Here is a 57,671-nt window from a genome sequence, read left to right on the forward strand (position 1 = left end):
AGGAACGCGCCAGCCCGATGCCGGCGTGACCATGTTCGCCGCGTCGTCAATCCAGCGCGCCGTGCGTGTAGCATTTCCTGAACTCCGGGCTGGGTTCGCGGTCGGAGTAAATGTACAAAACGATGCCGTTCGTGTCTTGAGCGGCCCGAGCTTCGTCTCTATAGAACATCTTACTGCCACAAACAATGCGTTCTCCAAGAGGCGTAGAACCTGACCCGCTCCCGCAAGCGCAAGGAGCGCGGTCTACCTGTCGAACGAAGCGGCCAGGAGAGCGCCGAAGCCGATAAAGATCGAACCACTTGCGCGGTGAACGGTTCGGACTCTGTTCGGGCTGTTCAGCCAGGCTCTGGCGGAGTGGGCCAGGAGTGCGTAGAACATAAGAAAAGCAAAGGACAGCGTCATTAAGGTGCAGATCAGAATCGCGAACTGCGGGATCAAGGCCTGATCCACGTTGATGAACTGCGGAAACAGGGCCGTCAGGAAGATGATCGCCTTTGGATTACTCATGGCCACGCCAAAGGCCTGGATGCAGATCCTCCCCGCCGGAAGCGGCCTTGAGCAGATCAGGTCGCGCCCTGGAACCTGATGGGATTTCCGCAGGATGAGCGTGAGCCCCATGAAGATCAGATACGCGGCGCCCGCATACTTGATCATCTCGAAGACAGGTTCTGATGCCTTGAGAATCGTCCCCAATCCCGCGATCGCCAGAACGCCGAGGCAAAAGAGGCCGAGGATGTTGCCCAGGGCGGCGAACACGGCCTTTTTCCATCCGTGCAGTGCCGAGTTGGTGACGATGAACAGCACGGCCGGCCCCGGCGTGGCTGTCGCCACAAAGACCAGCGTCAAATAGACCAGCCAGGAGTGCATTGTCATCACGCTTCTCCTTTGCCCGGCATCCCGGTTCGGCTAAAAACACTCAGGTAAAGGCGACTACCCCGGCTTGGCGCGGATCGCAATCGCGGGATCTTCGCGGACCGCCGCGCTCTCCGCGAACGGCCTCCGGAGTTGCCCCTCTGCTCAGTTTTCTTGAGGCCATGGAGCGTTTATCCCGGTATCCGGCTCCATGATTCGTCGCAGTTGGGCGAAAACGTCCACGGCGTCAGCCGTTACGCGGACCTCGTGCACGTCCCGCAGCTTGCGCATCTGGCGGATCATTTGCTCCAGGCGGTCATCCTCGAAGATCAGCATCCAGACGCGGCTTTCCTCACCGCCGTTCACCGGCAGACAGAGAATAGCCTCCACGTTGAAGGCCCGGCGAGAGAACAGGCCGCAGACATGAGACATCACGCCGGGATGGTTGTTTACCCGCACGTCGAGCACGGTATGGCGCTTCTCAGACACTGACCACCACCTCGATCGTTGTTCGGTTGAAACAGACGACCCCGGTCCCGCCATTGACAAAGAAACCGTCCGGTCGGTATGTTTTGGTTATTTGTACCGGGTACCGGAACGTTAGGCGGCGAAAATATCCATGAAAAGCAATTTAGATGATAAGCATCTCTTAGAACGAGCCCCTGTCAGCAGGGTCTTTCTGAAGTACTCGCTGCCAAGCGTGGTCACGATGGTGTTTTTTGGCGTGCAGACTCTGGTAGACGGCGTCGTGGTGGGGAACCATCTGGGGCCGGACGCTTTGGGGGGGATCAACATCATGATGCCGCTGTACAGCTTCATCATGGTGTTGGCGCTGATCGTCGGCATCGGAAGCCAGACTCTGGTCAGCATGGAGCTGGGACGCCGGAATCCGGACAAAGCCCAGGACGCGATGTCCACCGGCTTCCGGGCACTGGTGGGGATCAGCTTGATTGTCACGGTGTTGCTGCTGCTGTTTGCTGAGCCCCTGACCAAACTGATAGGTGCTGACGAGCGGCTGCTGCCGTTCTCTCTGGCCTACCTTAAGGGGCTGGTTCCGTTCATCTTGCCACTGACCCTCTGCTTTTATTCCGACGCCATGTTGAAGGCATTAGGGCATCCCAGGTTTTCGATGCTCATCATGTCGCTTAGCGTGGTGGTCAATGTGTTACTTACCTTTTGCTTCGTGATCTGGCTGGGCTGGGGCAATGCCGGGGCGAGCATGGCCACCGGTGTCGCTTTCACCATCGGGTTGCTGATTTCCGGATGTATCACGTTCAATCCCAAACAGCGGCTGTCGATGCTGAAGGGTCGTTTTCAGATGTCGCTCCTGCGACGTGCCGCTTACAACGGTTCATCCGAGGGCGTTTCGGAAATGGCGGCCGCGGTCAGCATCCTGATCATCAACCTCACAGTGGTTCGCCTCTTGGGGGCCGACGGTGTGGCCGCGTTCACAGCCATCAACTACATCAACTTCACGGGGATATTGCTGTTTCTTGGTATTTCGGATGGGCTGATTCCGGTGCTGAGCTACAATTACGGAGCTGGAAACCACCAGCGGGTCAAGCGGATATTTCGCTTTGCCGCGGCGATCAACATGAGCATCGGGATCATGGTGTTCATCGTGCTGCAGGTGTTTGGGGAGCATGCGATCCTGTTGTTCTTCGACGGCAGCGAAAGCCAGGCATTCCAGATCGCGGTTGACGGCTTGCATCTCTTCGCTTTCGTATTTCTGGTCAACGGACTCAACGTGCTGATCATCGCCTACTTTACCGCACTGGGCGAAGCAAAGAGTTCAATCATCGTTTCCGCGGCGCGCGGGTTGGTATTCGTGCTGGTCGGCGTCACCGTTTTGCCGATGTTCATGGGCATTACCGGCGTGTGGACGGCAATTCCGCTGGCGGAATTGCTGACACTGGGAGTTGCGCTCATCCTGATTCAGAGGACACATAAAAAATTGTTTTCACATCTGTAGACGGATGCTTGGCAACATGGTTAACAGTCCGTTGAAAAACTCCCAATTGCTGCGTCGCCGAAAAAAGTTCAAACTCTCACGTATGAATAAATACGCTTCGACCTTGAACTTTTTTTGCTCCTTGCACTTGGGGTTTTTGAACGGACTGTTGGATAAGGACTTTTTCAACACTCAGTTAATCATGGAAAGCAATTTGAGATAGTTTTTCAGTACTCATGGCAAATTACTGCTTTAGATTCCAACTGATTATGCTTAGGGAAAATGCGGGGGTCTCTTATGCCGACAGCTCATAAACGAAAAAAACAACCTGAAATAGTCCGGAGCAAGCTTATTGAGTGTGCCGCGCGCATCATCACCGAGCAAGGTCCTAATGCAGTTACAATCCAGGCCGTCGCTGACGCGGCTGGTGTTACCAAGGGGGGATTCCTCCACCATTTCCAGAACAAGAATCAACTTAGCGCGGCTGTATCAAGGTATTTCATAGACCAACTGGATACGGAACTTGGCAAGTTGATGGCTGAAGATCCAATAGAATATGGGCGATTTACCAGAGCTTATATCAATTCTATCTGGAAAGATGTTGCCTCGGGGCAGAAAGAACAGTGGGTATCTTTTGCCATCTACGCACTATCCGAGCCACAATTAAAGTCCATGTATAACGAATGGATGAAAGAAAAACAAAGACTACACCACGACACGGATTCAGACCAAATGCTGCAAGTTCTGAGATATGCGGCCGATGGGATATGGCTTGAGATTTTAATGGGGGCTGGTTATCAAAAGGAGCACTCTGCTTTGTTATCCAGCCTTATCGAAATGACACACGGGCAAGATGGATAGATTGCCGCGGTCATGCGAGAGTCACGTCTGCTCTTGGCTCGCAACTATGCTTTTTTTCAGCGAATTCAACCTTCTCCGAAGCGCCTTTTCCTCCTTCAGCCTTGACCGCATGGCCGTTGAAAGCAAGCCGGATGTCATCTCCGGGATGCGTCGTGGGCCGCAGGAGGAGAACGCGATAACCGCCTGACAAGAGTATGGAGGATCGGAACATGTCGACGAACACGACTATTCGGGATCGCGCGGCCGGGGCCCTCATGGGAGCCTTCATCGGGGACGCCCTGGGACTCGGGCCGCACTGGTACTATGATCTGGCCGAACTGCGACGCGACTACGGGGAATGGATCAGCGGCTATACCGACCCCAAACCGGGCCGATATCACGAGGGATTCAGGGCGGGCCAGCTTTCCCAGGCGGGCTTTATCCTGAAGCTGACGCTTCGTTCCCTCGTTGAATGCGGGGGGTACGACGAAAAGGATTTTTGCCGCCGCCTGGAAGAAGAGCTGTTCCCGCTTCTGGACGGCACTCCGATCAGCGGCCCGGGGGGATACACCAGTCAGTCCATCCGCGAGGCCTGGCGGCGCCGGGTGAAGCTGGGCCTGTCCTGGGACCGGACCGGGGGCGAGGCCGACACCACGGAGGCCATCGAACGTACCCTGGCCATCGCCGTCCGCTACGCGTTCCAGCCCCGAGAGCTGGCCTCGGCCGTGGCCGACAACACCGTCCTGACCCAGGCCAACGCACTGGTGGCATCCATGACCGTCGCCTTCGGCGCCGTGCTCGGCCTGCTGGTCCGGGGACACGCCCTGGACGCGAACCTGTCATCCAAGCTCATGGACCTGGTCAAGTCCGGAGAGCTGCCCTTTCACGCCGTGACCAGCGACAATCTCCAGCCTCCGGCACCGGGCCAACCCGAACCGCCCCGCGCCGGTCTCTTCGCCTCCCCGGACGCCTTGCTCTCCCCGTCCTACATGGCCGCCGCGGCGGCGGACCCGGAAATCCGCATCGAACCGGCCTGGAAGGTCTCCCTGGTCTACGGCATGCCCTGCGCCATCTACCATATGCTCCCAGCGGCGTACTACCTTGCCGCCAGGTTCCACGACGACTTCGAGTCCGCGGTGCTTCACGCGCTCAACGGCGGCGGCCAGAACCAGGCCCGCTCCATCCTGACCGGCGCGCTCGTCGGCGCCCAGACGGGCCTTTCCGGCATCCCCCGACGCTTCCTGGACGGTCTCGAGGAGGCTGACGAGTTGCGCCGACTGTCGGAGAGCCTCGCTTCCATGGTCGAGCAGCGCTGAGCCGGGCGATCCGCGCCGACTCAGTCGTCGTCAGCGATTTTTTTTGAAGGATTGGAATTGCCTCACCCTGACGGAAAGTGACTTGCGGCGCCGACCGACTCCATTTTATGCTCCGGGATGTTGAATCCGTAATGGTTTACGCCATCCGCTCGAACCTCAAAAGTCAAGAGCAGACCTCAGTTCCTTCAGTACACGTTCGACAGCACTTTTTATGTGTCTTTTGTAAAAAAAAGCCACGATATGACCGACAACCTCAGCAATGATTTTTAAGCACTCCGCAATTAAACCGAGAGTAACCAAATAATCCAATCTTTCCTTAATGCTATCTTGTTTCTATCTACAATGCCGAACGACGCATAGGGGGTCAACTAGCTGCGGCGAACTTGGCTTCGACGACAAATGTTTTTGAAATCACAACCAAAACAACGCCCCTCAATTTGCTCGGACGGTCCATGATCAAATTCCCGATCTCGGATGTTTCTCGCAGTTTCAACTAATTGGGCACGGACGTAACGGAGTTGGTCGTCTGTGAGGTCTACAGTAATTTCCATGCGATCCGGATTAGTTTCACCGATATATCGAACCAATCCTTGCTGAGGTTCATATTCAAGTTCGTGTACAGCAGCTAGACCGTAAACGCCTATCTGCATAGCCATTAAGTCATGCGTGAGGCCGCTACCCGTATCCTCGTCAGCATCTCCCGATTTAAAGTCAACGATAGTTACGCGTGGCGGGTCGTCGAGACGAACAACATCAATCGCTCCACTAATGAGTAGTTGTTCTTCTTGAATGAGTGTTTCGAACTCCTTCTCGGGCTCGAACTCAAGAGTACCTAGTTCTTCGGCAAAACGTACAACGTATTCGGTAACCCCTGCGATTGCCTTTCTTCTTAAATTTTCTAGTGGAACTCCGGTCGTGTACCGAAGATAGAACATGCCCTGATCGACCAAGTGTATGACGGCTTCATTCAGACCCGCGCGATCTCCAGCTAATGCTGCCCAATGGGCAGGGTTTTGATGAATAGCCCGAAGCAGGTTGTGAACGCCGCGACCATAGCCGAATTCTTGCCCGATTGTCGGAGTAAATCCCATAACAACCCTCATGTAGAAATCCTGGGGGCATTCGGTGTAGTACCGCAAGTCCGAAAAGCTGGTGGCAAAGCTAGCTTCTGTATCAACTGAGATTGGCGAGTAGATAAGCGAGGGTGCTATGTCTACGGCACCCTGGTTTACCACCGCTCCATGGTTTCGAAATATCGGTTCCAACTCTGTGATAAATCGTGAACGTCGCCGCCCACTACAGGTAACGAACAAATAGCGTTCAGCCCGGGTCATGGCCACATATAGAAGACGTCGTTCATCGTCGTAGTTGTCGTTGTCAGCCAAACGCGCGGGATCAATATTGGTCACGACGTCTAGATCGAATGGTAGTGAAACTTGCTGCTTAGCGAGCTTGGAGGGAAATCTTTGAGCGTTGACATCAGCCAGGAAAACAGCCGAAAATTCTAGGCCCTTCGCTGAGTGGATTGTTGTGATAGAAACTGCATCCGGGGATACTAGCAATGGCGCAGCTTCTGACCTCGCTCGGGAGGAACCCCATTGCATGAGAGCGATAGTTTGCCACTTGAGACTATTTGGAGGTGTCCATCCGGAAGTCTCGATGCCCTTTATCAACTTGCTGATTTGCCCAATATGGAAGCGCGCAGTTTCCGCATATGCGTTCTGCCCCCAATCCGCAATTCCTGCCTCCTCAAGCAACCAATGAAAGATTTTCTGGGGAAATACTCGTCGTATTGCCCCCCCGCGCGCAAGCCATCGCCGCGCATCAGCGCAAAAAACCTCTTCTTCACGAAGTCGTAATCCTCGGTCAAGGGCGTTACGTCTGCAAATAGCTTCGGAAAGCCGTACAAGCCTTTCGGCAGTATCATCAGAAAACGTTAATCCGCGTTGACGCAACTCTATAACCGCCGCTGGGATCACTTCCGTAGCGCGGGAGTCAACGTTCAGAGTGGTTCGGATGCGATTGGGAAGGGAACCCTGGCGGTCTTCGTTGCCCATGAACGAATCAACGCCTGAAGCTAAAGCAAACGCGGACAAGACGAGCAGGCTTTCAGGCTGTGAAAATAGGTCAGGACCACCTCTTACAACAGCTGGAATCCCACGATCTTGAAGTGCGTTCTGGTACGTGCGAATGTCAGTACCGGATCTAACGAGTATCGCTACATCGCCGAAACTTATACCGCGTTCTTTGTCACGTACGTCGTGTGACGCTCCTTGACCATCCACATAACGAACCAAATGATCAATGCTCTCAGCTATCCAAGACGCCTCATCGTCACGATCGACGAAGCGTATGAGTGCAACATGGTTGTCGTGCTGGTCAATCCTAGATTCACGGCCATGAGCCATATCGGGGTTGGTCATACCACCACGTTCTTGAATTGTTTGTGACCACTCATTCGCTATTTGAATAATGCGCTCTGTGGACCGGTAGTTTGCGGGCAGTTCAACAACTCGGCCATCGGGAGCTGGTTCGATTTCCATGTAGAGCGAACCCATCAAGTCCACACGACCACCGCGAAATGCATAGATCGCTTGTCTGTGGTCGCCGACTGCTGTCATGTGTCCATTGTCTCGGACTATCGAACGGATAATTCGATCCTGAACCGGATTAATGTCTTGGACTTCGTCTACAACGAGATGGGACCAACAATCTTCAAAACGCGTGCGAAACACGCCGTCGGCTTCAAGACGTTTAAGTAATTCAGATTGAACTGTGCCGAAATCGAAAAATCTCCTCGCCCTGAGATAGGAGTAGTATCTTGCGGCAGAATCACCAAATCTCTCAGACAGATCATCAGTGCCTACCGGGGTGAGGAGCTCTGAGTCCATACACCAATCCCGCTCCTCGCGAACATCTGCCGGTATCGGCTCGCTGGACAGTTGAACATCGAGAAGTCCGTGTTCGTTCAATTGATCATATCCGTTTCGAAACAACTCATACGCAGCAAATTTTCCGCTTACCGCACCAGCGCGTTCGGCACTTGATCGAAAAGGCTGTAGACCCAAGACATTCCACCAGCCTTGTTCGATAAAAGAAATTCTTCCCGCATCATCCAACACATCGAACATGTAGTAATCCGCAGGAGCGAAGTCCCGTAACGCTTTAAGGCAGAAACCATGGATTGTGCCGATATACATACCTCCCAGGGTAGGCTCCTCGTCGTCTTTGGTCACTCGTTCGAGCCAGGAGCGAATTCTAAATTTTAGCTCCTCCGCTGCTTCATTCATAAATGTAAAGGCAACGATCTTGTCCTTCGAAACTCCATCCACTGCAACCCACCACGCAACTCGACGAGCCATGACTTCGGTTTTCCCGGAGCCTGCTCCGGCAATAACTAGCAGCTGACGATGGGGTGACGCAACAGCTTCTCTTTGCTCACTATTTAGGTTTTCAAGCAGAATGTCGCGAGCATATTCGGGATTGATTGGCATTGTTCAAGTTCCTGTTTCAGAAGTGATGGCGTTTAGCAAAGCTGTTGCATGCAGCTGGGCAAACCTGGGGGGAAAAGCGTTTCCAATCATTTTGGCCGCAAGGTAACGGCCCCGCGACATATCAAACTTATAATTCTTTGGAAAACCTTGCAAAAGTGCGGCTTCTCTAAGGGTAATTGCGCGATGTTGTTCAGGATGCAGAAAGCGGCCCTTGGATGGATTAATGCAACCACCCGTTATCGTTGGCGAAGGCTTGTCCCAGCTCATCCGGCCATAGATGTCTTTAAAGCCGTCACAATTTTTGTGACATTCTAGCTGGTACTTTTTCGGCAAGTCGGTCCGACTACCTCCATTAAGAGGGATCTTCTCAATTAGTTTTTGCACCTCTTCAGAGCGGCGAATTTCATAGTTATGAAGCACATCGTTACTGTTTTCCGGTCTCTCGAGTCGGCGTAAAGCCCAAGCGACGGTCTTTCTGTATTTTGGAATTTCGCCGAATCGCGGTTGTTGACCAAATGTCGCTATCAGCACCATGCGCCGCCGGCGTTGCGGCGTACCGTAGTCGGCGGCATTAAGGACTTCGACGTTGGATTGATAGCCCAGTTTCCTTATCTCCCTTTTGAACTTCTCAAGCCGCGCATCTACCGCCAGGCCAGGAACGTTCTCCATTAGAATCGACTTAGGCACAAAGGCGCGAACAAATTTGAGAAACTGGAAGAGTAAGTCGTTCATTGGTTCCTCAACATTCACGCTACCGTTCAAGGTACGAAGCGTCGAGAACCCTTGACAAGGCGGGCATCCCGCCAGGAGTGTCAGTTCTCCGGGCTTAAGATTTAACTGCTTGAGAAGGTAGGATGGGCGAATTTTTCGAATATCTTTTCGAAGTAGAACAGTGCCAGGATGGTTTAATTCGTAGGTGTCACAGGCAAGAGTATCGCTTTCGACGGCTGCGACCACCTGGAATCCAGCGTACCGCAGCCCCAGCGACAGCCCACCACAGCCGCTGAAAAGATCTATCGCAGTATGACGTTTGTTTAACAAACGGTTACCTCCCTTGGTAGACTGAAAAAAATGCGGGTGCTGGGCCCAGGTCTTGCTTTTTGATGATCTTATTCCAATTTGGCTTGGGGTCAGGCCGAGCCAATATCCTGAATTGTCTGGCGATATGTTTCAATACAGGCCATTATTTTTCCTTAGAATGCCCATTGTATGATTCTGGTTCCTCACGAAACGCCGACTCGACGTTGGTGACTTTCTCAATGATTCTTCTCCCAACTGCCTTGAATCCCAGCTTCGCTTGAGTGCGAGGACGATTTCCACTCAATCCGATAAGTAGCCATCGCGCTTCAAAACCTCCATGACCTTATCGTGAGAGATTGTCGGTTCTTCTCGACGCTCAGCTATAACGGCCAAATCATCCATAAGCTCCTGATATTCCTCAACAGGCAATATGACTGCCCGTTTATGTCCCGCGGAATCAGTCACATACTCAGGATTGTATTTCTCTGCAGGCAGCATGGTAACCTCCATTATGCAGCATTCAGCTCATCTTCAAGAATATTCGTCCCTACACTGTAAAGACTTCGCAAAGTAACACTTCTTTCCACCTACGCTGGTCAACACCGTTCTAAGAAATTACCGGGAATATTTTAATAAATTGGATTGAAGTCAGCATTATGCGGTAATCATGGGTTCATTCTCAGGGACGGTGCATAAAGCTGACTTCAACGGAAAAAATGAATCCTGCAAAACCCCACGCCCCAAGCAGTGCATCCCGCCTATCACCCCTACGCTAGAAACATCAAGCCCGAGCCTTGGTCGCTCAATGCCCGGACCGGTCGGCGTTTTCATCCATATACCTCCGGCTCATCCTGCTGCCTGGCCCCCTCACCAATCAGCACCTCCATCAGCTCAAACCGTATCCCATGCTGTTCCAACAAAGGATGTTGCGGGGCGGTGCCTGGCGCTGGGCCAAAGCCCAGCTTCATGAAGAAAGGAACCGAGGTGCTCCGGGCAATGGTATGCACCCGGCAACAGCCTTGTTCCCTGGCGCTCTCCAGCAGGGCCGTTGCCAGCCGTGTTCCCACGCCCCGGCCCCGCATGGCCGCGTCCACGGCCAGGTGGCGGAGCTCCACCTCGCCTTGGTCGTCCCAAACGGCAACCAGGCCCCCGATAATCCGGCCATCCATCTCTGCCGCGATCACGGTCTCCCGGCCCAGGGCCTTGAATTTTCCGCGCACGTCCCGGTCCAAACCCAGCGGTTTCCACAGGGCCGTCCACAGCAGCTCGTCCAGTTCCAGCGCCTGGGACGGGGACAATGCGGTCCGGAGAATCACATCCTTATCCATGGCAACATAGCGATTTTCCGAGTTTCTTAAGACAATAATCCGAATTTTCGGATTCCTTGTGCCGAGAATTACAGCATAATTTTCCGGATGGTAACAGGAAGGACCACAGGCGGGACCGCTGGATGGTTATGATTAATGTCTAAAATGCGAACATTCTCTGCAATACCGAAGAAACTTCCAATTGAACCTTTGGATCGATCGCCCCGAGCTTTTTCACTAGGCGTTCCTTGTCTATCGTTCGAATCTGATCCAATACAATGTGACCATGTTTCTTTTTGAACGTGCAGGGAACCCGCGTTGGATAATCCTTGCTGGTCGATGTCATAGGAGCGACGATCACGGTGCGGATATGCCTGTTCATTTCATCCGGCGAGATAATCAGGCAGGGTCTGGTCTTCTGGATTTCGGACCCAACGGTCGGATCAAGCCCTACCAGGTAAACGTCAAAGCGTTTGACTACCATTGCCACTCTTCCTCATCCCACGAATGTGAAAGATCACTCCCCACGAGAAGAGGCGCATCATCCGCATTTTTCCGCATCGTTTCAAAAGCCTTATCCCATCCTTCCCGCGGATTTTGAACCGAACGGATGATGATCTGATTGTTTTTAACCTCCATTTCAACATCGCCGATAATCCCCGTTTGTTCGAGAATAGGCTTTGGGATGCGCAATCCCTGAGAATTACCGATCTTGACGACATGCGCTCTCATGAGCCACCTCCTGATTTATGTTGCCACATTGTAATTACGCCTTTTAAGCGTGTCAATCAGCAACTTAAAACGCCACTCGTCAGTTCAGATACGCGTTCAATCCCGGCTCGCGTAGTTCGACGGCCCGTGAGGCGGCCAGGTAGTTGCCTGTTTCTGTACAGCCTGTGGGTGCGGTTTGGGCGAAAGGCAAAACCATAGCAACCACATTCCGCGATGTCGCAACGTCACATCACCACGCAACAGGCCACGGCCAAGGCGACCACCAGGCTTGGAACCCGGACCACCAGGCTGGAGAAGGTGATCCTGGTGCCGAAGCGTGGGCCGAAGACCGCCGCGTTGGCCGGCAGAAAATAGGAAAAGGCCGAGAAAAAAGCATGCCCGATGGCGGCGATCATCAGCACTTTCGGGATTTGCGAGGGCATCAAAAGGCCGTCGTTCAGACAGGCGATGGCCGTGGCGAACCCGCCCATGACGCTGGGCAGGGCCGTGACGGTCACCAGCGCCCCGGCGGGTGGCAGGCCGAACAGCAAAAGCATGTCCCCGACGCCGTCCATCAGGGCGCGGGCCGACGAGAGAGATAAAAGGATCTGCACCGCGAAGATGCACGGCACGAACACCCCCGCAATACTCCGAAACTGGAGCAGGCCGGTGCGGAGCACGGTCTTCCATCCGGGCCGGAGTGGCTCGCCGGGCAAGCCCGGCGTCGTGGTAGCGGCGGATTCCGGGTATCGCCTAGCGGTCATGCGGGTCAGGACCACGCCGGAGAGAAAAATGAGCACGCTGGCCAACACGTAGAGACTGATCACGATACCGGCGGTCATGACTCCGAAACCCGGAAAGAGCACGGGGGCGGTGTAGAAAATGTAGAAATGCATGCTGGCGGGCAGCCAGCCCACGAGGTAGATGCCCAGAATCATGCGTCTCTGGACAATTCCCCTGTGCAGCAGCGAGGCCAGATAGGCGTTGGCCGAATGAAAACTCAGGAAGCACAGGGCGAGATACAGGGCAATCGGTTCGCGCAGCCGGCCCAGGCTGGCCAGACGGGCCAGGGGCATGAACAGCGCCCCGCACTTGAGCCCGAACCTGGAGTTGGCAAAGGCGCTGCCGGCCAGACACCCCGCCAGCATGGTCGGCAGGACCGCGAGACAAAGGCCAAAGGCCTGCTCGGCTCCAGCCAGGATTTCCCGGGTCACACCAGTCCTGAGCGTTTATCCCACCACATCACGGCCATGACCGAAGGCACTTCATAGAGGCCCTCCCTGGCCCGCTGATGCACGTGGTCCTGGATCACCGCGAGATCTTCCGCGGTGGGAACGCGGTACTTGCCCAGCACCAGCTTCCACATGCTCAGGGCCGAATCCACGGATCGGCGCATGGCATGGGGGATCATCCGTACATTGGGTCGGTATCCCTCAGCGTAGAGGAGGTTGTACAGATAGGGAAAGCGGTCCGTGCAATCCGCCTCAATACCAAAGGCCTTGTACATCCGGCCCTGGACCTGATCGTCGAACCCCGCGGTATCCGCCAGGCAGGCTCCTTTGCGGCTCGATGCGTCCATGAAGCGGACCACTTCCAGCATGTCCGGGAACTGCCAGGAGGCATGGCACATCAACGTGAAGTCGAAAGAGTTCTCGGGAATGTCGCCCATGGCCTCTTCCAGGGTCCGGCGACGGATTTCAATGTTCGTCAAACCGTGGGTCTTGGCATTTTCCGCGAGCCGGTCGGCCATCCGCCGCGCGGGCTCGATGGCCACTACCTCTGCGCAGCGCGAGGCCAGAGGCAGGGTCACGGCGCCCACCCCGGAGGCGATCTCCAGCACTCTGCTCTCAGAACCGAACATGTCGGCCTGGATCAGAACATCCGCCATTATCTTTCCGTAGGCAAACTCGCTGGTACGGATGAAGTCGTCATAGTCGTCCGCGCGCTCGTTCCAGTAGCCGACATGGCTGATGCTGCTCATCCGCGCAACCGCATCCTTCCAGGCGCTTTTCCAGTCGATATTCATGATTGTTTACCTCATTTTGCGTCTCGTAATCATTTTTTATTCAATCCAGCCAAGACGGCCTTGCACAATGGCACGATTGCGAATACTATGCAACACAATTTCGCCTAAATGCAAACAGGAGATTGTAAAATGCAACAGTATTTGTATCGCGTGCTACTACTGATTGCCGTCGTGTTCAGCCTGACCGTCGGATTTGCCTCGGCCGCTGAAAAGACCCTGCGTGTTGGCGCGCAGTGGGCCACGAGAACCATGGATCCGCAAGTCGACGGTTATCTGTTCACCCGCCTGGGCGTGGTTGAAGGGTTGACCGCCGTGGACGACAAGCTCAACGTGCTTCCCAATCTGGCCACGGAATGGAAAGTCAGCGACGACAAACTGACCTGGACCTTCACCCTGCGCGACGGGGTGTCTTTCCATGACGGCACCCTTTTGACGGCCCCGGTTTACCTGAAGGCCCTGCAACGGCTGATGGAGAAAGGAGCACTGCTGAAGAACGTCCCGCTGGAGACGATTGAGGCCCCGGACGACGCGACGCTGATCTTCAGGACCTCCAAGCCCTTTTCGCCGCTGGCGGCCTATCTGGCCAGGGGCGAAGCCGGCGCCTTGGCCCCGGCATCCTTCGACGCCGCCGGCGAAGTCATCAAGCCTTTAGGCACGGGCGTCTTCATGGTCGATTCCTGGGAACTCCGGGAGAACGTGGTCGTCGTTCCCCATCCATCCCATTGGGGGACGGTCAAACCCAAGGTGGACAGGGTTGTGTACAGAGTGGTTCCGGAAGCCCTGACCCGCCTGGCCATGCTCCGGGGCGGCGAACTGGACGTGGCCATGATCATGCCCGCCGATGCCGCGCGCTCCCTGGCCAATTCCAAGGACTTCACCATCCACGCCATGCCCATCGGCCGTTGCCGGATGATGTCCTTCAATCTCACCCGGGAACCATTTTCCGATCCACTGGCGCGCAAGGCGCTCAACCTGGCTCTGAATCGCCAGGAAATCGTTGACGCGATTCTCGACGGCATCGGCGAACCGGCCCGGACCCTTTTCCCTTCACAGATCATGTGGGCCAACGCGGAACTTGACGGTTTTGAGCACGACCCGGCGACCGCCAGGGAACTCCTGGCCCAGGCAGGTTGGAAAGAAGCAAACAAGGACGGAATCCTGGAAAAGGACGGCAAACCCCTGCGCGTCAGGCTCGTGACCTACCCGGAACGCGCGGAGCTGCCGCCCATGGCCGAGGTCATCCAGCAGCAACTGGCCAAAGTCGGCATGGCCGCGGACATCGTCTCCCTGCAGGTCAATGCGGCGGAACAGACCAGAAATGCCGGGGACTTCGATCTGTACTTGATGGGGAGAGGACTGCTTTTTGTGCCTGATCCGGACGACAATCTAATGCTGGATTACTTCTCCGAAAACACGGCCAAGGACGGCTGGGGGGCGTTCCGCTACAACAATCCCCGCATGGACGAGCTGCTCCTGGCGGCCAGGACGACCTTTGATCAAGGTGAGCGAAAAAAGATCTATGACGAAGTGCAAATCATCCTTGAGCAGGACATGCCCATGGCTTACCTGAACTACTATGTGAACATCGACCTGGTCTCCAACAGGGTCTCCGGCTACAGGATGCACACCATTGAGCACACTTTGGGCCTGGAACACGTGGGGTTGCGTTGATGTCGCACCAGGAAGTCAAACAATTCATGCGCTCGGAGCGCTGGAACGCTTCCAACGCCAAGGCCTACGACGCCTACCGGTTTCTTTCCAAGGACCAGGGTTGGCGAAATCTGCTTCGGGGCATGCTCCAGGGCGTGCCTTCCGGCGCGACGGTTTTGGAGATGGGGGCGGGAACGGGCTTCATCACGTCGATCCTGGCCGCGGAAGGATACCAGGTGCTGGGCTTTGACTTGTCCGAGGACATGCTCGACCGGGCCAGGCAGAATCTGGCCGACAGGGGCCTGAGCGACCGGGTCAGCCTCCGGCAGGGCGACGCCGAATCCGTGGACCTGCCCGATTCCACCGTGGACGCCGTGGTCAGCCGCTGGGTGCTCTGGACCCTGCCGCGCCCTCGCCTGGCCATTGCCGAGGCGGCCCGTGTGCTCAAGCCCGGCGGCATCGCCGCGTTCATCGACGGCCGGGTTTTGAGCCAGGGGTGGGCGGCGCGCTGGCGGGGTCAGCTTACGGACTATTTCCTGACCGGAAGAAAGCCGGGCTGGCGGGATGCGTGCTACGCCAACTTCGACGACCAACTGCCGCGCATCAGCGCCGAGGAAGTTGCCGAATGCCTGACGGAACAGGGCCTTGAGGTGCGCGAGGTGAACACCGATGTGGACCGGATCACCGACGGCCCGGTCCGGAGCTGGCTCATGGGCGGCGGCTGGACGTCGCATGCCGTGAGCGCCGTTAAACCGATATGATCACGATATGATCGGATTTCTGGCGCGCAGGCTGCTGGCCATGATCCCGGTGCTCTTCGGGGTCAGCCTGCTGGCCTTTTTCGCCCTGCTCATGAGTCCCGGCGATGTGGCCACCATCACCCTGGCCGCCAAGACGGGCATCGAAACCCCTTCGCAAGAGGCCATCGAGGCGCAGCGACGGGAACTGCGCCTGGACGCTCCGCTGCACGTGCAATACGTGAGTTGGCTGGGGAGAGTGCTTACCGGCGACCTGGGCCATTCCTATCTGACCGGCCGCCCGGTGACCCGTGAGCTGACGCGGGTGTTTCCAGCCACAGCGGCCCTGGCGTGCTTGTCCTTGGCAGTGGTCCTGCTGCTGGCCGTGCCCATTGGAGTGGTTGCCGCCCGCCATCGGGGGCGGCCTTTGGACCGGGCGGCCTTGGCCGGGTCCCTGTTCCTCAGTTGCGTTCCGGATTTTTTTCTGGGCCTGATCCTCATCGTGGTGTTCTCCATATCCCTGGGCCTGACCCCTGTGGCCGGATTCACCGATATGCGGGGCATCATTCTGCCGGCCCTGACCCTGGGACTGGCCAATGCGGCCATTTCCGCGCGTCTGATGCGAGCCGGCATGATTCAGGCTCTGGAAGAAAAACACCTGTTGGCGGCCAAGGCCAGAGGGCTCACTCGGCGCGTGGTCGTCTGGAAACACGCCTTGCGCCAGGCTCTGGTCCCCTTGAGCAGCTACGTTGGAACCCAGTTCGGCTATTTTTTCGGAGGGGCCGTGGTGGTGGAGGTCATTTTCGTTTGGCCGGGGCTGGGGCGCCTGCTGGTGGATTCCGTCAATTCCAGGGACATCTTCGTTGTCCAGGGTTGTGTTTTGGCCATTACCGCGATCTACGTCCTGATCAACCTGGGGGTCGATATCCTGCAATGGATCCTGGACCCGAGAACGCGACATGTCGAAGCCGTCCACTGACGCCCGCTCCGCCGGTTTCCTCGGTTTTGCCATGGGTTGCACGCTTCTGGCTCTCCTGCTGCTGGCCGGTTTTTTCGCCTCCTGGATCGCTCCCCACGCCCCCCAGGAGCAATACCTGTCCAAACGCCTCAGCGGCCCCTCAAAGGAATTCCCCTTGGGTACGGACAGCCTGGGACGGTGCGTGGCCAGCCGACTGCTCTACGGCATCAAGCCGACCATCGGACTGGCCGGCGCCATTACCGTGGGCTGCCTGCTGGTGGGCGTGACCGTCGGACTGGCCGCGGTGCTCGTGCGTGGCATGGATGGGTTCTTGATGCGCACGACGGACTGCTTCTTTTCCTTTCCGACCATGGTCCTGGTTCTGGTGATCGTCGGCATTCTGGGACCGAGCCCGGGCAGCATCGCCCTGGCCCTGATCCTTCCGGGCTGGCCCAAGTACGCCCGGGTGGTTCGCAACTCGGCCCTGAGCATCAGCCAACGCACCTTCGTGGAAGCCACGCGGGCCATCGGCGCCGGCCGCTGGTACCTGATCCGGCGCTGCTACCTGCCCAACCTGCTCGAACCCATCGGAGCCATCGCCACCATCGGCATGGGCCAACGCATCGTGAGCATCGCCGGACTAGGCATGCTGGGCCTCGGCGTCCCCCCGCCCACGCCGGAATGGGGCGGGATGCTCCAGAAAGGACTGACCGTGTTGCCCATCGCCCCGCATATCGCGCTCTCCGCCGGCGGAGCCATTGTCCTGGCCACCCTGGCATTCACCCTTGTCGGCGACGGCCTGCGGGACGTGCTCAGTCCCGGTCGCCCGGCTGGGGAGGAATTGTGGCTGAGGTGATCATGTCCCTGCTGGATGTCCGGGATCTCTTCGTGCATTTCCCCACTCGAGAGGGCGTGGTCCGCGCCGTGGACGGCGTGAGTCTGGATATTGCCCCCGGCGAGACCTGGTGTCTGCTTGGCGAGTCCGGTTGCGGCAAGTCCGTGGTGGCTTTGAGCCTGTTGCGCCTGTTGCCTGGTTCGGCCAGGGTGCGGGGCGCTATTCGATTTGAGAACCACGATGTCCTGAGTATCCGGGAAAAGGAGATGGAGCGGCTGCGCGGCGGGGGCATGGCCATGATTTTCGAACAGCCGGCCGGCTATCTCGCGCCCGCGTTCACGGTGGGCGAACAGATCGTGGAGGCGGCCAGGGCGCATACGAGCATGGCCCATGACCAGGCCTGGGAATGGGCCATGCACCTCCTGGAGGAAGTGCGCATCCCCGAACCCGCCAAACGCGCCCGCCAATATCCTCATGAACTCTCCGGGGGCATGCAGCAGCGGGTGATGATCGCCATTGCTCTGGCCCGAAAACCCAGGCTGCTCATCGCCGACGAGCCCACCACCTCCCTGGACCTGGTCATGCAGGCCCAGATCATCGAACTGCTGCATGAAACCGTCAGTCGCGGCAAATGCGCCCTGCTGCTCATCACCCACGACTGCGACGTGGCCAGAACCCTGTGCGCCAATACGGCCGTGATGTACGCGGGGCAGCTTTTGGAGACGGGAACCACCGACGCTGTCTTCACTTCACCACGCCACCCCTACACCCAGGCCCTGTTCGGCGCCCTTTCGGGCTCGGAACCCCATCCCATCCCCGGCAGCGCTCCGAGCATGATCAATTATCCCCAGGGCTGCCGCTTCCAGCCGCGCTGCTCCAAGTCCCTGGAGCAGTGCCTTCATCAACCGCCGGACATCCGGGAGGGCTGTCGATGCCACCTGGCCTGACCCCCCATGCCGGGACGCTTCTTCAACTGGAAGGCGTGGTCAAGCGCTTCCAGTCCGGGCTGTTCCGCCGTCGGACCACCGTGGCCGTGGACGGCGTAAGCCTCAGCCTGGAGGCCGGCGATTCCCTGGCCATTCTGGGAGAGTCGGGCTCCGGCAAGAGCACCCTGGGGCGGCTCATTGCCCGCCTGATACCGCCAACGCGAGGTCGCATCCTGTTTCAGGGCCAAGACTTGCGCTCCCTGAACGGCGCCGGCCCGACCTTCAGACGCGACGTGCAGATGATCTTCCAGGATGCCGACGGTTCGCTGAATCCACGCCTGACCATCAAAGAGTTGCTGCTTGAACCCTTGCTCGTGCATGGACTCTCATCCAGCGCCATGGCCAATGGGGGGCATGGGGGGAGCAACGGGAACAATGCGGGCAAGGAGATCGGCGAGCCCGAGCGGTTGCTCGATCTCGCCGGACTCTCACCCGAAATCCTCTCCCGTCGGCCCAGCGAGATATCCGGAGGGCAACGCCAACGCATCGGCATCCTTCGAGCCCTGTCCCTGTCCCCGAAGCTCATCGTGGCCGACGAGCCCCTGGCCTCCCTGGACCGTTCGGTTCAGGCGCACATTCTCTGCCTGATGCGCCAGGCCCAGGAACGAAGCAACGTCGCCTACGTCTACATCTCCCACGACATCGCGACCCTGCGCCTCATCGCCAGGCGGGTGGCGGTCATTTACAAGGGTCAAATCATGGAAAGCGGCGACGTCCATGCCGTGCTCGATGCGCCGGTCCATCCGTATACCCGCCGCCTGATCGCCTCGGACCCTTCGCGGCTGGTGTTGAGATCAAAGCGCCCGGCACCGGCCGTTGCCGGGCGGGCCGCGCCCGCCTCGTCCGGCCAAAACCATGGATGCGGTTACGCCCCCTTGTGCCCGGAAGCCTGCTCCGACTGCACCCGCATTCGGCCCGAACTGAAGCCGGTCAAAGGCAGAGAGGTCGCCTGCCTCCTGACATAGCGAAATTGATGGTCCGCATATTGGCGGAGTAACTACTCACCTGCGTTCCGGCTTGTCTTGCCGTGAAAACGTGCTGAGTAGTTACTTGGCGGAAAGAGTATCCTCAAATCCAACATGCCTGGGGACGTCCAGGAAATATTGTACCGGCTGAAGGCCGAAAATGCTTTGTGAGCGTAAAGGATGCTGTTGCCGATCTTATGGAAAATGGGTACCAACCGACGCTTTTAACCATTGACCGTCGTCTTCCCCTGGACCAACCCGAGCAGGAACCCCTCATGAGTCGCCTTGGAAAATTGACCTTTGCCCAGAAAAAATGTCTCGGCCCCGCCGGCCTGTTGATGCAGCGCACGGGCATGATCTGGCCCGGAGCACGGGTAGGGGTGGCCGTGTCCGGGGGGGTGGACAGTTGGGTTTTGCTGCAAGTGCTCTTGTTGCGCCAGCGCATCGTTCCGTTCCCCTTCGAGGTGATGGCCATTCACCTCAACCCCGGGTTCGACGCGACCAGCCATGCTCCGCTCGCGCCGTGGACCGCTGCGCACGGCGTGGCCCTGCATGCCGAGACCACCGACTACGGCCCCATGGCCCACGGCCCTGAAAACCGAAAAAACTCGCCCTGCTTTCTGTGCGCCTGGCACCGTCGCAAGCGCCTCTTCGAGCTGTGCAAGCACTATGGGCTGACCCATCTGGCCCTGGGCCACAATGCCGACGACCTAGTGCAGACCTTTTTCATGAATCTGTTTCGCAACGGACGGGTGGAAGGGCTGTCGCCCAAGGAGGAGTATTTTGGCGGAGAATTGATCCTGATTCGGCCCTTACTGCTGCTGGAAAAGCCCATGATCCGCCGCGCCGCGGCCCAGTGGAAGCTGCACGTGTGGAGCAACTCCTGCCCGTCGGCCACCAATAGCGAGCGGTCCAGGACCGAGGCCTGGCTGCGGACCGTCTTATCCCAGGATTCCGCCATGCACGGCAGCGTCTATGGGGCACTGAAGCGTTGGCAGCTTGACGTGCTGCATCGAAGTCAATTAGGTGAACATTTGCAATGACGACTCGTGAGGCACCAGCGGTCGAATGATTTCCTCTTGCCCGCAACACGAACGAATAACGGACGAACATCCGGGCTTTTTCTTTTCTTCATTGCCCTCCGTTCGGATATCATCCTCAACCGAGTATGAAACTCCAATCTCCAACGCTTTCTCGTCTCAGTGCATGTTCATCAAGCCGCCATTTCTCACCGGATAAAAATGAGTCAAACATGGAATAAGGCGCTTTCGTCGATGTGATACTTCCGAGGATCACCACACATTCAGCATCCAATGCACCCCAAAGCACCCCGAGAGCACAATGATTCGCAAAAAATACCAGATCCTCCTCTTGAAGGATAATGCCGGCACCTGTAAGACCTTCACCCTTCGTATCTGGGTCTGCCTTCTGGTGGCTGGCTTTTTTTTGTCTTCATTGGCCCTGAACGTCTACTTCCACAACTCCTCCCTACATGCCGACACGGCCCAGGCCCGGATGGAACAGGCCCAGTGCGAACTGGAAAACCAGCAACGTCAGTTCATGGCCCTGATGGAAAAGATCAAGGATCTGGAGAGCCAAATTCTTCGCGTGGCGGACTTCAACGCCAAGGTCCGGGTGATGGCCAACCTCGATCCCGGCCATGTCCCGACCACTACCCCCTTGGGCGGGGTCGAACGAATCGACTTTTCGGACCAGTACCTGACGGCGCACCGCCAGGAGCTGTTGGTCAGAAAGATGCACGGTTTCCTGGAGCAGCTTCAGGCCGAGGCCAAGCTTGAAGAAATCCGCCAGGAGGAACTGCTGTCCACGCTACGGGACAACCAAAGCTTTTTCGCGTCCACCCCCTCCATCTGGCCCACCGAGGGCTGGGTCACCTCCGAGTTCGGTTATCGTCGCTCCCCGTTCACGGATCGCCGGGAACTGCATAAAGGGTTGGACATCGCCGGTCCCATCGGAACCCCGATCTACTCCTCGGCCAATGGGCGGGTGCTCACCGCGGAACGCGACGGGGCCTACGGTCTGGCAGTGACCATCGACCACGGCACCGGGATCGTCACCCTGTATGCTCATTTGCAGCAATTCGCGGTAAAGGCCGGCCAGGAAGTCAGCCGAGGCGAACTGATCGGCTACATGGGCAACACCGGTCGTACCACCGGCCCCCACCTGCACTACGAGGTCCGCCTCAACGGCATCCCCGTGGACCCCATGCGCTATATTCTGAACTGACCTTCTCTTCTCTGGACTCGATCAAGTCCAGTCCCGTTCGCCGCATTCTTTCCTGAAGTGTCCAGGTAAGCCAAAATAGCATCCCGCGTGCCCAGCTACTTGCGGCAGTGCTCACAATCGAGGCCTCCTTCTGAAATCCAGTCCTCCTCTCGATTACGATTTTGAGCACTGCTTCGCTGAGTATGAGCTCGAACTCCACCTCAATTTCCTCTTTTTTTCTTCCTTGTTTATTATTTTACGAGATCCGCTGGCTTTCAACCGGACACGAGGATCGTTTACCGGTCGATATCCTCCTCTCATGGGAGAGCCTTAGGGAATGCTCGGTTCTCCATGCAAGAGTCTCCAATGGCAATCCGAGGGGCCCCCCCTCCACGAAACCTTCCAGCCAAGGAGAGCATGATGAAGTCGAAACTGAAGATCGTCCTGACGGGACTGGCGCTGTTGGCCCTGTGTATCGGAACCTCCCCCGCCTCGGCTCAACGCAGCACCTTTCTGGCTTTTGGCGGAGGTCCCACCGGAGGCACGTTCAACTACTTCGCCAACGGCATCGCCATTTATCTCTCCAGAGCCTTGCCCAACGTGGAAATTTCCTCCGAGGGTTCGGGCGGCTCCGGTGAGAACCTGCGCCGCCTGCATGCCGGCCAGGTGGACTTCGGCATCGTCTACTCCGGCGACGCGTATCTCGGCCGGGCCGGACAACTGCCCAATGACGACCGGCAGTACACCAACGTACGAACCATGGGCTACCTGTACGGCGCTCCGGCCCAGTTGGTCGTGCGCGGGGGCGCGGGAATCACCTCGGCCAAGGACCTGGCCGGAAAGCGCGTCGCCGTGGGCAACGCCGGCTCCGGCGCGGCCCTGGCCGCGGAGCGTTTTTTCCGCCACATGGGACTCTGGGACGACATCAACCCGCAGTTCCTGGGCTATTCCCCGGCGGCCTCCGCGTTTCGGGACGGCAAGATCGACGCTTTCTGGGTGCTCGTCGGGTACCCCAACGCCTCCATCATCGAGGCCGCGACTCAGGACAACATCGCCCTCGTAAATCTGCACCACGACGCCGAGGAAAGCGGATTTTACGACGCCTTCCCCTTCTACGCCAGGGTCGAGATTCCAGCGGACACCTACCGCGGCCAAGGCGAGCCCGTGGTGACCTTTCAGGACTCCACCTTCTGGATGACCAACGCCGGCGTCAGCGACGACATCGTCTACGAGTCCCTGAAAATCATTTACTCTCCGGAAGGCTTGCAGCACATGGTCACGGCCCATGCCGCGGCCCGGGAAATGTCCGTCCAGGGCGCCCTGACCGGCGCTTCCGTGGCCTTGCATCCCGGGGCCTACAAGTTCTGGACCGAGCAGGGCCTGACCATCCCCAACGAACTCAAACCCTGACAGCCCGCTGAAAAACTCCCAATCGCCGCGTCACCGCAACCAGTTCAAACTCTCACGTATGAACCAATACGCTTCGACCTTGAACTGTTTTCGCTCCTTGCGCTTGGGGTTTTTGAACGGCCTGTCGGATAAGGTTTTTTCAGCATTCAGCTAGTTCTCGCGTAACCTTACGACGACAATCCCCGGACGCCTTGAGGCGTTCCGGGGATTATTGCGTCCTTTTTGCTCTTCCTCAGTCACCCCAAGCCCGGAGACTCACGAATGACCGACCCTCAGCTCCAGGATATGTCCGCCGCCCGCAAGGAAGAACTGAAACGAATCCAGTCCAAGGACGCCAAGACCGGCCGCAAACTGACCGGTTTCTGGAAATGGCTGGTCTCCATCATGGGGCTGTGCATGGTCGTGTTCTATTTTTACGCCGCCGGGGTACGTCCGGTGGGTGACCAGTATCACCGCGGCGTATATGTTTTTCTGACGTACATCATGATCTTTCTGTCCTTCCCGTTTTGGAGGCGATCCAACCAGACCCGGCCCACGGTGGTGGACATACTGCTGGCTCTGGTCGCCGCCGGGGTGGTGGGCTACTGGATATTTGAGTTCGAAAACCTGAACTATCGCACCGGGATGGAAACCCAGCTGGACATCTGGGTTTTCGTGGTGGGGATCATCATCTCCCTGGAAGTCTGCCGCCGCGTCCTGGGCTGGTCCATCACCATGGGCGGACTGCTGTTCCTGGTTTACGGCTACTTCGGACCGTATTTCCCCTCGGCCATTGCCCACCGGGGCTTCGACATCGACCGTCTGGCCCCCTATATCTATCTGACCCAGGACGGGGTGTTCGGGGTCATGGCCAGCGTCCTGGTGACCTACGTCATCCTGTTCATTTTTTTCGGAGCGTTTCTGCAAAAATCCGGCGTGGGGCGCTTTTTCATCGACTGGCCTTTGGCCCTGGCCGGTCGGGCCGTGGGGGGGCCGGCCAAAGTCTGCGTCATTGCCTCGGCCTTTTTCGGCTCGGTTTCCGGATCGGCCATCGCCAACACCGTGACCACCGGGGCATTTACCATCCCCCTGATGAAACGGGCCGGATTTCGGCCCCATGTGGCCGGGGCCATCGAACCGGCGGCATCCATCGGCGGGATGTTCATGCCGCCGATTATGGGCGCGGGCGGGTTCATCATGGCCGAGCTGACCAACACGCCCTACGTGCAGATCATGCTCATCTCCATCTTTCCGGCCATTCTGTACTTTTTATCCGTGTTCACCATGATCCACTTCGAAGCCAAGAAGCTGAACATCAAGGGGCTGGACCTGGACGACATGCCCTCGGCCTCGGCCATCTTCAAAAAACACTGGTATAAATGCCTGCCCCTGGTGGTCATCGTGGCCATGATGCTGTATGGCTACTCTCCGGGTAACGCCGCGTTCTGGGCCACGCTGTCCTGCATCGTCATCAGCTGGTTCGATCCGGAATTCCGGATGGGGCCGAAACAAATCTGGGAAGCTCTGGTCGCCGGTGCGCAAAGCACCCTGGTCATCGGGGCCACCGTGGGCGTGATCGGAATCATCGTTGGCACCATCGCCCTGAGCGGGATCGGCCTGAAGTTCTCGGACATCATCATCTCCCTGTCCGGTGGCCACCTGTTCCCGGCCCTGGTGCTCATCGCCCTGGCCTCGCTGGTCCTGGGCATGGGCGTTCCGGTCACGGCCTCGTACCTGATCGTCGCCGTGCTGGCCGTGCCCGCTCTGCACGAAATGGGCGTGGGCCTGATCGCCGGGCATATGATCGTCTACTGGTTCAGTCAGAATTCAAACATAACCCCGCCGGTCTGCGTGGCCGCCTACGCCGGGGCGGCCATCGCCGGGTCCGATCCCTGGAAAACGGGTTGGACGGCCTTCAAATTCTCCAAGCTGCTCTACGTCATGCCCTTTCTTTTTGCCTACGAACCGGCCATGACCCTGTTCATCGGCTGGGACGAGGCAGTGGTGGGCGACTCCGGATGGACCGAAATCGCCTCGGTCTATTTCGCCGCGGCCGTGGGCACGGTGGCCTTTTCGGCTTGGTCCATGTTCTACTTGGTCAGACGCACGACCACCCTGGAATGGATTATCTTCGGCGGGGCCACATTCCTCTGCTTCCAGCCCAACCTGCTCAGCGACGCCCTGGGCATCGGCATCGTCGTACTCCTGGGGCTCTGGCAGCACCGCAAGAACAAGCAAGAAGAAGCCCACAAACAAACCATGGGCACGACCTGCCCCTTTCCCACAGCCGGACAGGCCGTGGTCGGCGAAAAGGCCGGAAGCGCCTGACGGCAAACCCCGCCGATCCATGCAACGCCAAACGGCCCCGGCAGCAATTGCTTCCGGGGCCGTTGCGCGTAGAAAACAGGGGATGGTTCAGAATCTGTCGACACTTGAAGAGGTGAACCGCCCGCTTCGCTCAAGGCACGGGGTACGCCAAGAAGTTATTTTTTCCCTTCCGTTGGAAAGATGCGGAAGGCAAAAGACTCGCCGCCTGTCGGCAATGTTTTTGGAAAGCAGCTTTTCCCCTGCTTTCCAAAATCTTTTCCTTGGAGTCCTTCGAGCATTGAGCGACCAGCGGGAGCGGGCGGTTCACTTTTCAAGGTCAGCCGGCAACACCCCGCTCCGGCGCAAAGCCTCGTACAGCACGATGCCGGCGCAAGTGGAGAGGTTCAGGCTACGCACTTGGCCCCAGATAGGCACGCGCACGCAGGGGGCGTCGTCCGACAGCAGTCCCTCGGGCAGGCCTCTGGTTTCCGGACCGAAAACCAGGAAGTCGTCCGGCTGAAACGCGAAAAGATGGTGCGCCGCGCCTTTCCGGGCGCTGGTGAACACCAGTCGCCCCGGCTCCTTTTCCTGGAGGAACGCGGCCCAGTCCGGCCACGTCCGGACCTGAACGTGTTCCCAATAGTCCAGCCCGGCCCGACGCAAATACTTGTCTTCGATGGAAAATCCCAACGGTTCGACGAGATGCAACGGGGTTTGCGTGGCCGCGCAGAGCCGGGCGATGTTGCCGGTGTTCGGCGGGATTTCCGGTTCGTAAAGGACGATGCGCATGGCCGTCTCACTCGGCCCGTTTCTGGAACACCCACTGCTCGGCCTGACGGCGGGCTTCGGCGATCTGGCCGGGGGTCATTTGCAGTTCGGCCAGGTGCATGGCGTCAGCGGCCTGTTCCACGCCCTGGAACAAGGCCAGCAAGAACCATTTGTAGGCCAGGACGTTTTCCTGGGAGACCCCCTGACCGGTGAGATACATCAGTCCCAGATTGAGCTGGGCCAGGGGCGACCCCTGTTCCGCGGCCATCATGTAGAAGGCCGCGGCTCTGCGCGGATTCTGCTCCACGCCGTCGCCCTGTTCCAAGAGATATCCGGCATGGTATTGGGCCGGGACGTAGCCGCTTTCCGCCGCGGCCATGAGCAGGTCCAGGGCTGCCTGAGGGTCACGGTCCACGCCGTCGCCCTCCAGGTACAACTGTGCCAGATTGTACTGGGCTTCCGGATAGCCCTGTTTCGCTGCCCGAACATACCACTGCACGGCTTGGCCCTTGTCCACGGCAAAGCCCAATCCTTCCTCGAAAAGAATGGCCAGATTATTTTGGGCCTCCGGATGGCCGCGCTCCGCGGCGGTCCTGTACCAGTGGGCCGCGTGCATATAGTTGCGCTCCACTCCGGCCCCCATGGCATACATGGCCCCCAGGTTCACCTGGGACTCCAGATGGCCTTGATCCGCGGCCTTGCTGAACCAGTAAAACGCCGATTCCGGATCCCGAGATGCTCCCCGGCCTTCCCCGTAAATCAATCCCAGTCGATGCTGGTACTCCACGTCCCCGGCCAAGGCTCGCTCTTGAATTCGTTCCAGGTCCTGGAACGTGGCGCTTTCGTCCGCGCAAAGAGGGCCAAGGAGGACGTGGAAAAGGCAACACACCAGGGTCAGGCAAGAAATCAAAGTCGTGGACGGGATCGTGCGCGTAAACATGACTCACTCCGTGAAACAGGTTGCTGTCAGTAATGTGAAGCATCTACAAAATCCCGGATAATCCGGCAATCAGGCTTCGCCGTACAGCCCCGTTCACGCCGGTCTTTTTGCCTCGCAAGCCTCTTAATTATCATCCCCTTGCAATGCAAAAATGCCTAGACTAGTTTAAGAAAATCGTTCCCTTCGAAGACAAGAAGACTCTTGACTTCCGGGACGGGACGGCTGTCGTGGCCAAGCGTGGCCAAGCATGATGAACGAAAAGAGGCCGCGAGCGGGACGCCAGCGCCAATGTGGCCCGGTCGCATGCACGTGGACAATTCAGCAAAGGCAGGAACAGCTATGGAACCACAAGCACTTTACAAGACCATTTACAAGATCGCCAAGGTCGTCAACTCGTCGTTGGAACCCAAGGTGGTCCTCGGCCAGATCGTCGAACAGGTCGCCACGACCATGAATGCCAAGGGGTGCTTCATCCGTCTGTTGAACAGGACCGGTGAGATTCTCAAGCCGGACGCCTACTACGGGCTGAGCCAGCGTTACGCCCAAAAAGGCCCCGTGGAAGTGGCCAAGAGCAAGCTGGACCAGGAAGCCCTGGCCGGAAATGCCGTGTACATCGCCGACGTCCGGACCGATCCCCGTTTCCAGTACCCCCAGCAGGCTTCCGAGGAAGGGCTGGTCTCCATCGTGGTGGTGCCGCTCACCGCCCAGGGCAACAAAGTCATCGGCGTCCTCCGCGTCTACGCCGGGGAAACCCGCAGTTTCACCGAGGAAGAACTGGAATTCCTGAGCTGCATCGCCAACCTGTGCGGTATCGCCCTGGAAAACGCCCGGATGTTTCACGCCCTCAAACGGGCCAGCGAACTGGCCAACGACTATATCTACCAGGTCTTCGAGGATTGATTGATAGTCCGTTGAAAAACGCCCACTTGCCCTTCCTCTTTTTTCCCCAACCCAGCAACTCGACATCCGTTCGGAGGAACGCATGAGCAAAATACGTGTCGGCATCAACGGCTTTGGCCGCATCGGACGGCAGGTTCTCAAATCCATGTGGAAGTATCATCGCGACGTCATCGAGGTCGTGGCGGTGAACGACCTGTTCGACATCAAGACCAACGCCCATCTCGTGGCCTACGACACCAGCTACGGACGCTTCGAGCCCGAAGTCCGCGTGGACGGCGACACCATGCTGGTGGGCGACGACTTCCAGGTCACCAACTTCGCCGAACGCGATCCCCGACTGATCCCCTGGGCCTCGCGCAAAGTGGACGTGGTGGTGGAGTGCACGGGCATCTTCCGCACCGGTCCCAAGGCCGCCATGCACATCGAGGCCGGAGCCAAGAAGGTGATCATTTCCGCACCAGCCAAGGAGGAGGACATCACCATCGTCATGGGTGTGAACGAGGCCGCCTACGACCCGGCCAAGCATCATATCATCTCCAACGCCTCCTGCACCACTAACTGCCTGGCCCCCGTGGTCAAGGTCGTGCACGAGAAGTACGGCATCAGCAAGGGCACCATGACCACCATCCACGCCTACACCAACGACCAGCGCATCCTTGACCTGCCACACTCCGACCTGCGCCGGGCCCGGGCCGCTGCCTGCAACATGATCCCCACTTCCACCGGCGCGGCCAAGGCCGTGGCCCTGGTGATTCCGGAAATGGCCGGCAAGTTTTCCGGCTACTCTGTCCGCGTGCCCACCCCCACGGTCTCCCTTGTGGACTTTGTCTGCGAACTGGAAAAGGACACCACCACCGAGGACCTGCTGGCTCTGTTCAAGGCCGCGGCCGAAGGCCCCTTGAAGGGCATCCTCGGCTATTCCGAATCTCCGCTGGTTTCCTCGGACTTCATCGGCGATCCGCGTTCATCCATCGTGGAAGCGGACTTCACCATGGTCCAGTCCGGCAACATGGCCAAGATCTACTCCTGGTACGACAACGAATGGGGCTATTCCTGCCGGGTTGGGGATTTGGTGACGTATATGGCTGAGAAGGGGTTGTGATTTGAACAGCTAAGCCAAGCTTGGAGTCGAAATCGAAATCGAAATCGAAATCGGTATCGAAATCGCTATCGTTGTCATTCTAGCGACTTCCTTTTTTTCTCGATTTCGATTTCGATACCGATTTCGATCATGATTCCAAGGCCACTATTGAAGCAAAGTGGAATAAGATGAAGGCGCGAAGGCAATTTCAAACACCGAGGTTCGCCATGAAAACCCTGATCACCATTTCCCTCTTTTTGTGCTGCATCCTCCTCGGCCGGACGTCCTGGGCCGAGGAGCGCGCGTCCCTGACCGTCACGATCTACAACCACGGTCAGGCCCTGGTCAACGAAGTCCGGGAGGTTGATCTGCCCTCGGGCTCCGGGCTGGTGGAGTTCAGCGGGGTGGCCGAAACCATTGAGGCTCCCACCTTGCAAGTCCGTTCCCTGACCGCGCCCGAAGCCTTCGTCGTCCTGGACATGAACTACGAGTACGACCTGATCAGCGTGAAGAGCCTGCTGGACCGCTACGTGGGCAAAACCCTGAAGGTCGTGCTGCCCGATCCCCATGACCGCAAGTCCACGGTGCTCCGGGAGGCCGTGCTCCTGGCCAACAACGACCGGCCGATCTTCCAGGTGGACGACCAGATTTTCGTGGGCAATCATGACGCCGTGTACCTAGCCGAAATGCCCGCCGGGCTGCGACCCCGGCCGACACTGGTCTGGCTGGTGCGTAACGACGGACCGCCCCGGCAGCGTCTCGACGTCTCCTATTTGGCCGGAGGCATGAACTGGCGGGCCGACTACGTACTCAAGGTGGACCGCGACAACCAACGGGCCGCGCTGTCCGGCTGGGTGACCCTGGACAATCAGTCCGGCATGGCCTTTGACCAGGCCGCCCTGAAGCTGGTGGCCGGAGAGGTGAACGTGGTCCGTCCGGAGCCCGCGCTGATGCGCCGGGACATGGTCATGGCCGCTCCCATGGCCGCGGAACAGATGCAGCAGGAAGAATTCTTCGAGTACCATCTCTACAGCCTGCCCCGTCCGGTGGACATCGCCAACCGCCAGACCAAGCAGGTCAGTCTGCTGCAAGCCCCGGAAATGACCCTGAACAAGAAACTGATCGCCCGGTATGGCGGTTACCCCAATCCGGGCCAGGGGACCATCAAGCAGGGCGTGGACGTGTTCCTGACCTTCAAGAACGCCGAGGCCAATGGGCTGGGCCTGCCCCTGCCCAAGGGGATCGTCCGGGCCTATCAGGAAAGCCGGGATGGCAGCACCCTGTTCATCGGCGAGGATCGCATCGACCACACGCCCCGGGACGCGGACGTGGAACTGCGCATGGGCCAGGCCTTTGACGTGAACGTGGAGCGGACCATGACCGCCCATGAGCAGGTGGGCCGCAACGTGATCCGCTACACCTGGGAGATCCGTGTCCGGAACAGCAAGGACGAGCCGCAACACATCCTGCTGGAGGACACGCTGTTCGGCGACTGGCGGATCACCACTTCCAGTCACGACCACGAACGGCTGGACGCCCGCCGGATCCGCTTCACCCTGGACGTCCCGCCTTCCAGCCAGCAAGACCAGTTGCTGCTGACCTATACCGTGGAAACGCGGTCCTGATCGTCCCGACCAATCAGGATCAATCTCAAAAAACGACCTCACATGCCCGGAAACATAGCCAAAAACATTCCCAGACACTGGCTCCTGAAAAGCGAACCCAACTGCTTTTCCATCGATGACCTGGCCGCGGCCCCGGACCAGACCACCTTCTGGGACGGGGTGCGCAATTATCAGGCCCGGAATCTGATGCGCGAGATGCGCGTCGGAGACCAGGCCCTGTACTACCACAGCCAGACCAACCCCTCGGTGGTCGGCCTGGCCGAGATCGTCCGCGAGGCCTATCCGGACCACACGGCCTGGGACCCGCAAAGCGGCCACTTCGATCCCAGATCCACCCGGGAAAAACCGCTCTGGGACATGGTGGACATTCGACTGGTCCGTAAATTCGCCCACCCCTTGCCCCTACCCATGCTGCGCACGGTGGCCGATCTGGTCGGCATGGAACTGCTGCGCAAGGGCAGTCGGCTTTCGGTCCAACCCGTGACCGAGTCTCAGTTCAAGACCATCCTGCGGTTGGCCGAGGAAGCAACGGAGGCATACTCATGACCCACGAGGAACTGATCGAGAAAGCCTGGCGCATCACGCCCCCTGGCCGGCAAGCGGCCCGGGAGCGTTTCAACTCACGCACTCACGATTTGTCTTGCTTGAAACCATCCCCCATGCTAAAAAAGCAATATTTTGAATGTGCTTTTCTTATAGTCTCAACCAAGAGGCATCGGGCACGGACATCGAACCCTCATCGCAAGGAGGTCTTATGAGCGTGGATTCCAAGGAACTGTTGGCCAAGATTTCAGGTTTTTACCCTGAGCTGGAGAAATACGGCGTGACCATGACCACGACGTTCGACGAGGCCAAAAAGGCCTGGGTGGTCACCCTGACGAAAGATGGCAATGAGCAAAAGACCCACATTGAGCAGGAAGACGCGGAAAAATGTGTCCAGGGTGTCGAGTGCATCCACCTGGGCGTGCATGTCGCGGACTTCATTCGCGTCTACTGCCAGGGCGGAGAAGCCTGCAAGGTCTGATACAAAAATAGCCGTCACCCCCTTGATGAATGACGGCCTTTACGTTTTCACGAAAAGAGGCACGGACGATCCGCGTCCGTGCCTCTTTTCAATTCAACCATCACCGCTTTTTCACCTTCACCACCCATCGAGTCCAACCCATGGCGAACAGCCCTTCTCCCGTCGACCCTTCTTCACGCTCCGCAACTTCCCACCAGGCCCTCGTCGAGACGCCGCTTCCGATTGCAACGGGGACCCAGGTCCACGTCCTGGCCAACGGCCTTACCGTGCTCGTCCACGAGGACGACCGCTTCCCCCTGGTCTCGATCCGGCTGTTCGTTCGGGCCGGCTCGGCCCACGAAGCCCCGGAACAGGCCGGGATCAGCCACCTGCTCGAACATATGGTCTTCAAGGGCACTCCCCGCCGGGCCCAGGGCCAGGCCGCCGTGGATATCGAATCCCTGGGCGGCGAGCTGAACGCGGCCACGGGGTTCGACGCCACCATGTACATCGTGGATCTGCCCGCGGAGCACTGGGCCATGGGCCTGGATGTGATCCAGGACATGATCTTCAACGCCGCCTTCGACCCCGATGAACTGGAGTCGGAGCGCCGGGTCATCCTGGCTGAGATGGACCAGGGCGACGATGACCCGCACCGCCGGATATTCAAATCCGTTCAGGAACGCATCTGGGCGGGAACGCCTTATGCCCGGCCGATCATCGGCGTTCCGGAAACGGTTCGCTCCATCACCCGGGACGACATCGCGGCCTATGTCCGGTCCCGCTACCAGCCGGGGAACATGGTCCTGGTGCTGTGCGGCGACGTACGGTCTGAAGAGGTCCTGGAGCAGTCTCGTGAGCTTTTCGGCCACCTGACCAACCACGGTGAACGTCATTTTGGCCATTGTCCGGCCCCGCTCATGTCCGCCCACAATGGTGCAAAAGATGTTGCCCAAAATGATGCACAAGGCGTTTCGGGCGGCTCGGCCCCACATATCGCCATCCACCAGGGCCCCTGGCAAAAAGCCCATTTTTTCCTGGCCCTGCCCATTCCCGGTCTGCGGGACGTGCACAGCGTGGGCTTGGACGTGCTGGCCCACATGCTGGGCGGAGACCGGACCTCCCTGCTGTACCGCAAATTCAAGTATGAACAAGGGATAGTGGACACCATCTCCGCTTCAGCCACCACCTTGGACGAAGCGGGAATGCTGTCCATCCAGGCCCAATTGGACCCGGCCAACATCGAGGCCCTCTGGGCCGGCTTGACGGATGTGCTGGCCGACCTGGCTCCGGAGAGTTTCAGCCCGGAGGCCCTGAACCGGGCCAAGCTGAACATGGAAGACAGCCTGTTTCAGACCAAGGAAACCCTTTCCGGCATGGCATCCAAACTGGGCTATTTCCAGTTTCATGAGCTGTCCTTTGAGGCCGAGCGGATCTATCTGCACATGATCAAAAACATGGACCCGAAACAATTACGGGATGTGATCCACGCCCATGTCCGGAAGGACGGGCTGGTCTGTTCTATTTTCACGCCGACTCCCGAAGCTCTGGCGGCGGAGAATCTGCGCGACACGCTGACCCTGAAATGGCCCTCCCGGACCATCGAGGTCGCCACCGCGCCCCACGTCGGTCGCCACCAGCCGGAGATCGTCCATCTGGCACCCGGCCGGACCCTGGTCCTGCTGCCTGATGCATCCTTGCCCTACATGGGCCTGACCATGTGCTGGAACGGAGGCGACCTGTTGCTGGCCGATCAAGAGCAAGGCTTGTCCGAGTTGGCCGCCCGGGTCTGGACCAAGGGAACGCGTTCCAAAAACGCCGTGCAGGTTCAAGACTTTCTGGCGGACAGATCGGCCCGGATGGCGGCCGGGGCCGGGCTGGAGCAATGTTATCTGAACGTCCATTTTCCGGCCCGGTTCAGTCCGGAAATGCTGGCTTTCTTCGCGGAGCAGGTCCAGGAACCGGCCTGGCTGACCGAAGAGCTGGCCCGGGCCAAGCAGGAGCAATGCGCGGCCATCGTCAGGACCGAGGACAGCCCGGTGGGCCTGGCCCTGCGCAACACCTTTCCGTTTTTGTTTTCCGGACACCCCTACGGCTACCAGCGCTCCGGCGCACCGGACGCGGTCGCGGCCTTTGCCAGGGAACAGGTCGTATCCTTCTGGGATCGTCAGAAGGACCGGCCCTGGGTTCTGGCAGCCTGCGGGGACCTGGACCGGGACGCACTTCTGACCATGGCCGAAAACCTGGCTCGCCGGGACGTCATGGCCGCTCCCACTCCCCGATCTCCACACTGGGGCGAGGAACAAAAGCTGTCGCTCCAGCTTCAGGATCGCAACCAGACCCACATCCTGGTGGTTTTTCCCCTGCCGGGCCTGGGCAGCGAACATACCCCGGGCTTGAACCTGCTGCGAGAAGTCCTGGCCGGTCAATCCGGGATGCTCTTTCGCGAGCTGCGCGACGTCCGCGGCCTGGCCTATTCCGTGACCGCCCTGCTCTGGCAGGAGACCCTGGCCGGTTTTCTGGCTTTTTACATCGGAACGGCACCGGGCAACGAAGAGGCTGCGACTGAGGGCTTCCAGGACGTGGTCCGCGGCCTCATCGACCATGGGCTCCCGGAGACGGATTTGGATCGGGCCAAAAACCTGCTCTGGGGTGACTATCAACGCGGGCGGCAACGGTTGATCGCCAGGGCCCACGAAGCGGCGGAGAACCTGTCCCGTGGTTTCACCTTGGACCATTCTCTGGGCATGATCGAGCAGGCCAAACAAGCAACCCCTCACGACCTCGCCGCCCTGGTCCGGGAGTATTTACAGTGGGACCGGGCTTACCTGATCAAGGTTCGACCATAAATCAGCTCCTTATCGTGCTTCACGCTCAAAATGACAAAACAACCTGGGCATACTTCAGCTCGAAATCGAGATCGTCGGCACTCCATGAAGTAACCATAAACACCGATTTCGATTCCGATTTCGATCCTGGCTCCAATGCCAGGTTGACCTGATACTGTCATGCCTCACCGCCCGGATACGCCAAATCACTGCCGACGGTGCGGAACCTGCTGCCGCAAGGGCGGCCCGGCTCTGCATCAGGCTGATCTGACCCTGCTGCGCGAAAAGATTATACTTCAGGAGGATCTTTACACGCTGCGCGTAGGCGAACCGGTTCATGACCAAGCTGCGGGCCGGGTCATCCCGCTGAACGCGGAATGCGTTAAGATTCGTTCGTGGAACGCCGCGAAAACGCTCTTGGCACAGAGCGAAGCGGGCTGTCGCTTTTATCAACCCGCTCCCCAAACCATTCCCGCCAAGCCGACCGTCCATCCCAATGGCCGCTGCGCCATTCACGAGACCAAGCCCATCGAATGCGCGGCTCTGAAGTGCTGGGACACCGCCGACCTGGCAGAGGCCGCCGCGACGCCGCGCCTTTCCAGATTGGATATCCTGGGTCCGGACAACGCCCTGGTCGAACTGGTCCACGATCACGAAACCCGCTGCTCCGTTGCCGACCTGGTCCGCCATCTTCAAGCCCCCACCTCGGAATCCGCCGACCTCCTCCGCCAAGCCGCGGCCTACGACGCCGCGCTGCGAGACCTGCTCCAGGAAAAAGCCGGAATCCTTCCGGACCACCTCCCCTTCCTCCTGGGCCGGCCCCTGCCCGAGGTGGTCCATGGGCTGCGGCGATGGCTGGCGCGAGGTTGATTTTGTGGAGTCATCGAGGATACCACCAGATGGGAAACTACGTGTTTGTATCAAACGTCTCCACATCCCCCACCATCAGGAGGTGCTCCATGCCGTCGTTAACCATGTTCAGGTCGACCGTTCTGTTCCTGCTCCTGATGGGCGTCCTTGGTTGCAATGGCGGCGACGCGCACAACGAGGAACTGATCACCCAGATGAAGGAGGCCACTGACCAGATCGTCGAAACCACCCACGTACCAGGCATCATCGCCCTGGTGGCCGATCACGCCAGGAGGATCAACTGGGTGTACGCGGCCGGAGTCAGCGACATCCCGAACAACATCCCGGCCAATCCATCCTATGTGTTCCGAATCGGCAGCAACACCAAAACTTTTGTCGTCACGGTGCTTTTGCAGTTGGTCGCCGAAGGAAAAATCACACTGGACGACAAGCTCTCCAAGTTTTTTCCTGAATTTCCCAATGCCAACAGGATTACCGTGGCGATGCTCTGCAACATGACCTCCGGCATCCCCAACTACTCGGAAGACGACTACTTCGCGGACCGGATGATCAACCAGCCCAAAAAAGTCTGGGCTCCCATCGAACTGGCTCGCATCGGACTGAACAAAAAATTCAGTTTTGAGCCGGGAGCCGACTGGAAATACTCAAACACGAACACGATCCTCTTGGGCATGATCATCGAACAGGTCACGCAGAACTCACTGCGCCAAGAAATCGAGAACCGAATCGTCTCCAAGCTGGGCTTGCGACAGACCGGGTTTCTGACTTCGGGAACGGAACTTCCCGGAATTCATGGCCGGGGATACTATGAAGATGAATACGTCGAAGGCGCGGACATGACGGAACATTACGATATTTCATGGGGATGGGCGGCTGGATCGGCCTATTCGACGCCTCGCGAGTTGCAAAGATACATCGAGGCCATGGTCGGCGGCGGTTTGCTTCCGGACGACATGCAGACACTTCGGTTCAGCGAGCACATCATCCACCTGAGCGAAACAATTTCCTACGGCCTCGGCTTCTTGCGGCGAGGCACGTTCTACGGCCACAATGGATCACTTCCCGGCTTCACGTCGTCCATGTACCACAGCCCTGTAAAAAACTGCACCGTGATCATCTACTTCAACTCCCAACTGGACGAAGCGATCCCGGACCAACTTTTCGCACGGTTCATGGAGATACTGTACGGAGATGATTATTAGCCGATCATCCGCCCTGGATAAACTTTGCCAAGCGTATTGCCAACCGGCCTTTTCGTCTTACTGTAGACTTTACATCTCCGTGCGAACGGGGCATGGTAGCGTCAACCTCATCGAAAAGTCGGGTCGACATTGACGATCCCCGACTCAAGCCATAAGGAGAGGGCATGGAAAAAAACAGATGCAATCGAGACGTAAGCTGTAAGAGCAATCCCCCAGTTGCCGGCTTGAATCGTCAGCATTCCCCGAAAAAAGGCTTTGATCCGGAATTGATGTTCGTGGAATGTCACAGCTGTGGCCGCCCACTGATCTGGAACCAGGGCGAAGCCAGTCAAATTATTGAACAGTCTGGAATCGACACCAAAAAATTGGACGCCCAGTGTCTGATTCTGGCCGAAGGGTGTCCGCAGTGCGCTCCCGGTGAAGGGGGCTACATGGTGCGCGTGGTCCGGCTCAGGGAAGACGGGTATCGCGACGTCAAGGAGCAGGGCCATTAGCGGGCCGGGCACAAGATACTTTTCCGCCAACCCCCTTCCTTTCCTCCCAGCCGCACGGGGCGAACCAACGTTCGTCCCGTGTACTTTTTTCACGCATGAACACCACTCCATTTTCAACCGTCGCAACATCGAGTGCCCACCGAAAACCACCGTGGCTGCGTAAGCCATTGCCACGGGACGGACGCTTTTCCCAATTGAGCGAGGATCTCCGTGGCCTGGGCCTGGCCACGGTCTGCCGGAGCGCCCGGTGTCCGAACATCGGGGAATGCTTTTCCAACGGAACGGCCACGTTTTTGATCCTTGGCGACGTCTGCACCCGGTCCTGCACGTTTTGCAACATCACCTCCGGCCAGCCCGGTCCGGTAGCCGGGGACGAGCCGCTCCGGGTCAGCCGGGCCGTGGCCCGGATGGGTCTGCGCTACGCGGTGATAACTTCCGTGACCCGCGACGACCTGCCCGACGGCGGAGCCGATCACTTCGCGCGAGTGGTCCGGCAACTCAAGGCCGATATTCCCGGACTGGCCGTAGAAGTGCTGATCCCGGATTTTCAGGGCAGCCGGGCCGCGTTGGAAACCGTGCTGGAGTCCGGCGTGGACGTGCTCAACCACAACCTGGAAACCGTGCCGGAGTTGTACGCCCGGGTTCGTCCCCAAGCCGGATACGCCCGCAGCCTGGAACTCTTGGCCCGGGCTCGGGATTGGGCTAAGGAGCGCGAACAGACCGTGCGCACCAAGAGCGGTCTGATGCTCGGGCTGGGCGAGACACGGGAGCAACTGCGCCGGGTTTTCCGCGATCTGGCCGCCTCGGGGTGTGCCATCCTGACCATGGGCCAGTACCTGGCCCCGTCCGCGGACCATCATCCGGTGATCCGCTATCTGCCCCCCGAGGAGTTCGCCGAGTTGGCCGATATGGCCAGGGCCGAGGGCATCACCGCGGTCTTTTCAGCCCCGCTGGTACGCAGCAGCTACCACGCCTCGGAGGTCGCCGAGTCCACCCTCGTTGCGTCGGATTCAACCTCAACCTCGAACACCGCCTCATGAAAACACACGCCGTTTCCCCGTTCCTTGTCGGTCTGCCCCAGATATCCATCCCCTCGGACCCGGCCCAAAGTCTGGCCAAGGCCGAGGAGTTCGTGCATCAGGCCGCCCGCCTGGGCGCACGGGTAGTCTGCCTTCCGGAGTTGTTCCGATCGCCGTATTTTTGCCAGCACGAGGATCCGGAGTTTTTCGCCCTGGCCGAATCCATTCCCGGCCCGTCCACCGAGGCTCTTGGTCGCGTGGCCAGGGAGGAGGGGGTCGTGGTCCTGGCCTCCCTGTTCGAGCGCCGCTGTCCCGGGGTCTACCACAACACCCTGGCGATCATCGACGCGGACGGATCGCTGCTCGGCGTGTACCGCAAAATGCACATCCCGGACGATCCCGGCTATTACGAAAAATATTTCTTCGCTCCCGGCGACACCGGATTCAGAGCCTTTGACACCCGTTTCGGCCGGATCGGCGGTCTGGTCTGCTGGGACCAGTGGTACCCTGAAGCGGCCCGGCTCACTGCCCTGCGCGGGGCTCTGGCCCTGTTCTACCCCACGGCCATCGGCTGGCATCCCGAAGAGAAGGACAGGTTCGGAGAAGAGCAGCAGGACGCCTGGGTCACGGTGCAGCGGGGGCACGCCGTGGCCAACGGCGTTTACGTGGCCGTGGTCAACCGCGTCGGCCACGAAGTCCCGCCCGGCGGCGGACCGGGCATCGAGTTCTGGGGCAACTCCTTTGTCGCCGGTCCCATGGGCGAGCTGCTCTGCCGGGCCTCGGCGGACAAGGAGGAAATCCTGCTGGCCGAAATCGACCCCGCCCGCCTGGAAACCGTCCGCCAACACTGGCCCTTTTTCCGCGACCGCCGCATCGACGCCTACGGCGGGATCACGAGTCGCTATTTGGGGGATGAGGCATGACCGTCCGATATCGTCTGCCCGCCGAGTGGGAGCCCCACGCGGCCACGTGGTTGGCCTGGCCGCACAATGCCCGGGACTGGCCGGGCAAGTTCACACCCATTCGGTGGGTGTACGCGGAAATCGTTCGTCATCTGGCCCTGTCCGAACCGGTGCGGATTCTGGTCCGTTCCCCGGAGCAGGAACGGGAAGTCCGCAATCTCCTGAAGCGCTCCCATGTGGACCTGGGCCAGGTGACGTTTTTCCCCATTCCCACGAACCGCGTCTGGACACGTGACTATTGTCCGGCTTTTGTTCATGTCCACGACGGCCAGAACAAACGGACGCACGCCGTGCGCTTCGGCTTCAACGGCTGGGCCAAGTACCCGGACCATGAGCTGGACGCCGCGGTGCCGGAGCATATCGCCCGGACTTTGGCCATTCCCCTGACTCCGCTGCGTCACGGCGACCGGACGGTGGTTCTGGAGGGCGGGGCCATTGACGGCAACGGACGGGGCTCGCTGCTGACCACCGAGGAATGTCTGCTGGACCAGCAAACCCAGGTCCGCAATCCCGGCCTGAGCCGCGAAGACCTGGAAGCGGCTCTGCTTGAGCATCTGGGCGTGACCAACGTGATCTGGCTGGGGAACGGGATCGCCGGGGACGACACCCACGGCCACGTGGACGACCTGTGCCGGTTCGTGAACCCGACCACCGTGGTCCTGGTCCGGGAAGACGACCCCAAGGACGCCAACTACCGTGCGCTGCGGGATAACCGCGAACGCCTGGAGTCCGCCCGGCTGGAAGACGACTCCCAGCTCGAAGTCGTGGCCCTGCCCATGCCCGCGCCCCTGTACTTCGAGAACATTCGGCTCCCGGCCAGTTACGCCAATTTTTACATCAGCAACGCCACGGTCGTCGTTCCCACGTTCAACGACCCGCAAGATCGGGTTGCCCTGGGCATCCTGGCCGACCTGTTCCCGGACCGGAAGGTGGTGGGCATTCATGCCGTGGATCTGGTCTGGGGCTTTGGAACCCTGCATTGCCTGACCCACGAGCAAGCCGCGGAGTGACCTCCGGGCGGGAGTTTCCCGCCGTGGTCACTGGCAATCTGAAAGGCGCCGTTCCTTCCCCCATCTACCTGGCGGACCGGAGCCTGATCGTCCAGGATTTGGGCCTCATGCCCTATGACCAAGCCCTGGGAATCCAGGCCGAGGCCGTGCGGGATGTGGCGACCGGAGGAGCGGAGCGGCTTCTGGTGCTGGAGCACCCGCTGGTGATTACCCTGGGCCGCAACAGCGGCGCGGAACATCTGCTCGTTTCCCCGGATACCCTGGCCGAGCGCGGTATCCAAATCGTCCACGCCGCCCGCGGAGGCAGCGTGACCTGCCACTACCCCGGCCAACTCGTGATCTACCCCATCCTGCGCCTGAACCAGCGTCCCGGAGGACTGCGCAGACTCATCTTTGAACTGGAAGAAGCCGTGATCCGGACCCTGACGCCCTACGGCCTGCCCGCAGCCCGCAACACTGGCCGCCCCGGGGGCTGGATCCAAGACCGCAAAATCGCCTCCATCGGCCTGGCCCTCAAGCACTGGGTCACGTTTCACGGCCTGGCCTTGAACGTCGGACTGGATACCTCCCTGTTTGATCTGATTACCCCCTGCGGCCTGTCCGGCGTCCGGGTTACCTCGGTCCACGGTGAGTTGGGACGGGAAGAGCCGGGGATGGCCGAGGTCAAGGAAGCCCTGGTCGCCGCTTTGCGGGAAGAGCTTGCATAGATGTGGAGAATGAGGGATGTTTGAGGAAGGTTGTTGAGCAGGAAGGGAAGGGGGCTCGCGGCTCTGATCTGGAAAGGAGGGTATATAGTGGAAATAGTTGTCCAAATACATGATCAGTATAAGGCTTTAAAATTTGTCGAATTCCTGCGTGCATTCGACTTTGTGGAAATTACTCAAATGAAGAATGCCGATGAAAAAAATGTCCGAAATGAAAATATGGAGGACTTTTTTTCGTGTGCTGGTCTGTGGGCAAATCGGGAAGTCACTGCGGACAGCCTGCGTGAACAGGCATGGAGGCGCTATTCCGTATGATTCTCTGCGACACCGATATTCTTATTGAGTTCTATAAAAATAATGCGGATATCCTTCAGGAACTTCAGATTATCGGACAGAAGAACCTTGCCGTAAGTGCGATCACGCAGGCAGAGTTGTTTTTTGGATCGCTGAATAAGGCTGAACTCCAGAGAATACGCATCCATCTTCAAAGTATTTCGTGTTTACCCGTTGATACCATGACTTCGGATAAGTTTTTGAAACTGATGGAGACCTATTCCCTGAGCCACAAGTTAGGCATTCCAGACGCTATTATCGCGGCAACAGCGATTGTCCACCATCTCCCATTGTATACCTTGAATATCAAGCATTTTCAGTTTATTTCGGAAGTTGAACTGTATCAGGTGATTACGTCTGTGTCTTGAACGTATTGATACCACAGAGGTGAACCATGTCGCGAATGATGAGCGTTCAGGTCCAGACCGGGCAGCTCCGGTCTTCCCCGTCTTTTTTGGCCGGGATTGTCGGGGAGGTGGCGTATGCCCGGCAGGTTCAGGTGTTGGAGGAGCGGGCCGGATGGGCGCGGGTGGCTGTTCCCGGTACGTCGTTGGCTGGCTGGATGCACGGCTCTGCCTTGAGCAGCAAGCGGATCGTGCTTCAGGCCGGGGCCGAGGACGTGGAGCGGGCGGCGACCACCGGCGAGATCGCCCTGGCCGGGAAAGGGTTTAATGAGGAAGTGGAGCGGGAGTTTCGCTCCCGGAATCCGAACCTGGACTTTCGCAGGATCGACCAAATGCAGGCTTCAACCCCGACCATGGCCCAGATCCGTCGATTTGCCCAGGAAGGGCAATTGCGCTTGGCTTAAAGGAGATTGCTCATGAATTCCTGGTCCAGACGAGATTTTTTGGCGTGGTCGGGCAAGGCGGGGTTGGCCGGGGCGTGCGCCGGGCCATTGCTGACAGGGGGGCTGGCGGGGTTGCTGTCCGGGTGCAAGACAGCGGAGATCGCCGCGGATCTGGGGCGTGCCGCGGGGGTGTTGGACGAGCAGCAGGCCCAGTCCGTGGCCCGGGTGGGTACGGCCATCGGCCGGAGCTTCGAGGACATCACTCCGGAGCAGGAATACTACATCGGCCGGACCGTAGGGGCCACGATTCTGGGTTCCTACAAGCCCTACGCCGACCAAGGAGCCAATGCCTACGTCAACCTGGTGGGCACCATGGTCAGTTTGTCATCGGACATGCCCGAGACCTTCGGCGGCTACCATTTCCTGATCCTGGACTCCGATGAAATCAACGCCTTTGCCGCGCCGGGAGGACTGATCTTCATCACCCGGGGGATGCTGCGCTGCTGCGCCACCGAGGACGCGGTGGCCGCGGTACTGGCCCACGAGGTCGGCCATATCCAGCATCATCACGGCATTCAGACTATCCAGCGGGCTCGGCTGACGTCGGCCTTCACCATCCTGGCCGCGGAAGGAGCGCGGACCCTGGGCGGCGCGGACCTGGCCCAGCTGACGGATATTTTCGAGGAATCGGTCTCGGACGTGGTGAACACCCTGGCGGTCAACGGCTACTCCCGTACCGCCGAGCGCGAGGCGGACCGGGCCGCGGCCGTGATCTTGGACCGCGCCGGCTACGACAGCGCGGCCCTGGTGAGCATGCTGGAGGTCATGGACACGAAGCTGACCCCGGGCGGGCCGGACTTCGCCCGCACCCATCCCACGCCCGCCAGCCGGATCAGGGACATCCGTCCGGCTCTGCCCGCGGCTCGGGCCTCGGACCCGGCCCTGCGGCAGCAGCGCTTTCTGGCCGCTTTGCATCGGATTTAGCTGTCCCCTCATGGCCTCTCACGCCAAGGTTCTCCGTCAAGCCGCGATCACCGGCCTAGCCGCCGCGTTCCTGGCGCTTCTGCCTTGGAGCCTGGGGCTTTGGGAGCGCTGGGAGGCCAAGACCTGGGACATGCGCGTGGCCTGGCTGGCTGCTCCGGGTCCGGCCACGGAGGACATCGCCCTGATCCTCCTGGATCAGCAAAGCCTGGATTGGGGGCAGGAGCAAGGCGGCTTAAGCTGGCCCTGGCCCCGTGAGGTCTACACTGCGGTGGTGGACTTTTGCCGCCGGGCCCAGGTTGCCTCCCTGACATTTGACGTGCTCTTCCTGGAGCCTTCGGCCTACGGGGTTGAGGACGACGCCGTGCTGGCCGAGTCTCTGGCCTCCTTCGGCCCCACGGCCCTGGCCCTGTTTCTGAGCCGTGCCGCGGCGGGCGGACTGCCCGGCTGGCCTGAAAGCCTTCCCGAACCCGCCTGGAGCGTGGTCGGTTTGGACGAGTGGCCCGGCGCGGCCCCCCATCTCCTGTCCACCCGAATCAGCCCGCCGCGCCCCGAGTTGGCCGCCGCGGCGCGCGTGTTGGGCAACGTCCAGCTTCGGCCGGATCCGGACGGCGTGTTCCGCCGGATGCGACCCCTGGACGTTTTCGACGGCCGTCCCGTTCCCTCCCTGGGTTTGGCCGCTTTCCTCGCGGCCGATAAAGTCTCTTCCGGCGCAAACCACTCCCCGCTCGCCGCCTTGCTGGAGGGTCGCGGTCTGACCCTGTCCGATCGTTTCATTCCCCTGAACGCCGCCGGCGCGGCCATTTTGCGGTTTCGCGGACCCTCGGGCACCCATGCGGCCTACAGCGCGGCGGCGGTGATCCAGTCCGAACTGCGGCTGTTGGAAGACCTGCCCGCGGTGATCGCTCCGGAAGAACTCCGAGGCAAACACGTATTTTTCGGCTATTCCGCTCCCGGACTGTTCGATCTGCGACCCACGCCGGTCAGCGGGGTCTACCCCGGTGTGGAAATCCAGGCCACGTTTTTGGACAACTTCCTGTCCGGGGATTTTCTACGCGAGCTTCCCGGTCCGGTCACGGTGGGGCTGATCCTCGGCCTGTGCCTGCTCACCGGCTTGGCCTTGGCCGTGTGGCGCTCGCCGCTGGCCGGATCACTGTCGCTTTTGGCGCTGCTGGCCGTACCCGCGGCCCTGGCCGTGCTCGCCTATCAAAACGGCTGGTGGGCGCCCCTGGTGGCGGCCGAGGTCGGCGTGGGCATGGCCGGGGTTTTGGGCCTGCTATTTAATTACGCCACCGAAGGTCGGCAGCGGCGGTTCATCAAGAACGCCTTTCAGCAGTATCTCAGCCCCCTGGTCATCGAACAGCTCATCGCCGACCCTGACAAGCTCAAGTTGGGCGGAGAGCGCAAGGAGCTGAGCATCTTTTTTTCCGACCTGCAGGGCTTCACCACCATTTCCGAGAACCTGGACCCCGAGGCCCTGACCGCCTTGCTCAACGACTACCTCACGGCCATGACCGAGATCATCCATGACGAGGGCGGCACGGTGGACAAGTTCGAGGGCGACGCGATCATCGCTTTCTGGAACGCGCCCCTGGACGTGCCGGATCATGCCCGGCGCGCGGTCCGGGCCGCCCTACGCTGTCAGAGCCAGCTGGCCGAACTGCGGCCGGGGTTTCGGGAGCGAACCGGCCATGATCTGTTCATGCGCATCGGCATCAACACCGGCCCGGCCGTGGTGGGCAACATGGGCTCCCATTCCCGCTTCGACTACTCCATGCTCGGCGACGCCGTGAACTTGGCCGCCCGCCTGGAAGGCGTGAACAAGCAGTTCGGCAGCTTCACCCTGATTTCCGAGGCCACAAGAAAAGCGGCCCTGGAACAGTCCGACGACGATATCCCCATGCGTGAACTGGGCCGGGTGGCCGTGGTCGGCCGCGCCGAGCCGGTGACCGTGTACGAGCCCCTGAGCAGGGATCAGGCATCCGCAAGAGCCGCCGACCTGGACCGCTTCGCCCAGGGACTTGATGCCTTTTACAGGGCTGACTTTGACCAGGCCGCGCGGATCCTCGCCTCTTTGGCCGAGGTTGATCCCGCAGCGGACGGATACCTGGAAATCTGCCGCGACCATCCCCCGGTTGCGCCTGAGGATTGGGACGGGGTGCGCCGAATGCGGACGAAGTGATGGGGGGATTCGGAACGCCTTGAGCGACCCACGGGAGCGGGCGGTTCATTCGCGTGGCTATTTGGTCGTCACGGTCACCAGGGAAGGCTCATAACCCTCAGGCGGAACGTGGCCCAGCAGGGTGCAGAGGGTCGCGGCGACGTTGGCCAGGCCTGGTTCCGGAACGTGGGCGAGCTGGATGGCGTTGCGGTCGCAAAAGTCCTTGACGATGAACGGTACCGGGCTCAGAGTGTGGGCGACCATGGGGGAGCGTTTGCCGTTTTTCTCGGTCCACATGCAGTCCGCGTTGCCGTGGTCCGCGGTAACCACGGCGATCCCTCCGGCCTGGGCCACCGCGTCCAGGATCCGTTCCAGGCAGGTATCCACAGTGGCCACGGCGATCCGGATCGCCGGCTCCACTCCGGTGTGGCCGACCATGTCGCCGTTGGCCAGATTCAGTCGAATGAAGCGGCGGCTGCCCTGGGCAATGACCTCCACGACCCGGTCCGTGATCTCGGCGGCCTTCATCCAGGGCCGTAGGTCGAAGGCGATCCTGTCCGAGGGGATTTCCTCGTAGGCTTCGAGATTCTTGTCGATATACCCGGACTTGTTACCGTTCCAGAAGTAGGTCACGTGGCCGAATTTCTGGGTTTCCGAAATGGCGAAGGACGTGATCCCCGTGGCGCAGAGATGCTCGCTGACGGTTCCGGTGATGGTCGGCGGTTCCACGAGGAAGTTCTTGGGGATCAAGGCGTCCCCGTCGTACTGCATCATCCCGGCGTAAAACACGTCCGGACGGCGGACCCGGTCGAACTCGGAGAAGTCCGCCTCTTCGAATGCTCGGGAAATCTCGATGGCCCGGTCTCCGCGGAAGTTGAAGAAGACCACGGCGTCGTCGTCCTCAATGGTCCCCACCGGTCCGTCGGAATCCACGACCACGAAGCTGTCCATGTACTGGTCGGTTATTTTCGGGTTTTCCCGGTAGTAGGTCGAAATCGCCTCGGAAGCTGAAGCAAAGGGTCGCCCTTGACCCAGGACGTGGGCCTGCCAGCCTTTTTCCACCACCTTCCAGTTGGCGTTATAACGGTCCATGGTCGTGACCATCCTGCCCCCGCCCGAGGCGATCCGATAATCCCTTCCATCCGTTGACAGCCCGGCCAGGCGGGATTCCAGCGGTTCAACGTAGCGCAGCGCGCTTCTCTGATCCACGTCCCGGCCGTCTAGCAGGGCATGCACCCGGACCCGGCGCACTCCGGCCCGGACGCAGCCGTCCAGCAGGGCGTGGAGTTGGTTGATATGGCTGTGCACGTTGCCGTCCGAAACCATGCCGATGAAATGCACTGTTCCTCCGTCCAAACCAGCCTGGATCACGCGGCCCCAGGCCTCGCCCACAAAGACCCGGCCCGAGGCGATGGCCTCGTTGACCAGTCGGGCTCCCTGGGAAAAGACCCGCCCCGCGCCCAGAGCATTGTGCCCCACCTCGGAATTGCCCATGTCGTCCTCCGAGGGCAGCCCCACGGCGGTTCCATGGGCCTTGAGCCGGACCATAAGCGGTTCGCCCAGCAAGGCGTCCAAAACCGGGGTGTAGGAAACGAAGACGCCATCGCTGGTGTCTTGCGGGCCAAGGCCAACCCCGTCCATGATGACGAGAACCACGGGGCCGGGACAAGGTTGAACTCCGGGGAGCGGAGCGAGGGGCGTCTTGATCATGGTAATATTCCTTTGCTTGAAGTTTTGTAACTACTCAGCACACCTTGTGTGCTCTTCCCGTGGCCATCGGAGTCGGGGTCGGGATCGGAGTTGGGATCGGAACAGAAAAAAATAGAACGCATCCCAAGTGTTTTCGATCCCGATTCCGATTCCGATTCCGACCCCGGCAAAGGCATTACTCTGTGCTGAGTAGTTGCGAAGCTATTCCCGGGAAGATCGCGTATTGTGGCTTCACGTTTCAGGAAGAGCGTATCAGCGCAGCAGGTCGGATGCAAAACGGGAATGACTGGCCCGTGTGGGTCATCTTCCGCGCAATATATTCCAGTAATACCGAAATCTTGGTTTCCAGATCGTCCGCAGGGGGCCGCGTTTGTCTTGCAGGGCGTCGCCCTGGAGCCGGTAGAGCGGGCCGCCGCCGGGGTTGCGCCAGCCGTGGTTCAGGGCCGCGCCGATGCGCATCCGGTAGGGGTAATGGCGGGTCGCGAGCCTGTCGATCCGGCGGTTCACCAAGCCTGACGGGTAGACATAGGTGTTCGGGAATCGGCCCAGATGGTCGGCGATGGTTTGACCAGCGTGGCGGATTTCCCGGTCCAGGTCCACGCCCGGTCCGGTCAGATCCTGGTGCCCGGCGGAATGGCAGGCTACCTGGACCGTTCCGCTGTCCTGCATTTCCCGCAGCTCTTGCCAGGTGCAAAAGCAGGCCGTGTCCCCCTCGCGTCCGGCTTGGGAACTGACACGCAGACGGTCGTGCATCTGGGCGGTGGTTTCCTCCCGGATCACGTCCGTGGATACGCCGACCACCGCCTTCAGTCCCAGTTCCCGCAGCAGCGGATATGCGAAGTGAAAGAAGCCGACATGGGCGTCGTCAAAGGTCAGGCAGACGCTGAGACTGCCCGGTTGTAGCGGCTCTCCCGGCAGGACTACGGGATGGTTGTCGCGCACGTAGCGGAGATGGGCGTGGAGCAGGCCCGGGTCGTTGGCGTATTTGCCACCGCCGGGAACCACGTCATGGTACATCAGGACGGCGAGCACGCAGGTTGGCCTCGTACAGCTTGAGATACTTGTAGAACGCGGTGTGGCCGTTGTAGGCCGAGATGAGCAGGCCCTCGTAGCCCTGGAGAAATCCGCGCTGGAGCAGGTAGGATTTGAAAAAGGCGAAGCCGCCGTGCAGTGCGGCCTTCAGGGGGCTGGAGGACTTATTTCCGGCGTGCTGGGCCGCGAACTGATCGGTGTAGCGCTGCATCTTGGTCAGGAAGTCGGCGACGCAGGCGTAGGAGTAGTGCCTGACCGGATAATTGAGGCGAACCTCGCGCAAACCCGCGGTGATCACGCCTTCATGCACCGCCGCGTCCGTGAACCGGGTGCGCCCGCGATGAAACAGCCGGACGTGCCGGTCCGGATGCCAGCCGCAGGTGGTGATCCGCTTGCCGTTGAAGTAGTTTTCCATGGGGAAGGAGTAGACGCAGTCCGGGTCCAGGTTTTGGGAGGCGATCTCGGCGAAGAGTTCCGGTGTGACGATCTCGTCGCTGTCGATGGACAGAATCCAGTCGTAGGCGGCCAGTTCCGAGGCCCGGTTGTGCAGGGGGCCGAAGCCCGTGAAGGGCTCCTGGAAAACGCGGACATTGGAGAAGGTCGCGGCGATGTCCAGGGTGGTGTCGGTGGAGCCGTTGTCTAGAACCACCACGTTCGGAAAGCCGGAAACGGCATGCAGGCATTCGGTGAGCAGGCGCTGGGCGTCTTTGGTCAGGATGGTGACGCTGATGGGTGGTGCGTGGGGAGTGGGCATGATGGCTTGGTTGGAAGCGACCGACGAGGACAGCGGCCCGGAAATATCATTTCGAACACTGGACGCGGAGCTTTGCATCCGGCAAAAACTCCCTTGCCCAAGCAAGCCGTGAAGTCAACTCCAACCCGACCACGAACATGCAACATTCCGAATCTCCCTCTTCCTTGCCAGCGCATCTTCGCGACCTGAAGGGCGTTCTTGTGGATCATTCCGTTCTGGATGCGCCCATGACCAAGCGGGTGCTGGGGCGGCTGGCTCATCTGCCCGTGGAGGTTCGCGACCATGATGAAGGGGCGGCGGGTTCGCTTCGGATCGGACGGCACGGGACAAGCGCCGGGCGAGATGCGGGCGAGGCCGAGGCAGGACAGGGCGTGGTGTATCTGAAGCACTACAAAGGCCGGTTTTTGCGTTCCTGCCCGGGGACACGGCACTATCACTGCTGCGCCTACCGGATCGTGCATATCGGCGAGAACTGCCCTTTGTCTTGCTCGTATTGCATCCTCCAGGCCTACTTTCAAGACCGGGTACTCAAGGTCTGGGCCAATCAGGCTGATTTGTTCGCCGAATTGGAGATGGCTTTTGGGGAGCGACCCGACCAGCACTGGCGGCTGGGCACCGGGGAGTTCACCGACTCCCTGACCCTGGAGCCGCTGACCGGCTACAGCCGGGATCTGGTGGAGTTTCTTGGCGCGTATCCGCAAGCCTGCCTGGAACTGAAATCCAAGGTCGTGGATCTGAGCTGGATGGACCGGGTGGTCAGGCCGGACCGGGTTCTGCCGGCCTGGTCCATGAACGCGCCGGAGATCCAGGCCGACCAAGAGGGCGGCAGCGCGTCGCTGGAAGAGCGCCTGCGGGCCGCCCGGACCTGCGCCCAGGCGGGTTTCCGCGTCTGCCTGCACTTCGACCCGGTGATCCCGTTTCCCGGTTGGGAGCGCGGCTACACGCGAACCGTGGAAATGATCGCGGACCATCTCCGCCCCGAGGACGTAGCCTACATCAGCCTGGGATCGCTGCGCTTCATGCCGGAACTCAAGCAGCGCATCGAGGAAAACCACCCCCAGGCCCGCTACATTTACGCCGAATTCATCACCGGTCTGGACGGCAAGCAACGCCTGCTCCGCCCCCTGCGGGTCCGCCAACTGCGCCACGTGGCCGAAGCGCTGCGCCGGGCCGGATTTCAAGGCCTGTACCTGTGCATGGAGTCCGACGAAGTCTGGGACGCGGTGTTCGGATACGCGCCGAAGGACTTGGGCGGGCTGGGTCGGTATTTGATGCGGCGGGCGGTTGGGGAATGAGGGGGCCTTCCTGTTTCAGCGGCTATGATCCCGAAACCACTGTTCCAGTGTGGTGCAGTGGCGGCAGGCGCCGCGTTTTTGGAATATTCGGACCAGGGCCATGCCCATGATGAACCCCCCGATGTGCGCCCACCAGGCGATGCCGCCGCCGATGCCCTGGAAGACCAGGGAGAAGAGGCCGGAGACGATCTGGATCAGGAACCAGATGCCCAGGAAGATCACCGCCGGGATTTCGAAAAAGAAGGGCAGAAAGAGGATGGGCACGAAGGCCACCACCCTGGCGTGGGGGTAGAGCAGGAGGTACGCGCCCATTACACCGGCGATGGCCCCGGAGGCCCCGACAACGGGAACCGTGGAGCCCAGGTTGAAGAGCAGGTGGGCCAGGATCGCTCCCAGTCCGCAGAGCAGGTAGAACAGGACGAATCGCACAGTGCCCATCACGTCTTCCACGTTGTCCCCGAAAATCCAAAGCATCCACATGTTCAGCAGGTAGTGCAGCCATCCGGCGTGCAGGAACATGTGCGTGACCAGGGTCATGGTCCAGTCCGGGGAGTAGCCGACCCACTGGGCCCAGCCCGGGTCCGTGGCTCGGGCCGGAACCATGCCGAAGACGTGGGTGAAGCGGAGCAGCTCCCGTTCCGTCATGGTCAATTGGAGGATGAAGACCAGGGTGTTGGCGATGATGATCAGCCACATGCCGTAGGACGGGCTTCGGCTGGGGATGTTGTCGCGAAGTGGGAACATGCTCTTCCCTTAGACCATTATCTATTCCAAAGCATCTCTTTCGGGGTCGGAATCGGGGTCGAATTAGGGTTACAGGCGATCAAACATTATCGATCCCGATACCGATTCCGACGCCGACACCGATACCTTCATATTTTGGCGAATAATGTGTTGCCGAGAGAGAACCGGTGTTATGCGGGGTTGCTTTCAGAAGCCTATTCCGGGGCCACCAAGGCGGTGATCCGGGCCAGAATGCGGCGAACGCCTTGCTGGCGCAGCCATTGCAAGACATCGACCAGGCTCCGTGCTTTTTGGGCGAGTTCGTCTCGCGTACCCGGGTTGGTCACGACGAGGTGGCAGGCCCGGATTTTTTTTGCTTCGGGCCATTGCCAGGACTCCATGTCCGCCAGCAGGTTTTCGTCCCAGCCCCGATCGGACCGCAGCCAAGCTCGGCGACGGTCCGGGTCGCAGGCCAGGCCGACGATCAGGTCGAAGTCCGAAGGCCACCCGGTTTCCAGCAGCAGAGGTACCTCGGCCGCGGCGACCCGGTGCTTGCGGTGGGCTTGCCAGAAGTCTTCCAGATGGTGCCTGGCCAGGGGGTGGATCAGGGCTTCCAGCTCTCGGCGCAGGTGCGGCGTCTCCCGCAGGGCGTTCAGCAAGGCACGTTTGTCCACCGGGCCCTCGGGGTCCGGAATAAAGCGGTCCCCGAAATTCCTCCGCAGTAACTCCCAACCGTCCCGCCCCGGTAGATACAATTCCGCCACGGCCTTGTCCGCGCTCCAGGCCGGAAGACCCAGGGCCGCCAAGTCGGCCAGGAGCAGGCTTTTACCGCAACCGGGCATGCCGGTCAGGCCGACGCGCTGGGTGGTTCGGGAGCCGACCAGGATCACCCGGAGCATGTCCTTGGGCGGCGGCAGCACGAAGGACAGGGGCTGGTTGGTGCGCGGATGGGGCAGGCCGAGTTTCCAGGCGTGCAGCATGGGACGGCGGAGTAGGGCGTTCAGGCAGGGGATGTCATCCTGCCAGCTCGTGAATGATGCCGGGCAGTAGGTCGGGTCGCCGAGCAGCGGGTGGCCCACGTGGCGCATATGCACCCGGATCTGGTGCGTCCGGCCGCTGGCGATGCGCACCTGGACTAGGCTGAAGCGGTCCTCGGGCGCGGTCCAGAGCAGCGTGTACGCGCTGTGCGCCGGTTTGCCGCCCTTTTCGGTTACGGCCATGCGGGTCTTGAGGGTCGGGTGCCGACCGATGGGGGCGTCCACGATGCCTTCGGCACGGGGGCGGCCGTGGACCAGAGCCAGGTAGACCTTTTCCACCTCCCGCGCGGCAAAGGCCGAGGCCAGACACAGCCGGGTCGGCTCATTCAGGGCCACGGCCAAGAGGCCCGTGGTGTCCTTGTCCAGGCGGTGCACGATGCCGGGCCGGGATGTATCCATTCCACCGGCGCCCTTCCCGGCGAGTTCCGGAAAATGGTGCAGTAACCGGTGGACCAAAGTGCCTTGGTCCAGGCCTGCGGCGGGATGGACCACCAGATCGGCTGGCTTGTTCAGGATCACCAGGTCGTCGTCGTGGTAGAGAACGTGGAGTTCGCGATTTTCAGGCGTCAAGCCGGAATTCGGGACGGCGGCCCGCAACTCCAGCCGGTCCCCGGGAGCAAGGCGGCGGCCGGGACGCAGACAGGGACTACCGTTGATCAGGGCCAGGCCGTTTTTGATCCAGGACTGAATGCGGGAGCGGGCAACGCCCTGGTCTTCGGCATGGCGCATCCAGAACTGATCCAGCCTGACGCCGCCTTGATCCTGAGAGACCACGGAGGTCAGGGTCGAGGCCTGTGAGGCTGAGTCGGGAGGGGGCACGAGAGGGGGGATGGGGTGAGAGTATCCGCGAAAGGAAGGTCCGCTGGACGTCTTGTGTGAGACGTCCAGCGAACCTGGAAATATACCTGTTCGCTACTGGTCCAGGTAGTATTCCACCGTAGTCACCACGCGCAGAGTCTTGTTGATCTGCTTGTGTTCCTGCATGTCCGGGGCATTGTCCCGGGGCAGGATCTGGAACAAGCCCTGATTGGCCCGGCGGATGCCGCCGAGTCGGCTGCCGGAGTCCGCGGCGAACTGCTCAGCGGCCAGACGAGCGTTCACCGTGGCTTCGGCGATCATCTCCGGCTTGACGTCGTTGAGCCCGGTGAACAGGTAGACCGGACCGCCGGCGCTCCATTCCGCGCTGAGCACCACCCCGGCGTCCACTAACTCGCTGACCTTTTGGCTGGCCGAGGCGATGAGGTCCACGTTTTCGGTGCGGGCAACGAGGATTTGGGTTAGTATGAATCTGGAATCCACCGGCCCGGAGCGATAGGTCTGGGCCAGCAGATCGGTGACCTCCAGGGACTGCACTTCGATGGCTTCCCTGGGCAGGCCGTTGCGGACCAGGAATTGGACCACCTTTTCCGCGTCAGCGGCCAGTTGAGCGTGGACCCTGGTCAGGTCGTCTCCCGTGGCCACGAAGCGCATCGGCCAGATGGCCAGATCAGCCTTAACCTCGGTTTCGGCCAAGCCCCGGACCGTCACGAAGCGGTCACCCAGCCGTCCATCCACGAACCCCTTTCCGATGAAGAAGCCTCCCAAGGTCAATCCAACGGCGACAAGCAGCGCGGCGACGAACAACTTGAGCGGGGAATCGGACATGGTCAACCTCCTTGGAGTGACGGGACGAGGGAATTGGTCGCGGCGACGGTGAAAGAGCGTCAGCGCGGCGCGGGACGCAGGACGTCCTGGCGTAGGATCCGAATTTCGGCCTTGCTTTGCAACTCGGCCACGAAAGCCTGCGTGAATTCGCGTTGTCGGGATTGGAGCAGAGATGCGCGCCACTCGTCTTGCTCGGCGAACCACTGCTCTTCCGGTGGGGCGATGCGCTCTTGGACCCGGGCGACGATGAACGAATCTTGCATTTCATAGACTTCTGGAAGCCAGTCGCCCACCGGCGCGCCAAAGGCGTCCGACCCCAGGCTCGGATGAAAGCCCAGGCCGGGAATGAAGCCTTGGCGACCGAAGGGGGCGCTGGTCCGCAGCTCCTCGGGTATTTCCGCGGCTTCGGCGGTAATTGCTCCCAAGGCCTGTTCGGCCTTGGTCCGGGCGGCCTCCTTTGCCTTTTCCAGGCGCAACTGGGCCACGACGCGGTCCCGAACTTCTTCCAGAGGACGAACGCGCTGGGGTTCGAAGTCGATGCGCTGGGCCAGCAGATAGCCGTCGGCCATGAGGATCGGGGTCTGGGTGATGGCCCCGTCCTGGAGTCCGAAGAGCACGGCCACGGCTTCCGGCGACAAGTCTAAACCGGACGGGGATTGGCCCATGGGAAAGAACTCCGAGGTCCGGAGTTCAAGGTTGAGCTTTTCAGCGGCCTTTTCCAGGGATTCCCCGACGATGATCTGTTCCATGGCCAGGTCCAGGGTTTCGGGCAGTCGCTCCAGGGCGTGCTCCTCAGCCAATCTGGCCCGGATGGTCGCGGCCACTTCTTCCAGGGGCACGACGCCGCTTTCTCGGCGATCCTCGACCTGAATCAGATGCCACCCGAACGGGCTGCGCACCGGCTCGCCGACCTGACCGGGTTCAAGGCTAAAGGCCGCGTCCTCGAACTCGGCGACCATCTCCCCGCGTCCGAACCAGCCTAGATCGCCGCCCTGGGCAGCGCTGGTGTCTTGCGAGTACTCCCGTGCCATGTCGGCGAAGGATTCCCCGGCCTGAATCCGGACCAATACCTCCAGCATTGCTTCCCGAGCCCTCTCCTGGGCCTCTTCCGTGTCGTCCTCGGGGGTGATCAAGATATGCCGGGCTTTGACCTGCTCCGGCTGGGCGTATTCATGGGCCATGGCGGTGTAATAGGCCGCGATCTCTTCCTGGGTGACGCGGGTGGGGTCGGCCAGTTCGGCCGGGCTGATGTTCAGGTAGGCGATGCGTATCCGAGCCGGCACCTGAAAGGTGTTCAATTGCGACTGGTAGCGGGCTTCCACGGCTTCCTCGTCGACGTCGAAGCCGTCAAGCTCCGTGGTCCAGGGGAACGAAAGGTATTCCAGCACGGTTTCTTCTTGCGCGAAGATGAAGATGTCCCTGACCTCCTGGTCGGAAACCGCGGCTGGCAGGGCGATAAATTCCTGGAGGCGCTGGATGACCAAGTCCCCGCGGAAGTCGCGCTCGAACTGGGAGGGAGTCAGGTTGTGGGCTCGCAGAACCGCTTGGTATTGGGCCGGGTCGAAGCGGTCCTCCAGATTACGGAAGACTTGCATGCCGGTAATGGCTTGGCGCAGCTCCTGGGCGGAAACGTTCAGGCCCAACCGAGCGGCCTCCTGCTCCATGAGCTTGGTGTTGACCATCTGGCCGAAAATCTGTCCTCGAAAATCCATCCGCTCCAGTTCGTCCACGCTGACGTTGGGGTTCTCCTGGCGCAGGTTGTCCAACGTCTGCCGGTAAACCCGTTGAAAGTCCTCCAGGAACAGAGGGCTCTCGTTGATCTCGGCCAGAACATCGCCCCGCTCGCTGCGAAAGCTGCCGACCCCCCAGAAGACGAACACCAGGATGATGATCCCGAATATGACCTTTACGCCCCAGGACTGGGCGTTGCGACGAATGGCGTCAAGCATTGCTGCTCCTTGCGTGCTGCCCCGCGGTGTGCGCGGGAATAAAGATTGATCCTATTTCTTGAGGGCTTTGATCAGGTTCAGGAGCCCGCCGAATTTGATAATCTCAAGATCTTTGGGGGTCAAATCATGGCGGACCGGGATGCCATTTCCGTCCTGGGCGGTCAGGGTCGTTTCCAACCCCGCGAACAGCGAGGCCCCGGTCAGTTTAACGTCTTGACCCTGGACCATCCGGTCGTGGTCCGTCGGATTCACGAAGACCAGGGGCAGAATGCCGAAGTTGATCAGGTTGGCCTTGTGAATTCGGGCGAAAGACTTAGCCAGGACGATTCGAACCCCCAGATGACGGGGGCCGAGGGCCGCGTGCTCGCGGCTGGAACCCTGCCCGTAGTTTTCCCCGCCGACGATGATTCCGGTCTGGGCCTGCTTTGCCCTGGCCACGAATTCCGGGTCCACGCGGTTGAAGATGTACTCGCTGATGGCCGGGAGGTTGGAGCGCAGCGCCGTGACCGTCGCGCCGCCGGGCAGGATGTGGTCCGTGGTGATGTTGTCCCCAAGAACGATCAGTACCTGAGCCCGGATCGTCTCCGGCAGAGGCGAGAACTCCTCCAGGGGAACGATGTTCGGGCCGCGGAGAATCTCCACCGTCACCGCTTCGTCGGCGGAGTCCGGCGGCATGATGAACTGGTGGCGGATGGAAGGCACGTCCCGAGGCAGAAGCGGCTTGTCCGGGGCCGGACCCCAGGTGGAAGGGGTGGTGATTCGACCGTGAAGGGCGGCCTGGGCCGCGGTGGCCGGACCGACGAGATAGACCTGGCCGTCTTGGGTGCCGCTGCGGCCTTCGAAGTTGCGGTTGAAGGTCCGCAGGCTGACGCCTTTGGAAGTGGGCGAGCCGCCCATGCCGATGCACGGGCCGCAGGCGCACTCCAGGAGGCGGGCCCCGCTGTCCAGCAGGGCGTCCAGGAGACCTTCACGGTTCAACAGCTTGAGAACCTGCTTGGAACCGGGAGCGATGAGCAGGTCCGTGGTCCGTGCGGCATGCTTGTCTTGCAGCACCAGGGCCGCGGTCTTGAGGTCAGTATAGGAGGAGTTGGTGCAGGAGCCGATGGCCACTTGATCCACGGCCAGCCCGTCCAGTTCCCGGACGGGAACGACCAGATCAGGCATGTGCGGCGTGGCGGCCATGGGCTCAATGGCGTCCAGGTCGATCTCGACCACACGATCGTAAGTCGCATCCGCGTCCGCGGCCAGCGGGGCGAAATCTTCGCCCCGTCCCATGCGTTCCAGGAAGTCACGGGTCTGGTCGTCGCTGGGGAAGACCGAGGAGGTCGCGCCGAGTTCCGCGCCCATGTTGGTGATGGTGGCCCGCTCCGGAACGGTCAATCCGACGACGCCCGGCCCGGAGTACTCCAGGACAGCGCCGACGCCGCCCTTGACCGAGAGCAGCTGGAGCACGCGAAGAATGACGTCCTTGGCCCCTGCCCAATCTTGCAGCCGACCGGTCAGGTGGATCTGGAAGACCTTGGGCATGGGAATGACATACGGCTCGCCGGCCATGGCCAGGGCAACGGACAACCCTCCCGCGCCCATGGCCAAGGAGCCGACTCCCCCGGCGGTGGGGGTATGGCTGTCCGAGCCGATCAGCGTCTTGCCGGGTTTGGCGAAGTTTTCCAGATGCAGTTGGTGACAGATTCCGGTGCCGGGAGGGGAGAAGATGATCCCGTAACGGGCGGCCACTGTCCGCAGAAAACGATGGTCATCGGGGTTTTGAAAGCCCATCTGCAGCGTGTTGTGATCCACGTAGCTCACGGAAAGCTCGGTCTGGACCTGATCGAGACCCATGGCCATCCACTGAAGGTAGGCCATTGTTCCGGTGGCGTCCTGGGTTAAGGTCTGGTCGATGCGCAGGGCGATCTCCGCTCCGGGCGTCATTTCACCGGATACAAGATGTTCACTGATGATTTTCTGGGTGAGATTGCGTCCCATGGGGGTCCTCATGTCGGGGTTGAAGAGCGGCGTCAGGACGGATGGCTTTGCCTTTCGGCGTCAAGTCCGAACAGACGTATTCGGTTGATCTTGTTGCGTCGACAGTCGATTTCCACTTGCAGGCGCAGTTTGTCCTGCTGCAACCGGAAAATTTCCTGGGCATGGACGATACCCTCTGAAGTTTTTTCACTGAACAGCAATTCCTTGAACCTGGCGGCGCAGGCGATTTGCTGGGCCTTGTAGTCGTCCATCTCGGCCTCTAGGGCGGCGATGACCTCGGCCTCAGAGCTTGACGCGGCGTTTGGT

54 protein-coding genes (2 of these 54 only partly in view) are annotated in these 57,671 nt (G+C 60.1%); 32 read left to right on the plus strand and 22 right to left on the minus strand.

Annotated elements, in window-relative coordinates; translation table 11 throughout:
* Positions 1-243: 243 nt before the first annotated feature.
* Both C6366_RS00545 and ilvN read right to left on the minus strand, forming a co-directional pair.
* Entirely contained in the window at positions 244-873 is a 630-nt protein-coding gene (locus C6366_RS00545) for a LysE family translocator (RefSeq protein ID WP_107735400.1), read from the minus strand.
* 144 nt (positions 874-1,017) lie between these two features.
* A complete protein-coding gene (gene ilvN / locus C6366_RS00550) occupies positions 1,018-1,341 on the minus strand; it encodes an acetolactate synthase small subunit (protein ID WP_035272369.1) in 324 nt (107 codons plus the stop codon).
* A gap of 130 nt (positions 1,342-1,471) precedes the next feature.
* Here ilvN and C6366_RS00555 point away from each other — a divergent pair, with 130 nt between their 5' ends.
* The 3 genes from C6366_RS00555 (at position 1,472) to C6366_RS00570 (ending at position 4,959) form a co-directional block, all read left to right on the plus strand.
* Positions 1,472-2,824, plus strand: a complete 1,353-nt coding sequence (locus tag C6366_RS00555) for an MATE family efflux transporter (protein WP_107735402.1) — start codon at positions 1,472-1,474, stop codon at positions 2,822-2,824.
* Positions 2,825-3,100: 276 nt separating this feature from the next.
* Entirely contained in the window at positions 3,101-3,664 is a 564-nt protein-coding gene (locus C6366_RS00565; RefSeq protein ID WP_107735404.1) for a TetR/AcrR family transcriptional regulator, read from the plus strand.
* A 209-nt stretch (positions 3,665-3,873) separates the two neighbouring features.
* The gene (locus C6366_RS00570) at positions 3,874-4,959 is read left to right on the plus strand and encodes an ADP-ribosylglycohydrolase family protein (protein WP_107735552.1); all 1,086 of its coding nucleotides are present in this window, start codon (positions 3,874-3,876) and stop codon (positions 4,957-4,959) included.
* A 368-nt stretch (positions 4,960-5,327) separates the two neighbouring features.
* Here the strand turns inward: C6366_RS00570 and C6366_RS00575 are convergent, their stop codons facing one another.
* The 8 genes from C6366_RS00575 to C6366_RS00610 form a co-directional block, all read right to left on the minus strand.
* Positions 5,328-8,453, minus strand: coding sequence for an ATP-dependent DNA helicase (locus tag C6366_RS00575; RefSeq protein WP_107735405.1), 3,126 nt, complete (start codon positions 8,451-8,453; stop codon positions 5,328-5,330).
* 3 nt (positions 8,454-8,456) lie between these two features.
* Positions 8,457-9,494, minus strand: coding sequence for a DNA cytosine methyltransferase (locus C6366_RS00580; protein ID WP_107735406.1), 1,038 nt, complete (start codon positions 9,492-9,494; stop codon positions 8,457-8,459).
* A 279-nt stretch (positions 9,495-9,773) separates the two neighbouring features.
* Positions 9,774-9,971: a hypothetical protein gene (locus tag C6366_RS00585; RefSeq protein ID WP_107735407.1), complete on the minus strand. Its 198-nt coding sequence runs from the start codon at positions 9,969-9,971 to the stop codon at positions 9,774-9,776.
* Positions 9,972-10,300: 329 nt separating this feature from the next.
* Entirely contained in the window at positions 10,301-10,801 is a 501-nt protein-coding gene (locus tag C6366_RS00590) for a GNAT family N-acetyltransferase (RefSeq protein ID WP_107735408.1), read from the minus strand.
* A 139-nt stretch (positions 10,802-10,940) separates the two neighbouring features.
* Positions 10,941-11,264 carry a type II toxin-antitoxin system PemK/MazF family toxin gene (locus tag C6366_RS00595; protein ID WP_199221385.1) on the minus strand — a complete coding sequence of 108 codons (324 nt, stop codon included), beginning with the start codon at positions 11,262-11,264 and terminating at the stop codon, positions 10,941-10,943.
* Positions 11,258-11,512, minus strand: a complete 255-nt coding sequence (locus C6366_RS00600) for an AbrB/MazE/SpoVT family DNA-binding domain-containing protein (protein WP_107735410.1) — start codon at positions 11,510-11,512, stop codon at positions 11,258-11,260. Before C6366_RS00600 ends, C6366_RS00595 begins: the two co-directional genes overlap by 7 nt.
* Before the next feature lie 224 nt (positions 11,513-11,736).
* Positions 11,737-12,705, minus strand: a complete 969-nt coding sequence (locus tag C6366_RS00605; protein WP_107735411.1) for a hypothetical protein — start codon at positions 12,703-12,705, stop codon at positions 11,737-11,739.
* Positions 12,702-13,517 (minus strand): class I SAM-dependent methyltransferase, encoded by an 816-nt coding sequence (locus tag C6366_RS00610; RefSeq protein ID WP_031387178.1) that lies wholly within the window; start codon positions 13,515-13,517, stop codon positions 12,702-12,704. Before C6366_RS00610 ends, C6366_RS00605 begins: the two co-directional genes overlap by 4 nt.
* 129 nt (positions 13,518-13,646) lie before the next feature.
* Between C6366_RS00610 and C6366_RS00615 the strand changes: the two genes are divergently transcribed.
* From C6366_RS00615 to C6366_RS00660, 10 genes are all read left to right on the plus strand, one after another.
* A complete protein-coding gene (locus tag C6366_RS00615) occupies positions 13,647-15,188 on the plus strand; it encodes an ABC transporter substrate-binding protein (RefSeq protein WP_051822488.1) in 1,542 nt (513 codons plus the stop codon).
* Complete coding sequence (locus C6366_RS00620) at positions 15,188-15,928, plus strand: class I SAM-dependent methyltransferase (protein WP_107735412.1); 741 nt, start codon at positions 15,188-15,190, stop codon at positions 15,926-15,928. The genes C6366_RS00615 and C6366_RS00620 overlap by 1 nt, the downstream gene beginning before the upstream one ends.
* Before the next feature lie 7 nt (positions 15,929-15,935).
* The gene (locus tag C6366_RS00625; protein WP_107735413.1) at positions 15,936-16,883 is read left to right on the plus strand and encodes an ABC transporter permease; all 948 of its coding nucleotides are present in this window, start codon (positions 15,936-15,938) and stop codon (positions 16,881-16,883) included.
* The gene (locus C6366_RS00630; RefSeq protein ID WP_051822486.1) at positions 16,864-17,718 is read left to right on the plus strand and encodes an ABC transporter permease; all 855 of its coding nucleotides are present in this window, start codon (positions 16,864-16,866) and stop codon (positions 17,716-17,718) included. Before C6366_RS00625 ends, C6366_RS00630 begins: the two co-directional genes overlap by 20 nt.
* On the plus strand, positions 17,706-18,644 hold the full coding sequence (locus tag C6366_RS00635; protein WP_146164732.1) for an ABC transporter ATP-binding protein: 939 nt from the start codon (positions 17,706-17,708) through the stop codon (positions 18,642-18,644). Before C6366_RS00630 ends, C6366_RS00635 begins: the two co-directional genes overlap by 13 nt.
* Complete coding sequence (locus tag C6366_RS00640) at positions 18,629-19,648, plus strand: oligopeptide/dipeptide ABC transporter ATP-binding protein (RefSeq protein WP_107735415.1); 1,020 nt, start codon at positions 18,629-18,631, stop codon at positions 19,646-19,648. The genes C6366_RS00635 and C6366_RS00640 overlap by 16 nt, the downstream gene beginning before the upstream one ends.
* Before the next feature lie 275 nt (positions 19,649-19,923).
* Positions 19,924-20,691, plus strand: a complete 768-nt coding sequence (locus C6366_RS00645) for an ATP-binding protein (RefSeq protein ID WP_107735553.1) — start codon at positions 19,924-19,926, stop codon at positions 20,689-20,691.
* A 298-nt stretch (positions 20,692-20,989) separates the two neighbouring features.
* The gene (locus C6366_RS00650; RefSeq protein WP_107735416.1) at positions 20,990-21,895 is read left to right on the plus strand and encodes a M23 family metallopeptidase; all 906 of its coding nucleotides are present in this window, start codon (positions 20,990-20,992) and stop codon (positions 21,893-21,895) included.
* Positions 21,896-22,294: 399 nt separating this feature from the next.
* On the plus strand, positions 22,295-23,284 hold the full coding sequence (locus C6366_RS00655) for a TAXI family TRAP transporter solute-binding subunit (protein ID WP_107735417.1): 990 nt from the start codon (positions 22,295-22,297) through the stop codon (positions 23,282-23,284).
* Positions 23,285-23,545: 261 nt separating this feature from the next.
* A complete protein-coding gene (locus C6366_RS00660) occupies positions 23,546-25,591 on the plus strand; it encodes a TRAP transporter permease (RefSeq protein ID WP_107735418.1) in 2,046 nt (681 codons plus the stop codon).
* Between the two features lie 303 nt (positions 25,592-25,894).
* Here C6366_RS00660 and C6366_RS00665 read toward each other — a convergent pair whose 3' ends face one another.
* Together C6366_RS00665 and C6366_RS00670 are read right to left on the minus strand one after the other, a co-directional pair.
* Positions 25,895-26,359 (minus strand): tRNA (cytidine(34)-2'-O)-methyltransferase, encoded by a 465-nt coding sequence (locus C6366_RS00665; RefSeq protein ID WP_107735419.1) that lies wholly within the window; start codon positions 26,357-26,359, stop codon positions 25,895-25,897.
* Between the two features lie 7 nt (positions 26,360-26,366).
* Positions 26,367-27,278: a tetratricopeptide repeat protein gene (locus tag C6366_RS00670; RefSeq protein ID WP_107735420.1), complete on the minus strand. Its 912-nt coding sequence runs from the start codon at positions 27,276-27,278 to the stop codon at positions 26,367-26,369.
* Positions 27,279-27,617: 339 nt separating this feature from the next.
* Between C6366_RS00670 and C6366_RS00675 the strand changes: the two genes are divergently transcribed.
* From C6366_RS00675 to C6366_RS00760, 18 genes are all read left to right on the plus strand, one after another.
* The gene (locus C6366_RS00675; protein ID WP_107735421.1) at positions 27,618-28,178 is read left to right on the plus strand and encodes a GAF domain-containing protein; all 561 of its coding nucleotides are present in this window, start codon (positions 27,618-27,620) and stop codon (positions 28,176-28,178) included.
* An 82-nt stretch (positions 28,179-28,260) separates the two neighbouring features.
* Positions 28,261-29,280, plus strand: coding sequence for a type I glyceraldehyde-3-phosphate dehydrogenase (gap, locus tag C6366_RS00680; RefSeq protein ID WP_107735422.1), 1,020 nt, complete (start codon positions 28,261-28,263; stop codon positions 29,278-29,280).
* A gap of 206 nt (positions 29,281-29,486) precedes the next feature.
* Complete coding sequence (locus tag C6366_RS00685; RefSeq protein ID WP_158269578.1) at positions 29,487-30,884, plus strand: DUF4139 domain-containing protein; 1,398 nt, start codon at positions 29,487-29,489, stop codon at positions 30,882-30,884.
* 42 nt (positions 30,885-30,926) lie between these two features.
* The gene (locus tag C6366_RS00690; RefSeq protein WP_107735424.1) at positions 30,927-31,430 is read left to right on the plus strand and encodes an EVE domain-containing protein; all 504 of its coding nucleotides are present in this window, start codon (positions 30,927-30,929) and stop codon (positions 31,428-31,430) included.
* A gap of 208 nt (positions 31,431-31,638) precedes the next feature.
* Positions 31,639-31,908, plus strand: coding sequence for a hypothetical protein (locus C6366_RS00695; protein ID WP_107735425.1), 270 nt, complete (start codon positions 31,639-31,641; stop codon positions 31,906-31,908).
* Between the two features lie 140 nt (positions 31,909-32,048).
* On the plus strand, positions 32,049-34,736 hold the full coding sequence (locus tag C6366_RS00700; RefSeq protein WP_158269579.1) for a pitrilysin family protein: 2,688 nt from the start codon (positions 32,049-32,051) through the stop codon (positions 34,734-34,736).
* Between the two features lie 159 nt (positions 34,737-34,895).
* Positions 34,896-35,585, plus strand: coding sequence for a YkgJ family cysteine cluster protein (locus tag C6366_RS00705; protein WP_107735427.1), 690 nt, complete (start codon positions 34,896-34,898; stop codon positions 35,583-35,585).
* Between the two features lie 89 nt (positions 35,586-35,674).
* Positions 35,675-36,787: a serine hydrolase gene (locus C6366_RS00710; RefSeq protein ID WP_158269580.1), complete on the plus strand. Its 1,113-nt coding sequence runs from the start codon at positions 35,675-35,677 to the stop codon at positions 36,785-36,787.
* 164 nt (positions 36,788-36,951) lie between these two features.
* Positions 36,952-37,281 (plus strand): hypothetical protein, encoded by a 330-nt coding sequence (locus C6366_RS00715; RefSeq protein ID WP_233248346.1) that lies wholly within the window; start codon positions 36,952-36,954, stop codon positions 37,279-37,281.
* 95 nt (positions 37,282-37,376) lie between these two features.
* The gene (gene lipA / locus C6366_RS00720; RefSeq protein WP_107735429.1) at positions 37,377-38,321 is read left to right on the plus strand and encodes a lipoyl synthase; all 945 of its coding nucleotides are present in this window, start codon (positions 37,377-37,379) and stop codon (positions 38,319-38,321) included.
* The gene (locus tag C6366_RS00725) at positions 38,318-39,223 is read left to right on the plus strand and encodes a carbon-nitrogen hydrolase (protein ID WP_107735430.1); all 906 of its coding nucleotides are present in this window, start codon (positions 38,318-38,320) and stop codon (positions 39,221-39,223) included. Before lipA ends, C6366_RS00725 begins: the two co-directional genes overlap by 4 nt.
* A complete protein-coding gene (locus C6366_RS00730) occupies positions 39,220-40,272 on the plus strand; it encodes an agmatine/peptidylarginine deiminase (protein WP_107735431.1) in 1,053 nt (350 codons plus the stop codon). Before C6366_RS00725 ends, C6366_RS00730 begins: the two co-directional genes overlap by 4 nt.
* Positions 40,242-40,979 carry a lipoyl(octanoyl) transferase LipB gene (gene lipB / locus C6366_RS00735; protein WP_233248347.1) on the plus strand — a complete coding sequence of 246 codons (738 nt, stop codon included), beginning with the start codon at positions 40,242-40,244 and terminating at the stop codon, positions 40,977-40,979. Before C6366_RS00730 ends, lipB begins: the two co-directional genes overlap by 31 nt.
* An 87-nt stretch (positions 40,980-41,066) precedes the next feature.
* On the plus strand, positions 41,067-41,291 hold the full coding sequence (locus C6366_RS00740; protein ID WP_146164733.1) for a hypothetical protein: 225 nt from the start codon (positions 41,067-41,069) through the stop codon (positions 41,289-41,291).
* Positions 41,288-41,677, plus strand: coding sequence for a type II toxin-antitoxin system VapC family toxin (locus tag C6366_RS00745; protein WP_107735433.1), 390 nt, complete (start codon positions 41,288-41,290; stop codon positions 41,675-41,677). Before C6366_RS00740 ends, C6366_RS00745 begins: the two co-directional genes overlap by 4 nt.
* A 26-nt stretch (positions 41,678-41,703) precedes the next feature.
* A complete protein-coding gene (locus C6366_RS00750) occupies positions 41,704-42,117 on the plus strand; it encodes an SH3 domain-containing protein (protein ID WP_107735434.1) in 414 nt (137 codons plus the stop codon).
* A 12-nt stretch (positions 42,118-42,129) separates the two neighbouring features.
* On the plus strand, positions 42,130-43,080 hold the full coding sequence (locus C6366_RS00755) for a M48 family metallopeptidase (RefSeq protein WP_107735435.1): 951 nt from the start codon (positions 42,130-42,132) through the stop codon (positions 43,078-43,080).
* A gap of 10 nt (positions 43,081-43,090) precedes the next feature.
* The gene (locus tag C6366_RS00760) at positions 43,091-45,259 is read left to right on the plus strand and encodes a CHASE2 domain-containing protein (protein ID WP_107735436.1); all 2,169 of its coding nucleotides are present in this window, start codon (positions 43,091-43,093) and stop codon (positions 45,257-45,259) included.
* Positions 45,260-45,316: 57 nt separating this feature from the next.
* Here the strand turns inward: C6366_RS00760 and gpmI are convergent, their stop codons facing one another.
* The 3 genes from gpmI to C6366_RS00775 form a co-directional block, all read right to left on the minus strand.
* The gene (gpmI, locus tag C6366_RS00765; protein WP_107735437.1) at positions 45,317-46,948 is read right to left on the minus strand and encodes a 2,3-bisphosphoglycerate-independent phosphoglycerate mutase; all 1,632 of its coding nucleotides are present in this window, start codon (positions 46,946-46,948) and stop codon (positions 45,317-45,319) included.
* Between the two features lie 300 nt (positions 46,949-47,248).
* On the minus strand, positions 47,249-47,980 hold the full coding sequence (locus C6366_RS00770; protein WP_107735438.1) for a polysaccharide deacetylase family protein: 732 nt from the start codon (positions 47,978-47,980) through the stop codon (positions 47,249-47,251).
* A complete protein-coding gene (locus tag C6366_RS00775) occupies positions 47,955-48,812 on the minus strand; it encodes a glycosyltransferase family 2 protein (RefSeq protein WP_199221386.1) in 858 nt (285 codons plus the stop codon). Before C6366_RS00775 ends, C6366_RS00770 begins: the two co-directional genes overlap by 26 nt.
* Positions 48,813-48,871: 59 nt before the next feature.
* Here C6366_RS00775 and C6366_RS00780 point away from each other — a divergent pair, with 59 nt between their 5' ends.
* A complete protein-coding gene (locus tag C6366_RS00780) occupies positions 48,872-50,029 on the plus strand; it encodes a spore photoproduct lyase family protein (RefSeq protein WP_199221387.1) in 1,158 nt (385 codons plus the stop codon).
* Positions 50,030-50,044: 15 nt separating this feature from the next.
* Here the strand turns inward: C6366_RS00780 and C6366_RS00785 are convergent, their stop codons facing one another.
* Positions 50,045-50,773 carry a rhomboid family intramembrane serine protease gene (locus tag C6366_RS00785; RefSeq protein WP_107735439.1) on the minus strand — a complete coding sequence of 243 codons (729 nt, stop codon included), beginning with the start codon at positions 50,771-50,773 and terminating at the stop codon, positions 50,045-50,047.
* Positions 50,774-50,967: 194 nt separating this feature from the next.
* Complete coding sequence (locus tag C6366_RS00790; protein WP_146164734.1) at positions 50,968-52,608, minus strand: dephospho-CoA kinase; 1,641 nt, start codon at positions 52,606-52,608, stop codon at positions 50,968-50,970.
* Positions 52,609-52,701: 93 nt separating this feature from the next.
* Positions 52,702-53,433, minus strand: a complete 732-nt coding sequence (locus C6366_RS00795; protein WP_107735441.1) for an SIMPL domain-containing protein — start codon at positions 53,431-53,433, stop codon at positions 52,702-52,704.
* Positions 53,434-53,492: 59 nt separating this feature from the next.
* A complete protein-coding gene (locus tag C6366_RS00800) occupies positions 53,493-55,382 on the minus strand; it encodes a SurA N-terminal domain-containing protein (RefSeq protein WP_107735442.1) in 1,890 nt (629 codons plus the stop codon).
* 51 nt (positions 55,383-55,433) lie between these two features.
* Positions 55,434-57,365 (minus strand): aconitate hydratase, encoded by a 1,932-nt coding sequence (locus C6366_RS00805; protein ID WP_107735443.1) that lies wholly within the window; start codon positions 57,363-57,365, stop codon positions 55,434-55,436.
* 32 nt (positions 57,366-57,397) lie between these two features.
* Positions 57,398-57,671 carry the 3' portion of a hypothetical protein gene (locus C6366_RS00810; RefSeq protein ID WP_107735444.1) on the minus strand. 14 nt of this gene lie beyond the right edge of the window, so 274 of the gene's 288 nt are visible here — the last part of the coding sequence; its start codon lies beyond the right edge, outside the window; it ends in the stop codon at positions 57,398-57,400.
* A protein-coding gene (locus tag C6366_RS00815) for a hypothetical protein (protein WP_146164735.1) crosses the window boundary here: on the minus strand, positions 57,648-57,671 show its 3' end. It continues 1,917 nt past the right edge of the window; 24 of the gene's 1,941 nt are visible here — the last part of the coding sequence; its start codon lies beyond the right edge, outside the window; its stop codon occupies positions 57,648-57,650. Before C6366_RS00815 ends, C6366_RS00810 begins: the two co-directional genes overlap by 38 nt.

This window comes from Desulfonatronum sp. SC1, assembly GCF_003046795.1.
Lineage (GTDB): Bacteria > Desulfobacterota > Desulfovibrionia > Desulfovibrionales > Desulfonatronaceae > Desulfonatronum.

Excerpts from the sequence above, each read along its gene's own strand:
- C6366_RS00660 (WP_107735418.1), top strand. The coding sequence starts at position 23,546 with ATGACCGACCCTCAGCTCCAGGATATGTCCGCCGCCCGCAAGGAAGAA.
- C6366_RS00700 (WP_158269579.1), top strand. The coding sequence starts at position 32,049 with ATGGCGAACAGCCCTTCTCCCGTCGACCCTTCTTCACGCTCCGCAACT.
- C6366_RS00685 (WP_158269578.1), top strand. The coding sequence starts at position 29,487 with ATGAAAACCCTGATCACCATTTCCCTCTTTTTGTGCTGCATCCTCCTC.
- C6366_RS00620 (WP_107735412.1), top strand. The coding sequence starts at position 15,188 with ATGTCGCACCAGGAAGTCAAACAATTCATGCGCTCGGAGCGCTGGAAC.
- C6366_RS00595 (WP_199221385.1), bottom strand. The coding sequence starts at position 11,264 with ATGGTAGTCAAACGCTTTGACGTTTACCTGGTAGGGCTTGATCCGACC.
- C6366_RS00785 (WP_107735439.1), bottom strand. The coding sequence starts at position 50,773 with ATGTTCCCACTTCGCGACAACATCCCCAGCCGAAGCCCGTCCTACGGC.
- C6366_RS00750 (WP_107735434.1), top strand. The coding sequence starts at position 41,704 with ATGTCGCGAATGATGAGCGTTCAGGTCCAGACCGGGCAGCTCCGGTCT.
- C6366_RS00775 (WP_199221386.1), bottom strand. The coding sequence starts at position 48,812 with ATGCAAAGCTCCGCGTCCAGTGTTCGAAATGATATTTCCGGGCCGCTG.
- C6366_RS00690 (WP_107735424.1), top strand. The coding sequence starts at position 30,927 with ATGCCCGGAAACATAGCCAAAAACATTCCCAGACACTGGCTCCTGAAA.
- C6366_RS00695 (WP_107735425.1), top strand. The coding sequence starts at position 31,639 with ATGAGCGTGGATTCCAAGGAACTGTTGGCCAAGATTTCAGGTTTTTAC.
- C6366_RS00650 (WP_107735416.1), top strand. The coding sequence starts at position 20,990 with ATGATTCGCAAAAAATACCAGATCCTCCTCTTGAAGGATAATGCCGGC.
- C6366_RS00630 (WP_051822486.1), top strand. The coding sequence starts at position 16,864 with ATGTCGAAGCCGTCCACTGACGCCCGCTCCGCCGGTTTCCTCGGTTTT.
- C6366_RS00600 (WP_107735410.1), bottom strand. The coding sequence starts at position 11,512 with ATGAGAGCGCATGTCGTCAAGATCGGTAATTCTCAGGGATTGCGCATC.
- C6366_RS00730 (WP_107735431.1), top strand. The coding sequence starts at position 39,220 with ATGACCGTCCGATATCGTCTGCCCGCCGAGTGGGAGCCCCACGCGGCC.
- C6366_RS00610 (WP_031387178.1), bottom strand. The coding sequence starts at position 13,517 with ATGAATATCGACTGGAAAAGCGCCTGGAAGGATGCGGTTGCGCGGATG.
- C6366_RS00655 (WP_107735417.1), top strand. The coding sequence starts at position 22,295 with ATGAAGTCGAAACTGAAGATCGTCCTGACGGGACTGGCGCTGTTGGCC.
- C6366_RS00705 (WP_107735427.1), top strand. The coding sequence starts at position 34,896 with ATGCCTCACCGCCCGGATACGCCAAATCACTGCCGACGGTGCGGAACC.
- C6366_RS00755 (WP_107735435.1), top strand. The coding sequence starts at position 42,130 with ATGAATTCCTGGTCCAGACGAGATTTTTTGGCGTGGTCGGGCAAGGCG.
- C6366_RS00645 (WP_107735553.1), top strand. The coding sequence starts at position 19,924 with ATGAGTCGCCTTGGAAAATTGACCTTTGCCCAGAAAAAATGTCTCGGC.
- C6366_RS00570 (WP_107735552.1), top strand. The coding sequence starts at position 3,874 with ATGTCGACGAACACGACTATTCGGGATCGCGCGGCCGGGGCCCTCATG.
- C6366_RS00565 (WP_107735404.1), top strand. The coding sequence starts at position 3,101 with ATGCCGACAGCTCATAAACGAAAAAAACAACCTGAAATAGTCCGGAGC.
- C6366_RS00795 (WP_107735441.1), bottom strand. The coding sequence starts at position 53,433 with ATGTCCGATTCCCCGCTCAAGTTGTTCGTCGCCGCGCTGCTTGTCGCC.
- lipA (WP_107735429.1), top strand. The coding sequence starts at position 37,377 with ATGAACACCACTCCATTTTCAACCGTCGCAACATCGAGTGCCCACCGA.
- C6366_RS00760 (WP_107735436.1), top strand. The coding sequence starts at position 43,091 with ATGGCCTCTCACGCCAAGGTTCTCCGTCAAGCCGCGATCACCGGCCTA.
- C6366_RS00715 (WP_233248346.1), top strand. The coding sequence starts at position 36,952 with ATGGAAAAAAACAGATGCAATCGAGACGTAAGCTGTAAGAGCAATCCC.
- C6366_RS00665 (WP_107735419.1), bottom strand. The coding sequence starts at position 26,359 with ATGCGCATCGTCCTTTACGAACCGGAAATCCCGCCGAACACCGGCAAC.
- gap (WP_107735422.1), top strand. The coding sequence starts at position 28,261 with ATGAGCAAAATACGTGTCGGCATCAACGGCTTTGGCCGCATCGGACGG.
- C6366_RS00675 (WP_107735421.1), top strand. The coding sequence starts at position 27,618 with ATGGAACCACAAGCACTTTACAAGACCATTTACAAGATCGCCAAGGTC.
- C6366_RS00780 (WP_199221387.1), top strand. The coding sequence starts at position 48,872 with ATGCAACATTCCGAATCTCCCTCTTCCTTGCCAGCGCATCTTCGCGAC.
- C6366_RS00555 (WP_107735402.1), top strand. The coding sequence starts at position 1,472 with ATGAAAAGCAATTTAGATGATAAGCATCTCTTAGAACGAGCCCCTGTC.
- C6366_RS00640 (WP_107735415.1), top strand. The coding sequence starts at position 18,629 with ATGCCACCTGGCCTGACCCCCCATGCCGGGACGCTTCTTCAACTGGAA.
- C6366_RS00585 (WP_107735407.1), bottom strand. The coding sequence starts at position 9,971 with ATGCTGCCTGCAGAGAAATACAATCCTGAGTATGTGACTGATTCCGCG.
- C6366_RS00800 (WP_107735442.1), bottom strand. The coding sequence starts at position 55,382 with ATGCTTGACGCCATTCGTCGCAACGCCCAGTCCTGGGGCGTAAAGGTC.
- C6366_RS00590 (WP_107735408.1), bottom strand. The coding sequence starts at position 10,801 with ATGGATAAGGATGTGATTCTCCGGACCGCATTGTCCCCGTCCCAGGCG.
- C6366_RS00615 (WP_051822488.1), top strand. The coding sequence starts at position 13,647 with ATGCAACAGTATTTGTATCGCGTGCTACTACTGATTGCCGTCGTGTTC.
- C6366_RS00625 (WP_107735413.1), top strand. The coding sequence starts at position 15,936 with ATGATCGGATTTCTGGCGCGCAGGCTGCTGGCCATGATCCCGGTGCTC.
- gpmI (WP_107735437.1), bottom strand. The coding sequence starts at position 46,948 with ATGATCAAGACGCCCCTCGCTCCGCTCCCCGGAGTTCAACCTTGTCCC.
- C6366_RS00670 (WP_107735420.1), bottom strand. The coding sequence starts at position 27,278 with ATGTTTACGCGCACGATCCCGTCCACGACTTTGATTTCTTGCCTGACC.
- C6366_RS00710 (WP_158269580.1), top strand. The coding sequence starts at position 35,675 with ATGCCGTCGTTAACCATGTTCAGGTCGACCGTTCTGTTCCTGCTCCTG.
- C6366_RS00805 (WP_107735443.1), bottom strand. The coding sequence starts at position 57,365 with ATGGGACGCAATCTCACCCAGAAAATCATCAGTGAACATCTTGTATCC.
- C6366_RS00545 (WP_107735400.1), bottom strand. The coding sequence starts at position 873 with ATGACAATGCACTCCTGGCTGGTCTATTTGACGCTGGTCTTTGTGGCG.
- C6366_RS00745 (WP_107735433.1), top strand. The coding sequence starts at position 41,288 with ATGATTCTCTGCGACACCGATATTCTTATTGAGTTCTATAAAAATAAT.
- C6366_RS00725 (WP_107735430.1), top strand. The coding sequence starts at position 38,318 with ATGAAAACACACGCCGTTTCCCCGTTCCTTGTCGGTCTGCCCCAGATA.
- C6366_RS00575 (WP_107735405.1), bottom strand. The coding sequence starts at position 8,453 with ATGCCAATCAATCCCGAATATGCTCGCGACATTCTGCTTGAAAACCTA.